The following is a 57,056-nucleotide window of genomic DNA, read 5'->3' on the forward strand; positions in this document are numbered from 1 at the left end:
GTCGGGTGGAACTGGATGAACGCCGGGGATGCGAAGTACGCGCCCTGCTCGTAGGCACGCATGATGGCGCCTGCGTTGGAGTTCTTAGCCAGCGTGGACATGTGGTAGACGTTGCCGTAACCACCAGTGCCCAGGATGACGGAGTGACCGGTGAAGGCCTTGAGCTCACCCGTAATCAGGTTGCGGGTGACAATGCCGCCCACGCGCTTCTTACCACCGTCGTTGTAGGTGATGATGTCCTGCATGTCGTGGTGCGCGAAGAGCTCCACGTTGCCCAGACCGATCTGGCGGTAGAGCGCCGAGGTCGTGGACAGCTGCAGCTGCTGACCCGTTTGGCCACGGGTGTAGTAGGTACGAGAGACCTGAACACCACCGAAGGAACGGGTAGCGAGGGTTCCGCCGTACTCACGAGCGAACGGAGCGCCAATGGCGTTCATGTGGTCGATGACACGCACGGACTCGTAGGCCAGGCGCCAGCAGTCGGACTCGCGGCAACGGTAGTCGCCGCCCTTGACGGTGTCCTTGGTGTGGCGGTACGCGGAGTCATTGTCGACCTTCTTGTGACGCGAGGAGTTCACGCCACCCTGGGCGGCGATGGAGTGCGCACGGCGCGGGGAGTCGTGGTAGGTGAAGACCTTCACGGTGTAGCCCAGTTCGCCGAGGGCAGCGGCGGCAGCACCAGCGGACAGGCCGGTACCGACGACGAGGATCTCAAACTTGCGGCGGTTGAGCGGGGAGACCAGCTGCATGTGGTCCTTCTGGTGGTCCCACATGTCGCGCATCGGCACGCCGTGCGGCTCGTGAGATTCCAGAATGGTGCCTGCGGTCACGCCCGGAACGATGGACTGCGGGTGCGTGAAGTTCGGGTGCTCGCGCTTCAATTCAGTAGTAGTCATGGGTTTACAACGCTCCTTTAAGAGACCCAGCCAAAGGCGACGGACAGCGGCATGATGATGTTGCCCAAGCAGACGACCGCCGGGATGATGTAGGCCAGAACCAGGAAGGTCTGGCGCCACTTACGGCCGGTGATACCCAGGTCAGACGCAGCAAGGCGGATGCCGTGGGTCAGGTGCAGGAACAGGCAGCACATCGCGATGACATAGACGATCGTCACGGGCCAACGGCTAAACGTTGCCAGCATATTGGCCTTCACGGCGCCGTGCTCGAAGGCCGCGGATGCGACCGGGGCTGCGCCAATGGTCAGGTCCAGCAGGTGGAAGATGACGAAGAGCAGCAGGACAACGCCGGTGACGATCATGGTCTTCGTGGCGAAGGAATCCAGGCCACCCATGAGGTTCGTGCGCTTGAACTTGCCGCGAGACTGCTTGGAACGGGCGGTAAGAGCGAATGCGCCATAGACGTGGCCCACCAGGCAGGCGAGCAGCACAATACGGAACATCCACAGGAACGCGCCGTGCGGGAGCAGCGGCTCACCCAGGGAGCGCAGGTACTCGCCGTAGACGTCGAGCGCCGGGGCGCCGTCGTGGTTCGGCAAGTAGAGCTTGAGGTTGCCGGCCATGTGACCGACAACGAAAAGCGCAAAGATGAGGCCAGTGATGGCCATGGTCAGCTTGAGTACCCAGCTCGGAACGCCCGGCTTGGTACGCACAGTTTCATTAGTGATGCGGCCGTGAGCGAGAGCCTCACGGTCAGGATTTCTTACAGTCATGACACCTCCATAGTCGCCCCTTAGATTAACCCGCTGAACTGCTGGTTACTATTCGATTTTGAGTCAAGAATGAGCGATCCCGGCGCATGCCCATTTCCGTATTAAATACATTAGGCATGGATCGCCTAAGTCACAGATGTTAAAACTTGCAACACGCTTGGGGACTTAGATTTACGAAACGGTTGTGTTGCGTATTTATACACACTGATGTGACTTTCCTCACCCGAGTAGCGAAACGTGAAAGTCTTCCCCCTTTAGGTATCAATCTTTCGCACGATCCACCCCCGAATGTCCGGCTCGCAAACTTACTTCACAGAAGTTGTGCAAATTTTGCGGATCGCTCACGGGGTTCCAGGTAGCCTAGCTCACATGTCCAAGACCTACGTCGGCTCCCGCCTCCGCCAGCTCCGCCGCGAACGAGATCTTTCCCAGGCCTCGCTCGCGTCGACGCTCGGCCTGTCCGCCAGCTACGTCAACCAGATCGAACATGATGTCCGTCCACTCACCGTGCCGGTCCTCATGAAGATCACGGAGGTCTTCGGCGTCGACGCCACGTTCTTCTCTCGCGACGATGATTCCCGTCTCCTCGCCGAAATCCAGGACGTCATTCAGGACCAGGAAATCTCCCCCTCGCCGGTCGAGCTTCAGGAACTTTCGGAACTCGTTTATAACCACCCGTCCGTCGCACGCACGCTCGTCGACGTCCACCGCCGTTACCGCACCATACGCGATAAGCTCACGCTGGTCACGGACACGCGGCGTAGTGGCCCCGGTGCGCAAACGCTGTCCATGCCACATGACGAGGTCCGCGATTTCTTCTATGCCCGGCAGAACTATTTCGACAATCTCGACCACCAGGCCGAGCGTCTCGCCCACGACCTGAACATCGCAGAGTTCGGAATCCGCGACACCGAGGCGGCCATTGCCACGCGCCTGCGCGAGAAACACAATATTGAGATCCGCACGCAGCCCGACCTCGGCGATACGCTCCACCGCTTCAACCCGGAGACCGGCACGCTCGAGCTCGCCGCGCGGCTGAGCACCGGACAGCGCGCTTTCCGCATGGCCGCGGAGCTCAGCTACCTTGAGGCCGGCTCGGATATCTCTACGCTCGTGTCGCACGAGCCCTTCACATCCGAGGCCTCCGTGAATCTTGCCAAGCGTGGCGTCGCCAGTTACTTCGCGGCCGCCACTCTCCTGCCCTACGGCCTCATGCATTCCCAGGCTGAGACAGCCGGCTACGACATCGAGTACCTCTGCCAAGTCTTCGGCGTGGGCTATGAGACGGTCGCCTCCCGCCTCTCCACGTTGCAGCGCCCCAATAAGCGAGGAATCCCCTTTACCTTCGTTCGCGTCGACCGCGCCGGCAATATGTCCAAGCGCCAGTCCGCAACTGGCGTGCACTTCGCCAACTCGGGCGGCACCTGCCCGCTCTGGTGCGTCTACGAGTCCTTCGCCCAGCCTGAGGTCATCGTCCGCCAGCTCGCTCAGATGCCCGACGGGCGCAACTACCTCTGGGTCGCGCGCGCCGTCCGCCACCACCAGAGCCGCTTCAGCGACACCAATAAGCTCTTCGCCATTGGCCTCGGCTGCGAGTCCCGCCATGCAGATCGCACGGTCTACGCCGCGGGGCTGGAGCTTTCCGATGCCGCCGCAACGCCCATCGGCGCCGGATGTCGCACGTGCCCGCGCACCAATTGCGCCCAGCGCGCCTTCCCCGCCATCAACGAGTCGCTCGACATCGACGCGCACTCCTCCACCATCGCCCCGTACTAGCGCGCTTCCAGGCGCACGCGCCCTCCGGACTCCGCACCCCGGACGGCATCTCCCCGTAGCGCCAGTCCCCGCGCAAAGATAAGGCCCTTCCACGTAGTTCAGATGAACTACCCGGAAGGGCCTGTGTTCTGCGTGCGCAGTTTAGAGGTTGATCATGTGGCCGCCGATGCCCTCGGCAGCTTCCTTCATGGCCTCAGACAGCGTCGGGTGGGTGTGGACGTTGCGTCCGATTTCCTCAGCCGTGAGGTCGAAGCGCTGTGCCAGGGTGAGCTCCGGAAGCAGCTCGGAGACGTTGGCACCGACCATGTGTCCACCGATGAGCTCGCCGTACTCGCCATCAGCAATGAGCTTGACGAAGCCTGCGGTCTCGTTGAGACCGGCAGCCTTGCCGTTTGCGGAGAACGGGAAGGTAGCGACCTTGATCTCGCGGTCCGGGAACTTCTCGCGAGCGGCTTCTTCGGTGTAGCCGAAGGAGGCGACCTGCGGGTTGCAGAAGGTCGCGCGTGGCAAGTTCATGTAATCGCCCAGGATCTGGGTCTCCGCGCCAGCGATAACCTCGGCGGCGATAACACCCTGCGCCTCAGCCACGTGTGCCAGCTGCAGCTTGGCCGTGACGTCGCCGATAGCGTAGATGTGCTCGACGTTCGTGCGCATGTAGTCGTCGATCTCAATGGCACCGCGCTCGGTGAGCTTGACGCCAGTGTTCTCCAAGCCAAAGCCCTCAACGCGCGGGGCGAAGCCGATGGAGACCATGCAACGCTCAACGGTAAGCGAGTCCGTCTTGGAGCCGTCCTTGGACTCGACCTCGACGGTAACGTCGGAGCCGTTGTCCGTGATGGACGTGGTCTTGTAGCCGGTGAGCAGCTTCACGCCGAGCTTCTTGTACTGCTTGGCGATCTCCTTGGAGACGTCCTTGTCCTCATTCGGCAGGACGCGGTCCATGAACTCGACGATGGTAACGTCCACACCGTAGTTAGCCAGGACGTAGGCGAACTCCATGCCGATCGCGCCGGCGCCCACGATAACCATGGACTTCGGAGCCTCTTCTTTAAGGATCTGCTCCTCGAAGGACACGATGTTGCCGCCGATTTCCACGCCCGGCAGGGAGCGGACAACGGAGCCAGTGGCGATAATGCAGTCGTCGAAGGTGACGGTCTTGCCCTTGTCGTCACCCTCGGTGATCTCGATGGTGTGTCCGTCCTTGAACGAGCCCAGACCGTTAATCTCCTGGATCTTGTTCTTGCGCATGAGGAAGTGCACGCCCTTGACGATGCCTGCAGAAACCTTGCGGGAGCGCTTGTGCGCCACACCGTAGTCGAAGGACACCTCACCCGAGATACCAAAGTCCTTGGCCTCAAAGTTGAAGGTGTGGGCAACCTCAGCGTTCTTAAGCAGCGCCTTGGACGGGATGCAGCCCACGTTGAGGCAGATTCCGCCCCAGTACTGCTTCTCGATAACGGCAACCTTCTTGCCCAGCTGTGCTGCGCGGATGGCGGCAACGTAGCCACCGGGGCCCGCGCCGAGTACTACAACGTCATAATGTTCATTAGTCACGCACTACAGGATACTAATCCTCTCCCCCTTTTGTCTTTTCTTCCCCCAAACGCGCCCCCTCCCGCGCCGCGTCCCCGCGCACAGACACCACCAAGAGACAACGAACGCGCGCCGCCACCCCCTCGAAACGGGGGCACGCGACGCGCGGAAACGGGGATTCAAGCCCCAGGCGCTGAAACCGAACTTAGATGAGACCGAAGTCGAGCAGCGCCATAGAAAGGTTGGAGGAGCCCATGTGGACGAACGGGCCGAGAGCGTTGTTGATAGCCAGAATGATGCTGTCAAAAGACATGATGAAATTTCCTTTGGAAGGTCAGGTGTTCTTCGCCGACATAGAGCGACGCGGCCTCGCGCAACACGGGGTCTCTATCTTTACTTGTCGCTACCGTCAGCGCGGGCGTTACCTCCCGGCGCGAACGCGCCACGGCGATGCCACCCACAAATGGTCCCTGAAATTATGACACAAACGCCACTTCAGTACCAGGGGTAACAATTTTTACCTGTTAAACTCTTGTCACAATCGCGTGGACTGTGGCACCAACCAGGTCGCCGCCAGCCCATACGTCTCCTCGCCCACCAGATCTCGTCGCTCCACCATCAGGCGCACCACCCCCGTCAAAACCGGTCGCGCCTGAGATTTCATAAAGGCTTGATAACGATGGACGGATAGACAACGATGTTTCAAGAAGATGCACATGGATCTCTACGTGCCCGTCAAGGTCGCCCACCAGCACCGCACGGACTCGCCAGGAAATACACAGGAAGCCACCACATGAAGTTCTTGAGGACTCTCACCACGACCTCCGCCGCGGTCGCGCTCACTCTCGGCCTTGCCACCGCTCCCCTTGCCCAGGCCGACGACAAGATGGCCCCCGTCGCCGCTGCAGACGCAGCCAGCCGCTGGAACGTCGACAGCTTGGACCAGGTCGACCGCTCTCAGCTCTCCGTCATCAAGCAGTACGACAACGTCCTGCCGTTCATGGCAGAGAAGGGCCTCATCACCAAGGACGGCAACGACTACGTCCGCGGCGCCGATGACAAAATCAAGATGACGGTCACCCCGAAGAACGAGAAGTGGCGCTGGCTTTCTGACGTCAACAATTCAAAGGGCAAGGTCAAGTTCATGACGGCCACCTCGCCGTCCATGAACAACCGCGAGGTCCCGCTCGCCGTCATCACGCCCACCGGCAACTTCGATGCAGCACGTCCGACCATCTACCTGCTCAACGGCGCTGGCGGCGCAGAGCAGGGCATGGACTGGCTCTACATGACCAGCGGCGAGGAGGGTAAGACCAACCTCGTCGACTTCTACAAGTCTAAGAACGTCAACGTCGTCGTGGTCCAGGCCGGTGCCTTCTCCTACTACACGGACTGGTACAACTCGCCGCACCCCACGGACACGGTAGAGACCCGCACGTACCTGCCCGGCCCCCAGAGCTGGGAAACCTTCCTCACCAAGGAGCTGCCGGGACCGCTCGAGGGCGAGCTGGCCAAGGATGCTCCGGAGGATCAGTCCACCGCCACTGACGGCGCAACCGTGAACGCCCACATCAACGGCAACGGCATGCGCGCCATCGCCGGCATGTCCATGTCCGCGACCTCCGCGCTCCTCCTCGCCGAGCACAACCCGGGCTTCTACAACGCCGTCGGCTCCTACTCTGGTTGTGCCGCGACCTCCACACCGATGACGAACTTCTACGTTGGTCTCACCGTCAACCGCGCCAATAACGCGACGCCGGAGCAGATGTGGGGCCCGCGCGGTGGGGAGTACAACCGCTTCAACGACGCGCTCATCAACTCCAACAACCTGAAGGGCACGCACACCTACGTCTCCGCTTCGACCGGCCTGCCGGGCGAACACGAAAACCTGTCCTCGATCGCGGAGAAAAACGGCGGCGACCTGTCCTCCGCATTCAAGTCCTCGTCCACGCTCGTCGTCGAAGGCGGCGCCATCGAGGCCGCAATGTTCGACTGCACCACCCAGCTCAAGCGCAAGATGGACCGCGAGGGCATCGACGCTGACTGGAACTTCCGCGCAACCGGCACCCACTCCTGGCCGGGCTGGAAGGAAGACATCTGGAAGTCCTGGCCGACCTACGCTGCCGCGTTCGGCCAAGATGCGTCCACCGAGGTGCCGACCGCAACTCCGGAGGCATCGGAAGACCGCTCTGCCGCCCCGCAGGCTGCCAACGCCGAGACCGTCGAAAAGCTCTCGCCGACCGCTGAGAAAGAGAACGAAGCCAACGCTGCCGAGCGCAACACCGGCGCGCTCAACAACGTCACCGACGCTGCCGCGGCCGCCGCAGACGCCCTCACCAACGGCACCGACACCGCTGACGATCTCGCCGCGACCAACTAAACCTCTCACTGCAAGGAATATTGACCCTCATGAAGCGCTTTACGTCCTTCCTCGCGGCAACGTCTGTGGCCGCCACGCTGGCTACCGCCACCCTCGTCCCGGCAAGCGCTGCGGTTCTCACGCCGCAGCAGGTCGCCGGTGACACCCCGGTCTCGCAGGTGGGCGATCTTCAGGTCACCGACGCCGTCGCTAGCCAAGCGTGGTTTAAGAAGTTCGGCAACGACCCGCGCGTGCTCAAGCTGCAGGCCACCTCGCCAGCCATGAACGGCCGCGCCATCCCGCTCGCCGTCATCCCGGCGGGTGAGGCGAACCGCCCGACCATCTACCTGCTCAACGGTGCCGGTGGCGCCGAGCAAGACGCTGACTGGGCCACCCTGTCCCAGGTCGTGGACTTCTACGCCGATAAGAAGGTCAACGTCGTCATCCCACAGGCTGGCGCGTTCTCCTACTACACGGACTGGGTCCAAGACCCGAACGGCAAGTACTTGAACGGACCGCAGAAGTGGGAGACCTTCCTCACCAAGGAGCTGCCGGGACCGCTCGAGCAGCGCTTGGAGGCCAATAACAAGCGCGCGATTGCTGGCATGTCCATGTCCGCAACCTCCGCGCTGCTGCTCGCCGAGCACAACCAGGGCTTCTACGACGCCGTCGGCTCCTACGCTGGCTGCGCGCAGACCGCCGCGCCCATGCAGTACGAATTCCTGCGCCTCACTGTCAACCGTGGCGGCGGCCAGCCGGAGCAGATGTGGGGCCCGATGGGTGGCGACTATAACCGCTACAACGACGCGTACCTCAACGCTGAGAAGCTGCGCGGCTCGGAGCTCTACATCTCCGCAGCCTCCGGGCTTGCGTCCGAGACTGACCTTCCGGAGTACTACCTCAAGCAGGGCATGAACCCGGCCGTCGTCGCTGTCGGTGTCACCCAGCTCGTCGTCGAAGGTGGCGTCATCGAGGCCGCCGTCAACCACTGCACGCACAACCTCAAGGCCAAGCTGGACAAGTCCGGCATCGGCGCGGACTACAACTTCCGCACCATCGGCACGCACTCCTGGCCGGGCTGGCGCCAGGACCTCGAGGCATCCTGGGGCACCTTCTGGCGCGCGTTCTACGCCAAGTAAATCCGGCGTAGTCTCCACCGACTCACAGTCGGCACTCCGCGGGCGGTAGAGTTTCAAGCATTATGACAACGCTTGACTCTCTCGCCCGCGCGGGCGTTTTTCTCAAGGAACCTGCCCGCGATCCGTACACTTCTGTCGAGTACAACCTGGGTTTTACCGTCGAGCATTATCGCCTCGATCTCACCTATAACGTCGAGCCCAATCGTCTCCAGGGCGAGGCCACGTTGCGCCTGCGCGTCGGCGACGAGCCGCTGGAAAGACTCACCGTGGACCTCGCAGGAGCGATGGTCGCCCGGCGCGTAAGCGCGAAGGGCGCGCATGTCGCGAAGTTCCGCCAGTCGAACGGCAAGCTCCGTGTCTCCTTCAGCGATGAGCTCGCCGCCGGAGCGGAGCTCGATCTTGTTATTCGCTACGGTGGTACCCCGCGCCCGCTGCGCACAGCATGGGGCGAGATCGGCTGGGAGGAGACGGAGTCGGGCTCCCTCGTGGCGAGCCAGCCATGCGGCGCGCCCAGCTGGTTCCCGTGCGATGATACGCCCAGCGCGAAAGCGCCCTACGACATCATCATCACGGCGGAGTCCCCGTTTACCGTCGTGAGCAATGGCGAGCTCGTCTCCCACAAGCGCTCCGGATCTATGACGCGCTGGCATTACCGGACCTCGCACCCCATGGCGACGTACCTCGCCACGGTCATGGTGGGCGAGTTCACCGAGATGAAGCTTGGGCCGGATACCCGCGCCTGGGCCCCGGCGGAGCTCCAGTCTCAGGTCCGCGAGGCCTTCGCCGAGCAACAGGAGATGCTTGACTTTTTCGCGGAGACCTACGGCGCTTATCCCTTCGACGATTACCAGGTCGTCGTCACCGAGGACGAGCTCGAGATCCCGTTGGAAGCCCAGGGCCTGTCCATCTTCGGCGCCAACCACACGAACGGCAGCTTCGAGCGGCTCATCGCCCACGAGCTCTCCCACCAGTGGTTTGGCAATTCCTTGGGCCTGGCCGCCTGGCGCGATATTTGGCTCAACGAGGGCTTTGCCTGCTACTCCGAGTGGCTCTGGGGCGAGCATTCCGGCGGCCCCACCGCGCATGAGACCGCACGTTCCCACTACGATGTCCTCACCCGGAAGAAGAAGGACATTCTCGTTGCCGATCCCGGCACGGGCGCCATGTTCGACGACCGCGTCTATAAGCGCGGGGCGCTCACCCTCCACGCGCTGCGCCGCCAGCTTTCCGATGCCCCCTTCTCCCAGGCCGTCCGCGCCTACGTCGCAGCCTCCCAGCATGGCACGGTGACACCGGAGGACTTCATTCGTGAGCTCCACGGCGTCGCCGAGGACGCGGGTGTGACTCCCGCCGATATCGACGCGACGCTCGCGGCCTGGCTCGATGAGACGGCGCTGCCTCACTTCCCCGCGTAAGTGCCTGAGAGAATTCCCCCGGTTTTGTTAGTGTAATCGGGTGAATAACGCTCTGCTCTCTCTTCCCAAAGCTGCCGTCGCCGTCGCTACCGCGGCCGTGCTTGCCTGCGGCCTCGCACCGGCGGCATCGGCAAGCGGCTCCGGCATGGCCGCCGCGACCACCGAGAATGTCGTCAACCGTCCCCACACCGTGGGCCGCTGGCTTGTTGATGACTCTGGTCGAGTCGTCACCTTCCACGGCGAGAATATCGTCAACAAGCGCGCACCCTGGACCCCGCAGGCGCTCGGCATCGGCGAGGATGACGCCGCGTTCCTCGCCAAGCAGGGATTCAACTCGGTACGCCTAGGCATAAGCTGGGCCGCCATCGAGCCGCAGCCGGGCCAGTACAACGACGCGTACCTCGCGGAGATCAAGCAGGCCATCGAGATGTTTAACTCCTACGGCATCTCCACCTTCCTCGAGTACCACCAGGACTTCTACACGGAGTCCCTGGGCGGCGAGGGCGCCCCGCAATGGGCGACGTTCACGGACGGTCTCTACAACCCGAACATGGGCCTGGCCGTCGCACAGTTCTCCCCCGCCATCCAGCGTGCCTTCGATAACTTCTTCAATAACCGTAAAGCCTCGGACGGCGTGGGCATCCGCGACCACTACGTGAACATGTGGGACCACACGGCCGCCTACTTCGCTGACACCCCGGGCATCATCGGCTACGGCCCCATCAACGAGCCCTCGGCTGGCGCGGAGACCATCCCCTGCGCGCTCGACTTCTGTTCCGAATCCACGCTGCAGAAGCTGCGCGATCTGAACAAGCAGGTCCGCGACGTCATCCGCCGCCACGATCCGAAGGTAGGAATCTGGCTCACCGGCTACGTCACCACCGTCATGGGCGCGCCCGCGCACATGGGCACGAAGCCGGATGCGAATACCGTCTACGCGTTCAACTCGTATGCGCAGGTGTGCACCATCCCGCTCGAGTTCCCCGAGGCCGTCTGCGAGCCGGATCACCGCAAGGCCATCAACCAGTCCTGGGCCTACGCCAACTCGCAGAACATGCCGGCGGTCCTCGCCGAGTTCGGCGCCTCGAAGAACCCGAACCTGCTGCGCAACCAGGCTCGCCTATCTGACGAGTACATGCAGTCGCGCTTCCACTGGCAGTACGGCGGCTACGACCCGGCCACCACGGCGTCCTCCTGGCAGGATCAGGCTTTGGTCATCAACCCGGCGCGCCCCATCACCGAGCCCGGCAACACCAACTGGTCCAACGTCAAGCAGCTGGCTACCCCGTACCCCTCTGCCGTCGCGGGCACGCCCACCGGCTGGAAGACGGACGGGGCCTTCACCGCGACGTGGAACACCGCTCGCGCGGACGGCTCCGGCGCCTTCGAGCCCGGTGCTGAATCCACCATCAAGGTGCCGCATATCTGGGCGCCCAATGGCTACCGCGTCCACGTCGAAGGCGGCCACGCCGTGAACACCCCAGCCGACGGTATCTTCCGCGACGTCGACCTGCGCATCGCCGCCGACGCCGGCGCCGTGAAGGTCACGGTCACTCCGGCCTAGTCGCTTCATCTACGCAGAAGGTGTGTGGCACATGGTGTATTTCACCCTCCAGGGAATGAAATACACCATGTGCCACACACCTTCTGTGTTTTCGCTCGTTAGTCCTCCAACTGCGCGTCCAAACGGCGTTGGTCGCGCCCATGCTGCCAGCGCCGGAAGACGGGGACAACGAGGACGGCGATGGCCACGCCCACAAACCCACCACCCGCGGTACCGTCAGGACCTCCGTTTAAGGTCGCACACCGTTCCTAGAACGGAAGATGGAAGTCCGGCTGCGGGGCCAGGGTGGGAACCGAAAGCTGGAACTGTGCACAATTCTGGGGAACCATGATGTCCCCTTCTGAAGTGTGATGGATATGTACTCGGCAGCGCGGCCCGGTGTGACCCGGCGGCGCGCTGCCGATGACGCACAATCTAGCGCCGTTTCCGTTCCAGCAAAATCCCGCGACACAAGCCGCGACGTGCAGAAATACCGAACTTTGGAAGTGTATGGGAGCATTCCCAGGCATGGTGTGGCCAGCGCAGATTCCCGTTGCTCGCGTTGCTCGGACGAGCCAATCTGGGAGTTAGCACACAATGACTAAGGGTTCCCTGACACCACAGAAAAGGGGAGGTCAGAGAAAAATAAATCCCCTCGCATGACGCTCAACGGCGACATGCAAGGGGCGAACAGAGTGGCTAGAGGCGCTCCTCGATGAGCGTTGCGGCGCGCGGCGCACCGCCGGCGGCCTCGCAGCCGTCAAGCATGGCGTCCAGGCCGTGGCTGACGGTGAGCGCGGAGACAATCTTTTCGTAGAGTTTCTCCGGCGTGACATCGCGGCCGGGGATGGTCTGGCCTGCGCCCGAGGCGAGGACGCGCTGCGCCACCTCGTGCTGGTCGCGCCCGAAGGGCACGATGACCATGGGGACAGAGCGCATGAGAGCCTTCTGCGTAACACCCATGCCGCCGTGGCCGATGAGCAGCGCCGCGTGGTCCAGAATCTTCGCGTGGTCGCCTAGGCGCACGATGGTGCAATTGCTATTCGGGCGCAAGAGCTTGGGCTCGATGGCACCCGTCGTGACCACGACGTGCATCCCCGTGCCGTCGAGCGCGTCGAGCGCGGACTGCGCGAGCGCCGTGTCGTTCTGGAACTCCGTGGACAACGTGACGAGCACGATGGGATCCGTAATGCCCTCTGTGGGATCGACGATGCCCTCGCCTGGCTGCGGAGACCACAGGCCAGGTCCGACTTCCACGATGTGGTTCGGCCAATCCGGGTGCGAGTACTCGAAAGGCTCTGCCGTGTAGCTAATGATAAGCGGCGGAATGTCGAGGATATCGAGCACGTGCTCGAGGGGATCCACGCCATGTTCCTCGCGCACGGCGTTGACGCGCTTCTTCAGCTGCGTGTCCCACAACAGCGGGATAGCCCTGCGCAGCACCGCAGCCTTTGCCTTCTCAGCACGCGTGCGCGGAATGCCCATGCCCACGCCGTACGGCGGCGCGACGTTGGAAGGATAGGGCAGGAAGGTCGGCGACCACACGGCCCACGGCAACCCGGACTTTTCCGCGGCCAGCTGCGCGCCAAAGACAGTCACGTCGCAGAGCAGGAAGTCTGGCTTCGTCTCCGCGATGAAGAGCTCGAACTCGTCGCAGTCGTAGGGAATGCGCTCGGCCAGTTGGTCGAAGACGAGCTGCAGCGCCGCAAAGCCGGAGGGCGCGTCCCAGTCATGGAGTTCCTTATTATCCGAGCGGTCTTCGTGCGGGCTCGCGTGGAAGCCCAACGCGTTCATGCGCTCGACCTCGTTGGGAATCGTGCGGAGGAAAATCTCGTGGCCGCGCGACTGCAGCTCCAGGAGAGTATCGACCACCGGGTACAGGTGCCCCTTCGCCGGTGATGTCATAACGGCAATGCGCGCCACGGGAAAATCCTTTTCATTCGCTCACTTTGTGCAAACCCCCCATTTTCCTTAGATTTTCTCCATCAGTCAATGTGAATACTTTCTCGGCAGCATTCTCACAGGTAACGCGCGCCCAGCGACGCATCCCCCTGTGCAACTGTGGTCAGAGAAGCGTCCCCGTGTGGCGACTAGGATGGACAACCATGCACAGCATGCTCGTTACCGGCGGCGCCGGCTTCATCGGCGCCAACTTCGTCCGCCTCGTCACCGCTACGCGTGACGAAATCAAAGTCACCGTCCTCGACAAGCTCACGTACGCGGGCAACCGCGCGAACCTTGCGGGGCTCGAAAACGTCGAGTTCGTCCACGGCGACATCACGGACGCCGCGCTCGTCGAGGAGCTGGCGCAGAAGAATGACGTCATCGTCCACTTCGCCGCCGAGTCCCACAACGACAACTCGCTCGAGGATCCGTCGCCGTTCATCCAGACCAACCTCGTAGGCACGTTCACGCTCCTTGAGGCCGCGCGTCAGCACGACGTGCGCTTCCACCACGTCTCCACGGACGAGGTCTTCGGCGATCTGGAAATCGGCGCGGACACTAAGTTCACCGAGGCCACGCCGTATGCGCCGTCCAGCCCCTACTCCGCGTCGAAGGCGGGCTCGGATCACCTCGTGCGCGCCTGGGTCCGCAGCTTTGGTCTGCGCGCCACAATTTCCAACTGCTCGAATAACTACGGGCCGTACCAGCACATCGAGAAGTTCATCCCCCGCCAGATCACTAATATCTTGGACGGGCGCACGCCGAAGCTCTACGGCACCGGCGAGCAGGTCCGCGACTGGATCCACGTGGATGACCACAACCGGGCGGTGCTCGACATCCTGGACAAGGGCATAATCGGCGAGACCTACAACATTGGCGCGGACCAGCCGGATATCAACAACAAGCAGGTCATCGAGCTCATCTGCAAGCTCATGGGCCTCGATCCCGCTGACGGCTACGAGCATGTGAATGACCGCCCGGGTCACGACCAGCGCTACGCCATGGACGCGACGAAGCTCAAGCGCGAACTCGGCTGGCGGCCGCGCTACACGGACCTGCGCGCAGGCCTCGAGCAGACCATCGCGTGGTACCGCGACAATGAAGAGTGGTGGCGCCCGGCCAAGGACGCCACGGAAGCAACCTATGCACAGCGAGGACAGTAAATGCACATCGAGAACACCACCATCGACGGACTGCTCCTCGTCCGCCTCGACGTCCACAGCGATAACCGGGGGTGGTTCAAAGAGAACTGGCAGCGCGAGAAGATGGTCGCCGCAGGCCTGCCGGACTTCACGCCGGTGCAAAACAACGTCTCGCTGAGTGCGAAGAAAGGCGCCACGCGCGGCCTCCACGCCGAGCCCTGGGACAAGTTCATCTCCGTAACTACCGGTCGTGCGTTCTGCGCATGGTGCGACCTGCGCGAAGGCTCAGAGACTTACGGCCAGCTCGTCACCGCCGAGGTCGGCCCCGACACAGCCGTCTTCGTCCCGCGCGGCGTCGCCAACGGCTTCCAGGCCCTCGAGGACGACACGGCGTACACCTACCTCGTCACCGCACACTGGTCGCCGGACGCGCGCTACGCCGCAGTCAACCTCGACATGGTTGATTGGCCCCTCGAGCCCACCGAGATCTCCGAGAAAGACCTCGCCCATCCCCAGCTTGCCGATGCCCCCTCCATGCCCCCACGCCGCATCCTCGTCACCGGCGCCAACGGCCAGCTCGGACGCGCGCTGCGCCCGCTGCTTCCCCACGCAGAGTTCGTCACCCATGCCGAGTTCGATATCACGGATGACTCCGCGTACGCGGCGCGCGATTGGGAGCAGTACTCCGCCATCATCAACTGTGCGGCGTATAACGACGTCAACGGCGCGGAGACCGACCGCGCGGGCGCCTGGGCCGTCAACGCCCTGGCCCCGGGCAAGCTCGCCCGCGTGGCCGCCGACCACAATCTCACGCTCGTCCACGTCTCCACGGACTACGTCTTCGACGGCTCCCACGAGGTACACACGGAAGACGAGATTCCCTCCCCGCTGTCTGCCTACGGCGCGTCGAAGGCGGCGGGCGAGGCGGCGGCATCGGCAAGCCCGAAGCACTATATTGTGCGCACGTCGTGGGTCTTTGGCGACGGCAACAACTTCATCAAGACCATGGCGAACCTCGCGCGGCGCGGCGTGGAGCCCGCCGTCATCCACGATCAGAAGGGCCGTCCGACCTTCGCGGAGGACCTGGCGAAGGGAATCGTCCATCTGCTCACAACGCAGGCTCCTTACGGGATGTACAACCTGTCCTCCGAGGGCGACGCCGTGGGCCGCGACGAGATGGCCATGGCCACTTTCATCGGGCTCGGCCACGATCCTTCCGAAGTCACGCCGGTCTCCACGGAGCAGTACGCCGAGATTGCCGGCCCCGAGGCCCCGCGCCCGGCCCACTCGACCTTCGACCTGTCCAAGATAGAGGCCACCGGCTTCACACCCATGAACTGGCGCGCGGCGCTCGCACTCTACCTCGCGCTCCTTCCTGAGGATTAACGACCGGCGGATTTCCCGCTCACTTCTGCAAAATACCGGTTACGATCCTTGCATTGCAGGGATCGTAACCGGTAAATTGCAGAATTCTGAACGGTTCTGCCGAATATCGGCCGCGCGTCGTTGACGGCCCCGCCCCGCCTTCCGTACCGTCATCACGGGCACCGGCCCGTGTCTCACCCTCGACGACGGCACAGTGACGTTCCCTCTCGCCACGCTCCGTCCCTAAGGGGCCCTGTCAACAGATAACCGGCGCCGAGCACCGCAGTCGCGGGCCCGGCGCCGGTCGCACCATCAAGGGCCTAGTAGCCGCGCGCGACGTATTCGTCGATGCGCTCGGCCTCCGCGCCAACGGTCGTCTGATCGCCGTGGCCCGGCAGCACCTTCGTGGCCGGCGGCAGGTGGAAGATGACGTTACGCAGGGACTCGATGATCTGGTCGAAGTCGGAGTACTTGCGCCCCGTGGCACCCGGGCCGCCATTAAAGAGCGTGTCGCCAGAGAGCAGCGCGTTCTCGTTCTTGATGTAGAGCACCACGCATCCCGGCGAGTGACCCGGAGTGTGGAACACGACGACATCCTCACCGTCGATGGTGAAGGTCTGGTTGTCCGCGAGCGGCGTGTAGTGCGCGTCGCCGTTGGATTCTTCCCACAAGGGCTGATCATCCGGGTGGAGGTAGACCTCGGCACCGTAATGCTCCGCAATCTCTGGGGCGAGCTCGCAGTGGTCGTTGTGGGCGTGGGTAAGGAGGATGCCACGCACGGGGCGGTCGCCGACTTCGTCGTAGATGCGCTCGGCGTTGTGAGCCGGGTCCACGATGTAGCAGCCACCCTTGCCGCCCAGGATGTAGACGTTATTGTCTACGTCCCACTCGTTGCCGTCGAGGCGGAACTTGCCGGAGGTGACGAAGGAATCGATCTTCATGGTCTACCTTTCTTCCTGAGTTTGGGTCGTTTACCCGCAGGATACCTAAAGTTCCACAACCGAGCGCAGGACCTTGCCCGCCTTCATCGTCGCGAAACCTTCCTCGACGTCGTCGAGACCAATGCGTTCAGAGACGAACTTATCCAGCGGGAACTTACCCGCCTGGAACAGCGCCGTGTAGGCCGGGAAATCGCGCTCAGGCAGGCAGTCGCCGTACCACGCCGGGCGGATGGAGCCGCCGCGGCCGTAGACGTCGATGGCCGGGATATCGATGTGGTCGGTGAGGTTCGGCACGCCCACCATAACGAGGCGTCCTGCGAAGTCGCGCGAATAAAAGGCCTGGCGCCAGGTGGGCTGAATGCCCACCGCGTCAATGGCGACGTCGGTGCCGAAGCCATCGGTGAGCTCACGGACGGCATCGATAACTTCTTGCTCCGACTTGCCCTTGGAATTGATGGTGTGGGTCGCGCCGAATTCCTTCGCGGTGGCGAGCTTTTCGTCATCAAGGTCCACCGCGATGATCTTTGCCGCGCCCGCGAGGTGCGCACCGGCGACCGCGGCCGTGCCCACGCCGCCGCAGCCGAAGACCGCGACGGACTCGCCGAGCTGCACATCGCCGGTGTTCACGGCAGCACCGAGGCCCGCCATGATGCCGCAGCCAAGCAGGCCTACCGCGGCCGGGTCAGCACTCGGATCGACCTTCGTGCACTGCCCCTCGTGGACGAGGGTCTTCTCTGCGAAAGCGCCAATGCCGAGCGCCGGGGTGAGCTCCGTGCCGTCCTCCAGCGTCATCTTCTTCGACGCATTGTGGGTATTAAAGCAGTACTTCGGCTCGCCCTTCTTGCATGCACGGCACTCGCCGCACACCGCGCGCCAGTTGAGGACAACGAAATCGCCGACCTCGACGTGGGTTACCGCGTCGCCCACGCGCTCCACGATGCCCGCGGCTTCATGGCCGAGCAGGAACGGGAACGCGTCCTCGATATCGCCGTCGCGGTACGCCAAGTCCGTATGACAGACGCCGCAGGTCTGGATCTTGACAATAACGTCGTTGGCGCCTGGGTCCGGGATAACGACAGAGACGGTTTCAACTTCGGCGCCCTTCGAACGGGCGATGACTCCTTGTACAGTTTCACTCATGTGGCCCACTCTACTGATGGCCCAGGTCACATGCTGAAAATCGTTTTCGTCTTGAACTCGTGCCGCCCCGTACGACGCGACGCGTGGGATAAGCTAAACCCCCATGAAGGGAATCATCCTCGCCGGCGGGTCTGGCACGCGGCTCTACCCCATCACCAAGGGCATATCGAAGCAGCTCATGCCCATCTACGACAAGCCGATGGTCTACTACCCGCTCACCACGCTCATCCAAGCAGGCATCCGCGAGATCCTCATCATCACCACACCCGAAGACCAGGCCGCGTTCCAACGTCTCCTCGGCGACGGCTCACAGTGGGGACTCATGCTTGACTATGCCGTCCAGCCCCGCCCCGAAGGTCTCGCCCAGGCTTTCCTCATCGGCGAGAACTTCATCGGTGACGACGACGTCGCCCTCGTCCTCGGCGACAATATCTTTGACGGACACGGCTTCTCCTCCGCGCTCACGCACTGCCAACACCCCGCCGGCGGCACCATCTTCGCCTACGAGGTCTCTGATCCCCAGCGCTATGGCGTCGTGGAGTTCGATGCCGAGGGCAACGCTTTGTCCATCGAGGAGAAGCCCGCAGCACCCAAGTCCAATTACGCGGTGGTGGGACTCTATTTCTACGACAACTCCGTTGTCGATATCGCCCGTTCCATCACGCCCAGTGCCCGCGGGGAGCTCGAAATCACCGCCATTAATAAGGAATACCTCCGCCGTGGCCGCCTGCACGTCCAAACCATGCAGCGCGGCGACGTGTGGCTCGACACCGGCACCATCGACTCCATGAGTGAGGCCGCGTCCTACGTCGAGGTCCTCCAAAAGCGCACCGGCACCATCATCGGTTCACCCGAGGTCGCCGCATTCCGGGAAGGCTTTATCTCTCGTGAAGCCCTCGCTGCCCTAGCCGCACCCCTCCAGAAGTCCGGCTACGGGGACTATCTCCTCGCCTCCGCACGAGACGACTAACCAAGCGACGCGCCCAGCCCACCGCTGGTCAATTTCCTTCGACCGATAGGGTTCCCTATCACAGCCATAGGGTAGACACACCACCATCTCGCCACGTGGGATTTTTCTTCGTGTCGCCACAGTACACACCGCCACGCGCTGGGCAAAGCGCACACTTCGGACGGGGATCCACACACGCAACCCACCTCGAGCCGTGCGGGTTTGTCATTCTTATGCCAATGGTCAAACACTCCGCACACGCACACAAGGCGGACACACGTGGTGTCCGCCTTGAGTGGTGTTGCTGTGGCTTTCTTTAGGGCCTGTCTTAGGACGCCGCGACGACGTTAGCTACATGCTCGTGTCCGCGAGCATTGATGTGGATGGGCAGGTTGCCCGGGCCACCACTGAAATCAATGAGACCCGCCCACATGCGGTCGTTATCGCCGGCGCACATGCCGTTGTTACGCGTAGAAGGCTTCAGGTCGAGGAACTCGGTGCGCGTAGCTGCGGCAAGATCAACCTGCATCCACTGAGCCTTGTCCTCCCAGGAACGCACCTCGGGCAGAGCGGTAGCGTCGAGGACGCCACCGTTGACGTGGAACAAGCAGTAACGGTCGCCAGAACCAATCGTCGGGTAGCCGACAATCTGAATGCGTGCGTTCGGGGCGGCAGCACGGATGCGGTTGACGATGGGCGCGTTGTAGGCCACCCAGCGGTTACGAATATCCTGCATGCTCAACGAGCGATTGTTGTACGTGTCGTTGAAGCCGGTCGCGTAGATCACGCGCGAGGTGGCGCCAGTGAGGGCACCGGTGCGGATGGCTTCGTCGACCTGCGTGGACATCTGCGGGCCCGGGGCCATCGACACAGCGCCAGAGCAGGAGAAGTCACGGACGGGGAGGCCAAGCTTCGCGCCCGCGCGCTTGGCAAAGTTAAAGGACTGCGGGCAATTCGTGCCCAGGGGGCTAGTGGAGCTCATCTTGGCGCCCAGGTAGACATCGGCGCGCGGATCCGCAAGGACGGAGTCACCGAACGCAACGAGGTTGCGCTCCTGGGCGACGGCCTGCGGGGCAGCAACACCGAGTGAGACAGTCGCGAGGACTCCGGCGAGCGTCGCTGTGAGAGACTTCTTCAGCGATTTCTTGGTAAAGAGCATGAGTTACTTCCCTGCTAGGTACTGGGACGGCTATGTTCCGAAACAAAACTACACTATATTGTCACACGAGTAACGTGCGCAACACTCCAACTGGTGAATGCAACGGTGCTTATGCCGACGGCGATAGTTAGATATACCCTGATTGACACCCGTAACTTTCATTAAAGGATGATCCCTCATGACCCTCTCGCTCTCTAGCGTGCCGTTCTATGCGAAGGCTTTCGGCGCTTTAGCAAAGACCCTCGTCAGCAGCGGCATCGTCAGCCCAGAGGGCGGACCGCGCGCCATAGCATCGCTGCCGGGAGTTCTTGCCCGTTACCGGTTCACCACCGCACGCGAGCTCGAGCAGGGCTACCTCACGTGCCCCGAGCGTATTGCTCTCATTGATGATGACGGTGCTTTGACCTATCGACAGCTCCGCAACGAGGCACGCACGTTTGCGCGTCACCTGCGTCGCCACCACGGCGATGACATCCGCCTCGGCGTCATGGCCCGCAACGGCCGCGGCATCATCACGCCGCTGGGCGCAAAGGGCTACGCAGGTGCCACCATCTACCTGCTCAACATCGGCTCCTCCGCAGAGCAGCTGCTGGGCTCCATGGAAGAAAACCGCATCAATGTGCTCGTCGTCGACGACGAGTTCCTGCCGCGCGTGCCGAAGAACTACAGCCACGACCTCGAGCTCATCGTCGCCCACGAGGGCGACGGCGAAGCCGACCATAGCCTGACAACGCTGGACTCCATCGTCCGCCGCCCGGAGCTCGTCGCCGACGAGAAGCTGCCGGCGTTCCCTCAGCACGGCGATATCGTGCTCATGTCGTCCGGCACGACGGGCGTCCCCAAGGGCATCATCCGCCCCGAGCCGAAGTTCCCGTTCGTGCTCAGCACCGTCATGGGCAACGTGCCGTGGCGCGCCGACCAAAAGATTCAGCTCACCGCGTCGATTTTCCACACGTGGGGCTGGGCATGCCTCAACATTGCGCTGGGCGCACGCAACACCATCGTGACGCACCGCGTCTTCGACCCCGTTCAGTGCCTCGATGACATCCAGCGCTACCAGTTGGACGGCCTCATTTCTTCGCCGGTGTTCTACCGCCGCATGGTCGAGGCCGATCCTGAGGGCACGTATGACACGTCCTCCCTGCGCTTTATCTGCTCTTCCGGCCACGCGCTCACGCCGACCCTCGTCGAGGAAACCATCGACCGCTTCGGCCCCATCCTCGCCAACATCTATGGCTCGACGGAGCTTACGCTCGCCGCAGCCGCGAATGCCGAGCAGGTCGCCTCGGATCCAACACTCGCGGGTTCCGTCGCCACGGGCACACGCCTGAAGATCCTCGACAAGGACGGCAACGAGTTGCCGCGCGGCGAGGAAGGCGAGATCTACCTACATAACTCCATGACGCTCACGGGCTACACGAAGCCCGGCATGGAGGTCAATCGCGTGCAGGGACTCGTGTCCATCGGCGACTTGGGCTACATCGACGAGGAGGGCTACCTCCACGTCGTGGGTCGCGCCGACAACATGATCATCGTGGGCGGCGAGAACGTCCACCCGGAGTCCGTCACCGAGGTGCTGGAATCCATGCCAGGCGTCCACGAGGTCTACTCCGGTGGCGTCGATGACGAGGACCTGTTCAAGCGCGTGGCAGTCTGGGTTGTCCGCACGAAGGACAAGCTGGGCGAGGCACTTACCGAAGACGCCATCCGCGAATTCGTCGAGGAAAACCTGGCGTCACATTCCGTCCCGCGTGACGTCCACTTCTTGGACCGCCTGCCGCGCAACCCCACCGGCAAGGTCGTGCCGCGCCTGCTGGGCTAACCGCCCAGGACCGCGTATGGAATAACCCCAGTCGCTTCGGCGACTGGGGGTGCTCGTTTTGTTCGCGGCGTGACACCGCGAAACCCCCAGCTAGAGAAGCGATCTAGGCTTTCTAACTGGGGGTTTAGTGGAGCCGCCTGTGAGAATCGAACTCACGACCTTCTCATTACGAGTGAGATGCTCTACCGACTGAGCTAAGGCGGCGCGCTGCATGTAACAGCGTGCATAAGCTTAGCGGACAACCGTCCCAGTTAAAAAATCGGGCCGGTCAACGGGCGCGGCAGGCTATGCGGAGGCGTCCTACCAGCCCGTTGAGCGCCATCGTGGGATCGAGATTGACGAGCAAACGCTCGCGGCACAGGACAACGGCATTCTGCGCCGCGACGAGGCCTTCCTCGCTCACGCGCGCGGCGAGATCGCCTGCGAGCCCGGAGAAATCGGGGTGCGTGGCCTCCACCGCAGCGCCAACTTTAAGCATGAGCGCGTCGCGGTAGATACCCAGGAGGTCAACCAAGGCGGTATCGAGCAAGTCGTATTGCGTACGTTTCTGGCGTGAGCGGCGCGCCGGCTCCCGTTTCTTGATCTCTTTTTTAATCTCGCTCTGGACCTTCGCCGCGCCCTTGCCCTTCGCGCCGGCGCCGAAGGCCATGGCGATCTCCTCGTCCTCCTTCGCGCTTTTGGCCTCGTTGATGGCCTTCGCCTCGTGGGTCACGTTGGTGATCAGCCGCGAGGCCGCGACAAAAGCGCCCGAGCCATGGAAGATGTCCTCGGCCAGGTTGATGGCCATGGTGCGGCGGCGCTGGGCGTCCGTATTCTGCACAAGCTGGCGTGCCCTGCCGACGTTGCGCAGGCTGGTGACGGCGGCGAGACGGGCATCGGCAGGCGAGGCGCCTTCTGCAACGAGATCCTCGACGATCTGATCCACGGTCGGCGCAGGGATATAGAGGTGGCGGCAGCGCGAGCGCAGGGTCTGCGAGAAATCCTCCGGTGCCGTCGAGGGCGCGCACAGAATGAGTACCGTCGTCGACGAGGGCTCCTCGACGGTTTTGAGCAAGGAGTTGGCCGCGGAGTCCGTGAGACGATCTGCCTTGTCATAGATGACCACGCGCCACGGTGCGACGGTGGGACGCGTCGCGGCGTCACGGATCATGTCGCGCACGCCGTCGACGCCGATGGTGAGCCCCTCGGGGCGGATGAACACCAAGTCCGTGTGCCGCGGGTCCGGCCCGAGAATGCCGCGGCAGGTCTCGCACGTGCCGCAACCGCGACCGGGCTCCACGGGACACATGAGCGCGGCCGCGAACGCCTGGGCCGCCAGCGCACGACCGGCGCCGGGCGGACCGGTAAACAGCCAGGAATGCGTCATTGCACGAGGGTCGGTACCAGGCAAGCCATGCGCCGCGGCGGCCGCGGCGAGGATGGTGTCGCGGACCGAGGGGGCATCGGCAAGCCGGGCGGCGACAGAGAGATTTTCGGGGGAACTCACCCGCTCCAGCCTAGTAGAGTATGAAGTTATGAACAGACTCCTGCGCGCAGCCGGCTGGCTCCTGCACACCTCGTGGCCGAAATACGCGGCGCTGGTGCTGGGCGGCAATATCGCGGGAGCTATCGCCGTCATGCTGTTTGTGGTGGCACTGCCCATGCCGGAAGTACGCGCATTCGCGGGACGCTTTGACAGCCTGTGGGCTATCGGCGTCGCTTACGTTGTCTTTGCCGTGCTCGTGGGCATGGTCGTGACAAGCTTTATTTTCCGGCCGGTCCTCGATTGGCAACGCAGCCCGGATACGCACGATCCCAACATGGTGCGCGGCGTGGTGCTGCGCATTCCTATCTATCAAGCGGGCGTGGCCGGACTCGTATGGGGCCTGGGCATCGTGCTCACCGTCATCATTGCGGCGGCCGATTCCGGGCGGCTTGCGGTCATCATCGGGATTTCGGGCGCGCTCGCGGCGATGATCGTCTGTCTGCTCACGTACCTGCAGGCAGAGAACCTCGTGCGTCCCATCGCGGCGGAGGCGCTCGCCCGCCGCTTTGAGGACTCCACGCTCGAGCCGCCCGTGAAGTATCGCCTCATCACGGCATGGATCATGACCTCAGGCGTGCCGCTCGTGGGCATCATCTTGCTCATGAGGGCGCGCTACGCCGGGTGGTTTGATGGGGACCTCTCCATTCTTATCGCGGGCCTCGCCGCCGCCGCACTCATCACGGGTTTTGCCGGCACGTATTTTTCCATGCACTCCGTCGTCGACCCCATCCTCGAGCTCCAGGACGCCATCCGGCGCGTGCGCCTGGGCGACAAAGGCGTCCAGGTCGACATCTACGACGGCTCGGAGCTGGGCGTGCTGCAGGCCGGCTTCAACGAGATGATGAAGGGCCTGGCCGAGCGTCAGCGCGTGCGCGATATCTTCGGCCGCTACGTCGGCACCGAGGTCGCCCAGCGCGCGCTCGAGGAAAATCCGCAGCTCGGCGGCGAGGACCGCAAGGTCGCCGTCATTTTCGTTGACGTCATCGGCTCGACCACCTTCGCGGTCAACCACACCCCGGAGGAGGTCGTGGAGGCGCTCAACGAGTTCTTTGAGCGCGTCGTGGCCGTCGTGCACCGCAACAAGGGCATCATCAACAAGTTTCAGGGCGACGCGGCCCTGGCCATCTTCGGCGCACCGCTGACGGTTTACGACTCCACGTCGCTGGCGCTGCAGGCCGCGCGTGAGCTACGCCTGGAGCTGCGCGATCTGGAGCTGCAGGCAGGCATCGGCGTCGTGGCTGGCCACGTGGTCGCAGGTCACATCGGCGGCGCGGACCGCTTTGAGTACACCGTCATCGGCGACGCGGTAAACGAAGCCGCGCGCCTCACGGAGCTCGCCAAGGACACCCCTGGCCGCGTGCTCACCAACGCTGCCACGCTCAAGACCGCAAACGAGGCGGAACAAGCCCGCTGGACGCTCATGAAGTCCATCGAGCTGCGTGGCCGCCACCGCATGACGCAGCTCGCGCGCCCCATCCGCGCGACGCTCGCGGACCGTTCCTAGCCCGCACTGGCTGCCAAAAATCTCCGCCGCGCTCGACGATTTTCTACCGTTTTGGCAAGCACTGCACGCCGCGACAGTTCCCAACTCATTAGGTATGCTGAACGGCCATGACGTCCAGTATGCCGCCAGCTCCTGCTCGCCCGCCCCGCATGCTCGTCCCCGACGTCGCGCGCGGACTCGCTTTGCTGGGCATTGCGCTCGCCAACGCGCCCACGGCATGGTTCCTCGATGACGATACGACAGAGCGCGCCGACTACTTTGGCGGCGCCGTCTCTAGCGCGGATGACGCCACAGTCCTCTTCACAGCGGTGACATCTCACGTTCGAGGCCTGCCCATGTTCTCCACGCTGTTGGGCTTTGGCGTGGGTCTTATCGTCATGAGCCTGTGGCGCCGCGGCTTTCCCGTGGGGCGCACGCGCGCGGTGGTCGTGCGCCGCTACGCCTTCCTCGCGCTCTTCGGTGCTCTCCACGCCATCTTCCTCTTCCATGGCGACATCATGTTCTTCTACGGTGTAGCCGGCATTGTGCTCGGCTTGATCTTCACGTGGACCGATAAGGTGCTCATGCGGGTCGCGTTCGGCATGCTGTGCTTCTGGACGCTCATGGGAGTGAGCATGTCCATCGGTGCGTTCTTTGAACCGGAAGCACTGGCGTTCGGCGGCGGAGGCTATTCCCCTGCGGATACCTATCCCGCGATGCTCCTCGACAACCTGTCGTATTTCGCCTTTCAAGCAGTGTCCACGCCGTTCTTCCTCATTCAGCTCTTCCCGGTGATGATCATCGGCTTCGTGTGGGCGCGCCGCGGCACACTCAGCGACGTCGCCGCGCACCGCCGTGAGCTGCTCATCTGGGCTGTCGTCGGCGTGATCATTGCGGTAGGCATCGGCCTGCCGTGGGCCCTGAGCGCCCTCGACATCATCCCGGCAGACATGGAGCCGTTCTTTATGTACCTCAACAATGCACTGGGCGTATTCACCGGCCCCGGCATCCTGGCTGCCCTCGCGCTTCTCATCGACGGCGTCCAGCGCCGCGTGTGGGACGGCGCCGCCGCACCCGCCTGGTTGTCCATCCCCGCAGCGCTGGGCAAGCGCTCCATGAGTGGCTACCTGGTGCAGTCCATCCTCTTCTTCATCGTTGCCAGCCCCTTCCTCTTCGGGCTCGACCTTGACGCCTTCGGCATGTCGATCATCGCCTTCTTCATCTGGGTCGCCACACTCGTGGGTGCCGCCGTACTCGAAGCGCTGGGCAAGCAGGGCCCCTTCGAGCACCTGCACCGCCGCCTGTCGTACGGTCCGACGGGCCGCGCGGAGCTTAGCGCGCCACACCGCGCATAAGCAGCAGCTTTCCGATGCCCCGCGTGGCGACCTCTGCCGCGCCCGCCACGCGCCAGGTCTTCTTGTCATTCCGCTCGCGCCACGCACGCAGGAAAGTGAGCGCCTCCGAGGCTGCGAGCAGATTGGCACCGTGGCTCAGCCCCGCAGCGGCGGGGCTCTGCGCGCGCAGCATTCCGTCATTCGCGAGCGCGACGAGCACCGCCGTGGACAGCGCCCCCACTCCCGTGGCGGTGCGCAGCGTGCCATCACTTACTGCTGCCGTGGACAAGCCAAGTGCGGCAACGAGGCCGCCCATGACGTAGCTCGCGGCGTCCCCGCGAGCGCCGCGCTGGCGCAGGAAGTTCGCATACGCGAGCTGACTGCTCACCACGCCGGCCGCGCCCCACGTCGTGGGATGCGCGAGGGAACGGTTCTTTTCTTCGACGCCGAGGCTCGCGGCCAATCCCGCGGCGACGATCTCCGGGTGGCGCTGCGGGTCCCCGTAGGCGGCACCCACGGCGGCCGGCATGGCGACCTCGACGGCACGCGTCCAGCGCCAGTCGAAGAGGCGACCCCACACGGGCAACTCGATGGTGGCAAGTGCCGCAATCTTGGCGGGGCTGGTGAGTGCCTCCTCGAGCGCCGCGATGAGCGCTGCGACGCCCTCGTTGTTGCGGGCCCACAGGTCGGCCAGGACGGAGGAAGTGGTGTTCTTCACGGTCATGCCCGCCAGCCTACCGCGCAGCCACGACATGAGAGAGTGGGGCGCTGCGGCACCGGTCGAGGAAGTCCTGTTATTCCAAGACGTCCCAGACTGCCCCGGCTACGTTGACGGCTTACTTGGCAGCCTTGGTCGTCTTCTTCGTCGACTTCTTGGTTGCCTTCGAGGTCTTCTTGGTCGACTTCTTAGCAGCCTTGGAGGTCTTCTTGGTGCCCTTCTTCGCCGCCTTCTTGCCGGCCTTCTTGCCAGCTTTCTTCGTGCCGCCGGCAGCTTCCTTGGCACGTCGCTCGGATAGCAGCTCATTGGCGCGGGCGTCCGTAAGCTTTTCCGGATCGTCGCCGCGGCGCAGCGAGGCGTTCGTCGTGCCGTCGGTGACGTACGGGCCAAAGCGGCCGTCCTTGACGGTCATCGGCTTGCCGGAGACATCGTTGTTACCCAGCTGCTTGAGCGGCGGCTGCGCGGCCTGGCGGCCACGACGCTTGGGCTCGGCGTAGATGCGGCGGGCCTCGTCGAGGGTGATGGTAAACAGCTGCTCCTCGTTCGCGAGCGAGCGGGAATCGTTGCCCTTCTTCAGGTACGGACCGTAGCGGCCGTTCTGCGCGGTGATGACCTCGCCGTCATCGTCCGTGCCCACCTCACGCGGCAGGCTGAGCAGCTTGAGGGCTTCCTCGAGGGTGACGCTGGCGGGCTCCATGGAACTAAAGAGCGAGGCCGTGGCCGGCTTGAGCTTGTCGTCGATGTACTCGGCGACGCGCTTTTCTTTCTGCTTGGCGGCGGTCTTCGTCTCCCAGTTCTTGGCGCGCTTGCCTTCGGCGGCACGCTGCGCGTCCTCCTCAGCGCGCTCCTTGGCGACGACCTCCTCGGCTTCCTTCTCCGCGATGGCACGCTCGTCCTCGCGGACAACCTCGGTGACGTACGGGCCGAAGCGACCTTCCTTCGCCACGATCATGCGACCGTTGGCGGGGTTGGCGCCCAGCTCGCGGCCGCCCTGCGGTGTCGCGAAGAGCTTCTCAGCGAATTCCTCGGTGAGCTCGTCCGGGGTGACGGTCTCCGAGAGGTTCGCGCGCTGGTACTCGATGGTGCCGTCCGGGTTCGTGCCCACGGCGCGCTCGATATAGGGCCCGTAGCGGCCGACGCGAACGAAGACGTCGCGGCCCTCAGAGTCCGTGTAGAGCTTGAGCGAGTTGACCTGGCGGGCGTCGATGGCCTCCAGGTTGACGTCGATGAGCGACTTGAGGCCGCCGTGGCGCGCGATGGACGCGGCCTTTTCCTTGCTCGCCTCGGCGTTGCCGAAGTAGAAACCGTTGAGCCACTCCGTACGGTCCTCGTTACCTGCGGCGATGGCGTCGAGCTCGTCCTCCATGGAGGACGTGAAGTCGTAGTCGACGAGCTCGCCAAAGTTGTTTTCCATCAGGCCAATGACGGCGAAGGCGACCCAAGACGGCACGAGCGCGTTGCCGCGTGAGAGCACGTAGCCGCGGTCCTGGATGGTCTTGATGATCGACGCATACGTCGACGGGCGGCCGATGCCCAAGTCTTCCATCTTCTTCACCAGGCTGGCCTCGGTGTAGCGCGCCGGCGGATTGGTGGAGTGGCCGTCCGCGGTGACTTCCTTGGCACGGAGCTGGTCGCCCTCGTTCAAGTGCGGGAGGCGAGCCTCAGGCTCCTTGCCGCCCTTGCCCTTGCCATCCTTGGGCTTGGAGGGGGCATCGGCAAGCGCTTCATACGCCTTGAGGAAGCCCGGGAAGGTGATGGTGCGGCCGGTGGCGGAGAACTCGACCTCTTCGCCAGTGGTCGATAGACCACTGATGGTGACCTTCATGGACGTGCCCTTGGCATCGGCCATCTGGCAGGCGACGGTGCGCTTCCAGATGAGGTCGTACAGCTTGAACTCCTCGGCGTCGAGCTTGCCCGCGAGCTGGCCCGGCGTCGCGAAAGTCTCGCCGGCGGGGCGGATGGCCTCGTGGGCCTCCTGGGAGTTCTTCACCTTGCGGTCGTAGACGCGCGGGGAATCCGCAACGTACTCGGCGCCGTAGATGCTCGAGGCCGCCGCACGCGCGGCGTTAAGACCCTGCTGGGACAGCGCCGTGGAGTCGGTACGCATATAGGTAATGTGACCGTTTTCGTAGAGGCGCTGTGCGATGCGCATGGTGCGCTCCGAGGTAAAGTGCAGGCGGCGGCCGGCCTCCTGTTGGAGCGTCGAGGTCATAAACGGCGCGTACGGCTTGCGGGTGTACGGCTTGTGCTCGACGTTTGCGACGTTCATGGTGCCGCCTTCAAGGCCCGCGGCGAGCTTTACCGCCAGGGCCTTGTCCACGACGGTAACTTCGTCCGTCTTGAGCTGGCCACGGTCGTCGAAGTCGCGGCCGAGCGCGACGCGGCGGCCTTCGACGGAGGTAAGACGCGCCTCGAACTCCGTGGTGTCGCCGGACAGCGCAGCGAGCTTGGCGCCCAGGTCCCAATAGTCGGCGGAGATGAACGCCATGCGCTCGCGCTCACGCTCGACGATGACGCGGGTCGCAACGGACTGGACGCGGCCGGCGGACAGGCGCGGCATGACCTTCTTCCACAGCACCGGGGAGACCTCGTAGCCGTAGAGACGGTCAAGAATACGGCGGGTTTCCTGCGCGTCGATGAGGTTGACGTCCAGGTCACGAGTGTTTTCCGCGGCCTCGAGGATGGCGGACTTGGTGATCTCGTTGAAGACCATGCGGCGCACCGGCACCTTGGGCTTGAGCACCTCGAGCAGGTGCCACGCGATGGCCTCGCCCTCGCGGTCCGGGTCTGTTGCGAGGTAGAGCTGGTCGCACTGCTTGAGCTTGGCTTTAAGGTCCGCGACCTTCTTCTTCTTGTCCGGGGAGATGACGTAGAGCGGCGTGAAGTTGTCCTCGGGGTTGACGCCAAGGCGGGCCCAGGATTCTTTCTTATAGGCAGCCGGAACGTCGGCAGCACCGCGGGGAAGATCGCGGATGTGCCCGACGGAGGCCTCGACGATGTAGTGGTCGCCGAGATAAGGCTGAATCTTCTTCGCCTTCGTCGCCGACTCCACAATCACCAAGGTCTTTCCCTGGCCAGCTCCTGTTGCCACTTGTTGTTCATCCCTTTCGCTCGGACGCGCAGCCTTCTTCGTATGAAAAATCTTTAACAGTTTCCACCGAGAAAGGTCAATGGTTCCTTAGCGTACACATTTTCATAGCCGTGCAAACAATACTGTATCTATTGGGTGCGCCACACTGTCCAACTGGCCGCTCCCGATCCCCCTCCTAGGAGGAGAGCCCGCACAACGAGGACCCGCCGCTCGGCACCGCAGGCATCGACGGCCGGAGAGTAGGTTCCACCGGGGTCGATGTCGGAGCACATGACCGCGGTGGGGTCCAACGACGCAGCGTCGCGCCCACGGTGTGCAGCGGCAGCGCGGACGCGCGGGTGCCCTTGCCGTAGCCATAGACCGTCACCGCGGCGTTGTCGGCCGTCAGTCCGCCCACGTTAAGCGTGACTGTCGCCGACGCGGCGCTTACCTGTACGGCGCTTACCTGCGCGAGAACGCCTGCGCGTGTGGCGCGTGTATTCTGCTGGGATAGGTCACGCGGCACCCGGCCGGCGTAGAAGCAGACGTAAAGGAGCGACATGGTCGACGCAGTCATGGGGTGGATTGAAACCCTCATGCTCACCGAGTGGATCTATCCCATCGTCGGCTCCATGATCTTCCTCGACTGTTTCATTCCCGTCATGCCCTCCGAGGTCCCGCTCAACATGGTGGGCGCGTGGGCCGGCTCGCAGGGCGTGCCGCACATCCCGACCATGTTCTTCGTCGCGGTAGGCTGCGCCATGCTGGGCGATAACCTCTGTTACGCCTTGGGCGGGCGACTCATGCCACTCATCAACCGCGCTCAGAAGGGCTCCAAGCCTTATGAGGCGCTCCAGTGGGCTAAGCGCAATATGCGCCGTGGCGCCGGTGCCGCCATCATCATCGCGCGTTTTATCCCCTCGGCCCGCCTGTTTATGACGATCTTCCTCGGCGCCATGCGCTACTCGTGGCCGATGTTCTTCTTCTTCGACACCATCGGCGTCATGCTCTGGGCCGCCCAGGCGCTGGCCGTGGGCTACCTCGGCGGCGTCCTCTTCGGCGGCAATCCCGCCATCGCCATGATCATCTCCATCATCGCCGCCTTCGTCCTGGGCTGGGCGCTGCAGAAGGCCCAGAATTCCATCGCCAACTGGTGGGACACGCGCCGTGGCTTCGCGGAGACGCCCTAAAACGACAACAACCGCCCTCCCCGAAGAGAAGGCGGTTGTTATCACAAAGTCTTAGAGCGCGGTGACGTTCTGAGCCTGCGGGCCCTTCTGGCCCTCGCCAACCTCGAACTCAACCTTCTGGTCCTCTTCGAGGGAGCGGAAGCCCTTGCCCTGGATCTCGGAGTAGTGGACGAAGACGTCAGCGGAGCCGTCGTCCGGCGCGATGAAGCCGAAGCCCTTCTCTGCGTTGAACCACTTGACAGTTCCCTGTGCCATAATATTTTCCTTCTTTCGGAATGGGTGAAACCGGTCGACGCCGAACTCCCGAATTCCGGGTGCTCGCCTTTGTGAAGCCTTTTACCTGCGAGCACTTATTACAACACTGCACTTAAAGGGGCGCCAGCCTTATGCCCTATTGTGCCAGGTTATGGGCTCCAGCGATAGGCTAAGGGAAGATTAATGGACAAAAGGGGGTGGCATGACAGCTTCTAACCCGCTCGGCGCCGAGCTCATGGCCCTGCTCACAGCACGTTTTCCCGAATCCGAGGCTACCCACGTCGAAACTCTGCCGCCGCGCGAATCACAGCATGCGGCCTGGCCCAGCTGGGTTCTTCCGGCGCTCCAAGCAAAGCTTGTCGATGCCTCCATTTCCGCACCGTATGCTCACCAGGCTCAGCTTGCCGATGCCGCCTGGGCCGGCCGCGATGCCGTCATCGCCACTGGCACATCCTCGGGCAAGTCCCTGGGCTACCAGCTCCCCATCTTGACGCGCTTGGCGGAGGATTCCACGACCTGCGCGCTCTACCTCACGCCCACCAAGGCGCTGGGCTCAGACCAGCTCCATGCCGTGATGAACCTCGTCCAGGGCATCCCGGAGCTGCGTGGCGTGGCACCCGCGCCCTATGACGGGGATACCCCGCAGGAGGCCCGCGCTGGCATTCGCGACCACTCGCGGTTCATCTTTACGAACCCGGACATGCTCCACATGTCCCTGCTCGCCGCGCACCAACGCTGGGCGCGCGTGCTGCGCCATCTCGAGTTCATCGTCATCGACGAATGCCACTCCTACCGCGGGGTCTTCGGCGCCAATGTCGCGCTCGTGCTCCGCCGCCTGCTGCGACTGTGCGAGCACTACGGTGCGCACCCCGTCGTGGTGCTCGCTTCGGCGACGATGAAGGACCCGGCGCGCCACGCCGCGCGCCTTACGGGGCGTCCCGCCGCGGACTTCGTGGAGGTCACCGAGGACGGTGCACCTACGGGCGCACGCACCGTCGCGCTCTGGGAGCCGGGGTTCGTTGAGGGCGCCGAAGGTCAGAACGGCGCACCCGTGCGCCGCGCCGCGACGACGGAGGCGGCCGGAATCATGGCCACACTCATCGCGGAGGGCGCGCGCACGCTCACCTTCGTGCGCTCGCGACGCAACGCGGAGATGGTCTCGTTGCGCACGCAGGAGGAACTTTCCGGACGCCTGGGCCGGCCGGACTTCGCACAGCGCATCGCCGCCTACCGCGCGGGCTACCTGGCCGAAGACCGCCGCGCGTTGGAAAAGTCCCTCGACGATGGCTCGCTGCTGGGCGTGGCGACGACGTCGGCGCTCGAGTTGGGCATCGACGTGGGCGGCCTCGATGCCGTCGTCACCGCAGGCTTCCCCGGCACGGTGGCGAGCTTTTGGCAGCAGGCTGGCCGCGCCGGACGCCGCGGCCAGGGCTCCCTCGTGGTCCTCGTCGCGCGCGATGAACCGATGGATACCTACCTCGTCCACCACCCAGAGGCGCTGCTCGGACGCCCCGTGGAGGCGAGCGTCTTCAATCCCGAGAATCCCTATATCCTCTACGGCCACGTCTACTGCGCGGCCATCGAAAAGCCTCTCCAACCCGCGGATATCGAGGCGTGGGGCGCAGAAGGCGTTGTCCGCGCGCTCGAGTCCGACGGACTCATTCGCCGCCGCGAGCGCGGCTGGTTCGCCGTGCCCTTGCCGGCCGGTTCCTCGCCGGTGACGCCGGAGAACGCCCACGCGCAGGTCTCGCTGCGCGGCGGCTCAGGCGAGGAAGTCATGATCGTCGACCACACCACCGGCCGGTTGCTCGGCACCATTGACGCCGCCCGCGCCGCCAGCCAGGTCCATCCCGGCGCGGTCTACTTGCACCTGGGAGAGTCCTACGTGGTCGACCAACTCGACTTCGGCAATTACGTGGCGCTCGTGCATCCGGAGATCCCGAATTACACGACGCAGCCGCGCTCGACGACGGATATCCGGATTCTCTCGCAGGCCGATGGTCTCGTGAATTACTCGCCTGGCCTGTGGGTCGCCAATCTCGAGGTCGAGGTCACCGATGCCGTGACCGGCTATCAGGTGCGTTTCCCCGATGGCACGGTGGGCGACGACATCCCGCTCGACATGCCGGAGCAGACCCTGCGCACGCGCGCGGTGGCCTACACCATCGATCCGCTGGTGCTCGCGGAGCTGGGTATCAACGCCGCCGCCATCCCCGGCACGCTGCACGCGGCGGAGCACGCCGCCATTGGTCTGCTGCCGCTCATCGCGACGTGCGACCGCTGGGACATCGGCGGCGTGTCCACGGCACTGCACATGGACACGCAGCTGCCCACGGTCTTCGTCTACGACGGCCACCCCGGCGGCGCGGGCTTCGCGGATGAGGGCTTCCGCCGCTTCCCCGAGTGGATCGAGGCCACCTACGAGGCCGTGCGCTCCTGCCCGTGCGAGTCCGGCTGTCCCTCGTGCGTCCAGTCGCCCAAGTGCGGCAACGGCAACAACCCGCTCGATAAGGCGGGCGCCATCGAGCTGCTCGGTGCCTTGGTCGCCATGACCGCCAACGGGCCTGTTGAGCCCGAGCCGGTCGATGAGACACCGCCTGAGGACTAGCCACGAGGCCGGGCTTTAGAGCGGCCCGGCACGAGCACGCGCCTCGGAGCCCCGCACGGTCGTGGTGAGCACGACGTCCGCGCCCTCCACTGCGCACGCGGCAATCCCCGCGCCGTTGCGCTTGGCGATATCCGCGGCGACCGCGCAGCCCTTTTCGCCGCGATAGACGGCGAAGGCCCCGGCCACCGCAGCGACATCGGCGGCGACCTGGGCCTCATGACGTGCAACGACAACGGAGGCGAGGCCCGCCACGGTGAGCAGCAGACCCGTGAGCGCCGCGATGATGCCCGCCGTGACGACGCTCGCCGAGCCGCGATCGTCCGCCAGGATGTCGCGCCACTTCACGGTGCCTCCTGTGGGAAGACCGCGGTGGCGCTCACCTCGCCCAGCGGCGCCGGGATGGTAGCCGTGACTGTCATAAGTCCACCCGCTTCCGAGGTCGCGATGGTGCCCCGCGTTGGCTCGAATTCCAGCCCGATGGCCAACGAACGCGCGGCTGCGCCCGCGGTGTCCACGGCGGCGAGATACGAGCCCAGCGTGGCGATGGCACCGACGAGGGCGACGAGCACGATGACCAGACTCGACATGCCGAGAGCGGCCTCGACACTCACCGAGCCACGGTCACTCGCGAGCAGCGCTACGCGGCGGATCTTCACACGGTCACGGCGTGCCATTAGCCCGGGGTGTTGCTCAGGGCGTCGGTGAGGATGGATTCGAACGCTTCGCTCACCCCGCCACTATTAATGACGAGGTAGAGCACCCCGGCGAGTGCTGCCGCGGCGACTGACCCCATGGCGTATTCGATGGTCGACATTCCATGGTCGTTGCCGAGCAAAGCGCGCACGCGACGGTGTGCTGCCTGACGGATTCGGAGGTGGTTCAACATGATGGATTCCTTTCGATGAGTTGGTGTGTGATGGGTTGGTTGTTTAGAGCATCTGCGTGCTAAGACTCACCACGATGGGCACGAGCCCCAGCACGATAAAGGCGGGTAGGAAACACAGCGCGAGCGGGAGGGAGATGAGCACTCCGGCGCGCTCGGCGCGGGCGGTGGCGGCATCGGCGGCATCGGCACGCAAGGCCGCCGCAAGCCGCGTGCATCCTGGCACGATGGATGCACCTGAGTTCTGCGACATGACCACGAGCCCCGCCAGCTCCTCGAGCCCCGGGACGGCGCGCAGCGGTTCCCATGCGCGCGCCGCCGGAACGCCCAGGCCCAGGCGGGCTGCCGTCGCTGTCCATGCGGACCGCGCGGCAGGGTGTGCCACGGTGGCGACCGCAGCCGCGGCCCCGGCTGGGCCCAACCCGGCGCGCAGGCACGCCGCGAAGAGCTCGATGTCGAAGGCCGCCCCGATGTGGTCAGGTGTCGGTTGCGAAGCGAAGCGCCGTATCCACGCCGGGCCGTCTCGTGGTCGCTTGGGGTTAGACCGCGCGGAATCCTCGACGGTGAGCGCCAAAGCCGCGGCAGCGAGGAGGATAAAGCTAAGCGTCATGCCGCCGCCTTCCGCAGGAGCGTGCGCGACCAGATAAAGCCGCCACATACGAGGGCCACGCCGACGACGAGGAGGATGCCGCCGAGCCCACCGCCGAGAAGGAGTCCCAAAGGATTGGCACCCATGACAACGCCCATGCCGATGCCCGCGAGCGGCAGGCACGTGAGCACCACCGCGGTGGACTGCGGCCCCTGGAGTTGCGCTGTCGTCGCAGCAGCATGGCGGCGCCTGGCATCGAGGCGTTGTTGGGCGCGCTCTGCGAGCTCCGCGAGCGGGATGCCGTGACGCTCCCCCAGCTCGACGAGATCCGCAAACTCGGTCACTGGACCGTCCTTGTCTTCCCCGGCGCGCAGCGACTGGGAGACGGTACCGCCCCGCACAGCGACATAGCCTGCGGTGCGCAACACGCGGCGGAGAGCACCGGCGGTCTCGGGCAACCTATCTGCTGCATGGACGAGCGCGAAAGGAAAGCTGCTCCCTGCGCGCAGCTCTGCCGTAACCGTGCCCAGGTAGCCCGCCATGGTCTCTTCCGTCCGCCGCTGCGCGCGGGTCCGCACAATATCGCGGACGACCCAGGCGGTAGTCGCACCGGCCATGAGTAGAGCGGCGACGATGCTCAGCCGGCCGAGTGCCACAGCCAGTCCCACCACGCCAGCTGCCGCCGGGATGAGGACACGCCGCAGGCTGCGTGTAGGGTTCGCGCCGGGACGCTCGGTCGTTCCCGGCGCGCCCACGGCGACGGCTGCGGCAGCACACAACAACGCGATAGTCATGGTGCCTCCTTGTGTGCGCCGTCCACGAGGCGAAGGAAATCCTCGAAGCCCGACTGCGGTCCCGCGGAAGAACTCCACACCACCTGGGCGGTGACAGGATTGCCGGTGAGCAGCCCAATCTGCGCGAGCTCCCGTACCCCGTCCGCGCGACGATGCATAGCCAGCACCACGTGGACGGCAGCGGCGAGCTGCGAGTGCAAGCCCACGCGGTCGAGACCGCCCAGCGCAGCGAGCGCTTCCATGCGCGCCGGGACCTCGTGGAGCGAGTTGGCATGCAAGGTGCCGGCGCCGCCATCGTGCCCCGTGTTGAGGGCCGCGAGCAGATCAACAACCTCGGCGCCGCGAATCTCACCGACCACGATGCGGTCGGGTCGCATGCGCAGCGCCTGCCTAAGCAGCAGCGACATGGAAATTTCACCGCGCCCTTCCGCGTTGGCGCGCCGGGCTACAAGGCTCACCACATGCGGATGCTGCGGCGCGAGCTCCGTCGTATCCTCAATGATGAGCACGCGTTCGGTCGCCGGAGCTTGTGCGAGGAGCGCGGAAAGCAGCGTGGTCTTACCCGAACCTGTGCCGCCGATGACGAGAAAAGACACACGGGCGGCGACGAGCCCGCGGAGGTGCACCGCAATGTCGCTGGGCACAGCGCCGCGCTCGACGAGCGAGTCGAGGCTCACCTGAGCCTGGCGTAGAACGCGCAGACTCAGATGCGGGCCGCCCACCGCTGGTGGCGAAAGCAACGCGTGGATGCGCACCATCGTGCCGTCGGGGCGAGGCAGCCGGCCATCGGCGCACGGCTGTGCATCATCGAGGCGCGCGCCCGCCGCGATGGCCAACCGCGTAGCGAGGCGCCGGAGCTCTTCCTCGTCGGAAAAGCGCACGGAGCTGAGCTCTAACCCGGCGCCGCGGTCGATAAAGACGCGCTCAGGCCCATTGACCACAACGTCAGTGACCGCTGGCTGCGCGAGCAGCGGCTCGAGGACACCGAGCCCCGCCGTGTCGTGCCGGAGCGTTCGGAGAATATCGAGCAGATCGACGTCCGAGATAACTCCTGCCTCGGCGCGCACACGGCGGGCGAGCGCGGCGGCATCGTGCGCAAGGTCTGGTTCAGCCGCGAGGATGTGCTGGAGGCGCTCCGACAACTCGGAATGGGTCACGATCTGGCCGTGGCCGCTCGCGATCTGCGCTCCGGCTGATCCCGCGCGCTGGGTCCACGTACTCATGCCACGCCCCGCTCATCCCAGGGATCCTCGACCCAGCCGAGGTCCTCAATGACGCGTTCACATGCCTGCCGCAGTGGCCGTGGCAGCTCTAAAGGCAAGCCGCCAAGTTCCATGTCGCGGGCGAGGCGACGCAGGTGCGGCAGCTCCGCCACGATGTCGGCATGGATGATCTTCTCCACGTCCGAGGTAGCCAGCGAAGACCAACCGCGGTGCCGGAGGACAACACTCACGGGAATGCCATGGGCTGCGCATCGCGCCGTCATCTGCGCCGCCGCGGCCGCAGCTCGGACCTCAGCTGGCACAACAATGACGATGTGGTTGACATGGTCGTGCCACCCTGCACCAAAGAAGGCGGCGGGTCCCGCCCCGCCGTCGAGGACAACGCGATGACTCTGCAGCGACTCCAGAACTGCTGTGAGGGTTTCGTCGCTCAGCTCAAAGGGATCGTTCACGCCACTGCGCGTTCCCGAGACAAGGCGAATCCCGTCGGCGGTGACGGGCAGCGCCGCAAGCAGATCCGCGGCGTCGAGTTGCCCTGGGCCTAGGTGCAGTTCCGGCCAGCGCACGCCCGGCGTTTCTTCAGCGCCAAGGAGCAAGTCGAGGCCTCCTGCGCGAGGGTCGCCATCGATAAGAACGGTCGCTTCGAGGGTGCGTGCCAAGCCAGCAGCAAACGTCGACGTTCCTGCGCCGCCTGTCGCGCCAACGACGGCGACGCATCTCCCGCTCACCGACGCTGGTGCAAGCGAGTCCCCCGCAGTGCTCAGTGCCGCGAGAAGGTCGCGCGACTCGGCGGGGAGGAGAAAGGCCTGCGCAGCATGCGCCCGCAAGGCGGCTTCGAAGTCGATCGGGCCTGGGTCAGCCGCGACGAAGAAGATGTCGCGGGCGCGGCCGCACGCGGCAACGTGGCTGGCCGTCGTGCGGTCGGTAATGACGGCGCGCGCTCGTGGTACGTGGCGGGCGATATCGCGCGGGTCGTCACACGTGATGACGTCGAGGCCCGTCGCTGCCGCCGCGTGGGTGGCCTCCGGTCCGACGACGGGGTCAGTTACAGCAATGAGGATGAAATCGTTCATGCCTTTCACTCAACGCAGGGCGCCGAGTTTCGACAAGGGTGTGCAGGTCAGCCTGTGGATAACCCCCGGTTTTCTTGCCAAATAAATTGTGCAATTGTCAGCACTGTGGATACGGAACCGTAACTTATCGCCGGGGCATACCGATAGGAAGGGTGTACGCACGCATACCCACCGGTACAACACGCGTCACAATTTTCACTTTTACAACAGACAACCTTGGCCTTTAGGGGCTACAATCGGAATCCATGACTGCCCAGAACCACTCGGAAACCCCGGCAACGCGCACGCCAGCACGGCGTCCCGTCGCGGCGTTTTTCGATCTGGACAAGACCATCATCGCGACCTCGTCGGCCTACGCCTTCGGCAAAGAGTTCATGCACAACGGACTCATCACGCCAGCTGACGCGCTGCAGATTTCCCTCGCCAAAGCGACGTACATGATGGTGGGCCAAACGAGCGAGCAAATGGATTCCTCGCGCGACCAGCTCACCGCCATGGTGCGCGGCTGGAAGGTCGATGAAGTCGAGCACATCGTGCACGAGACGCTCCACACCGTCGTCACCCCGGCCATCTATGCCGAGGCACGCGAGCTCATCGACTTCCACAAGGCAGCAGGCCACACCGTCGTCATCATCTCTGCCTCCGCGGAAACCCTCGTGCGTCCGATCGCCGAGGAGCTCGGCGTTGACGTCGTCGCAGCCACGGAGCTCGAGGTCATCGACGGCGAATTCACGGGTGAAATCCTGCGTTACCGCAAGGGCCCAGCCAAGGCCGAGGCCGTCCTCGACATTGCAGAAGAACTGGGCATCGCGCTCGAGGACAGCTTCGCCTACTCGGACTCCGCAACAGATATCCCCATGCTCGAGCTCGTGGGGCACCCCGTGGCCGTCAACCCCGACCGCCCACTGAAGAAGCACGCGCTGGAGAATTCCTGGGATATCCGGGCGTTTAAGGACCCAGTTCCGCTGTTTACGTTACCCAACGCCCGCGAGGTGGGCATCGGCGCCGGCGTCGTTGCTGGCGTGGCGGCAGTCGTGGTGGCGGGATTCTGGCTTTTTTCGGCGCCAAAGAACACGGCTTAATTCCGCGTGCTCACGCACGCGGTGAACGACGGCATGCAGGGTCGCGCGATCATTTTCACAGCGAATTCGCTAGAATGGTGGTCGCGTAACTTTTAGAAATAAGCTCATAAGATCACAAGGCAGGTTTTTCACCGTGAGCAACGACGGACTCTTCACTGACGGTTCCAATCAGTTCGCCCCGCGCGCGAACGCTATTCCGCTCAGCGATGTCGACACCACGAAGTCTGGTGAGGCCTCCATTGGCCAGCTGGTCTCCAACGCAACGGAGCAGATTTCCTCCCTCGTGCGCTCGGAGATGGAGCTTGCCAAGACTGAGCTCGCTGCATCCGCAAAGAAGGGCGGCATCGGCGCTGGCTTCTTCGGCGTTGCAGGCATCGTCGCAGGCTTTAGCTCTTTCTTCTTTTTCTTCTTCCTCGCGGAGCTCCTCGCCACGTGGCTGGACCGCTGGGCAGCGTTCCTCATCGTCTTCCTTATCATGCTGGTCATCGCCGGTGTTGCCGCGCTGATCGGCCTGAAGAACGTGAAGAAGGTCAAGGCCCCGGAGAAGACCATCGCCTCGGCCAAGCAGCTGCCGGAGGTCATCCCGGGTTCCCGTGGCTCCAAGGAGCTGAACTCTAAGGGTCTGTACACCTAAATAATCTGCACTCCCTCCCCGTCTATCGCGCTACACTGTCTCGGCGATGGGCGGGGTTTCGCACTTTAAAGGACTCACATGAACTCACCCTCCGTCGTCGAGCTGGACGGCCCGTGGCGCCACGAGATGCTCCATACCCGCGGCATTCGTCTGCATGCGGCCACACTGGGACGCGCGCACGATCCGCTCATTGTCTGCATTCACGGCTCGATTGGCGGTTGGTTCGATTACAAGGATGTGTTGGAGCCCCTCGCGGCCGCTGGCCATCACGTCGCCGCAGTGGATCTGCGCGGCTATGGCATGTCGGATAAGCCGCCGGTTGATGCGGGCCAGGACATGCGCACGCTCATCGGGGATATCACGGGGCTCATCCAGGCCCTGGGCCACGACTCGGCAACGCTCATTGGCAACGACACCGGCGCTGCCTTGGCGTGGTGCGTCGCGTGTGAGCGCCCTGAGCGTGTGGATGCCGTGGTGTCGGTATCCGGCGCGCACCCGGTGGACCTGCGCCGCGCCATCGCCGCACGCCCCTGGGATTTTGGTTGGTTTCTCCTGCGCACGGTTGTCTTCCGCCTGCCGCTGCCCATCGTGCGCGTTCTCGTGAAGAACCCGCGGCTCGGGCTTGATACGAAGCGCAATACGCTCACCCAGGGGCCTGCAGAAGAAGCAAACCAGCATCTGCGCGAACAAGCCATGGCCATCGATCATTCGCTGCGCGGCACGGTATGGAACCACAGGCTCCTCACCGCGCCCATTCCGCGCGCGGGGCTCGACGCCAAGGCGCAGGCACCGGTGCTCTTCGTCCACGCAAACCAAAGACTGTGGTGGCCTGTCATTCGGCGCGCACGACGCCGCGCGGAATTACTCGTGACGGCGTATATCCCTAAGACGAAGAACTTGCCGCATATCGAAAATCCCGAGAAGTTCGCCCGAACCGTCACGTTGTGGCTGGGGCGCTATCGCCGAAGCAACAACTAAAAGGCAGCCACCAAGAAGCAGCGATGACGCCGCCGCGGTTTACTTGGACACGCACGTCCCGGTATCGACGGCATTGACAAGCTGCGTGACGTCCCCGATATGGGACTGGACTTCCTCAGCGGTGAGCGCGTAGCCGGTATCCGAGTCGTCAACGGAAGCGCCGAAGACGACGCCTAAGACCTCACCCGTCGAGTTGATCATCGGGCCGCCGGAATTGCCCTGGCGAATGGTGCCGCGCACGGTGTACGCGTGGCGCTCCACACGGCCCTCTGCATAGATGTCAGGCCCCACGATGGTGAGCTCTTCCCGCACGCGGGCAGGCGAGGCGGTGAAGGGGCCGGAGAGCGGGAAGCCCATAACCACGGCATCATCGCCCGTCTGCGCCTGCTCCGGCGCCCAGCTCAGCGGCGCAATGCCCAGGCCGGTCGAGTGCAGTACCGCGATATCCACGTCCGGGTTGTAGTAGACGACCTCGGCGTTCTTCATACCCAGCGTGGTATCGAGCGCCACCACATTGGTGCCCGCCACGACGTGGGCGTTGGTCACCACGTAATCTTCAGCCACCACGAAGCCCGAGCCCATGAGACGGCGGCTACACGTCTCCGCGTCGCCGAGCACATGGATGACGGAGGGGTGCAGGCGCTCCACGAGCTCCTTGTCCTCGACCTCAATGCGCGGTGCTTCGACCTCAACGGTGGACCGATCCGTCCACGGTGAAACGAGCGGCGGCAGGCCCGAGTCGTTGAGCAAGGCCGCGATACCAGACGGCAGGTTGGACAGCTGCGAGGGCGCGAAGCGTGAAATACCGCCGAGGATCTCGGACTCCGAGATTCCCTTAGAAACCTTGCCGCCCAGCCCAGAGGCCAACGGAATGGACACGAGCCACGTGATGAGCAGCATGGCCACGACCTGGAAGATCGCGCCCACGATGGAGTCGATGCGCTGCTGGGAGCGCGCCCGCATGCGGTCGCGCAGCGTCGTGCCCAGCATGCCGCCGATGATTTGGCCCACGCCCACGAGCAGGATGACCACGCCAAGCCCCAGCAGGAAGCGCAGCGCCGTCTGCTCCGTAAGTTCCATGACGGCGGGTGCAGCCACCATGCCCAGCACGAGACCAGACACGATGCCGATAAAACTCAAAATCGAGCTCCACGCGCCTTGCCGCCAGCCGCTCCACCACGCCGCCAGCGCGCCAAGAACGATGACGGCATCAACGATGAGGGCGGCGGTCACAGACAATCCTTCGGGTCAGGTGGTTTCGTGGAAGAATTACATCTTCTCACGATTACGGGAGGATCGAAGTACCGACCGGAGGTCGTGGCGATTCTCGCGGTCCCAATCTTCCTCCCACCCGGCATGCGCAAACAAACTCGACAGCAGCCCGCCGGTAAACCCCCAGATGAGATAGCCATTCGCCCAGAACGCTGGGCCTGTCCAATCGCCCCAGCCAATCGTGAGTCGGTTCTCCGGATCCAGCAGCTCGCGCAGTGAAACCGTGAAAACGTCATCCGTCTCCGCCGGGCTTGCCGGCCACAAGGCCATGGGCGCATGCCAGTGCGCGAGTACCGGGCTCACCGGGTGGCCGGAGACCCGAATGGTCACGGGGTCTAGCTCTTCGACGACCGTCGTCGTCTCGGCCTCCAGACCGGTCTCCTCCCACGCCTCGCGCAGCGCGGCATCGACAGGCGTCTCGCCCTCCTCCAGGCGCCCGCCAGGAAACGCAATCTGCCCCGAATGCGATCGCATGCTCGGCGAGCGGTGCGTAAGCACCACTTCGCCGTCGTCGAGGCTCGTGCCCGAAAACAGCATGAGCACCGCCGCAGGCTTGAGCACCTTTGGCGCGTCCTTCGCAAACAGGCGGTTGCCCAGTACCTCGTCAATCTGCGGCGTGCTCAGCCCCATGGCAGGGCGCAGCCACGCGGCGTCGCTGCTCATAGGTACTCCTCGATGCTCGTTTCAATGTCCTCGGCGCTCGTCATGGCCTTAATGATTCGGCCCTGCACCTCGCCATCTTTGAGCACCACTGTAATGGGAATCACGCCGGGCAGCCCGAGCGTGCCCGCAAACTTATTGTCCGAGTCCTGGAAACTGGACATCTCCACCCCGGTGTCCTCGAGGAACGCCGCGCCATTGCCCGCGTTGGTATCCGCATGCACGCCCACGACCTTCCACTCCGGGTGCGCCGCGGCGACCTCCATGAGGTGCGGCATCTCGGTCCGGCAGGGCTCGCACCACCAGGCCCACACGTTGACGATGGTGATTCCCTCGTCCGCTGCGGGTCCCGTCGCCTCGCCACCCAAGCACGGCAGGTCCACGCCCGCCACAGTGCCGCTCAGGCAGTCCGGGCGTCCCGTCACGCTTGCCGATGCCCCCTCATCCTCCGGCGCCGCAGTACTCACGGTCGGCTGGCCTGCGGCTTGGTCCGCAGGCCCCGCGGACAGCGCGCCACGCGCAGCGAAGACGACGCCCACGCCGAGCACGAGCATCGCCGCAATCGAGCCAATGACAGTCTTATTCATCAGCATCCTTCCTCGGGTTCGTACTGGAGGGGCAGATATCGGCAAGGACGCACTCGTCGCAGCGTGGGGAGCGAGCGGTGCACACGCGGCGGCCGTGGAGGATCACACGGTGGGAAAACAGGGTGCGCTCGGCCTCGGGGATCTGTGCGTTGAGGTCGCGTTCAATGGCCAGCGGCGTCGACGCGTCGCTAAGCCCCAGCCGATGTGACAGGCGTGTGACGTGCGTATCGACGGTGATGCCGGGCAGGTCGAAGGCGTTGCCGCGCACGACGAGCGCCGTCTTCCGGCCCACGCCCGGCAGCTGGGTAAGGTCTTCGACCGCGCGGGGGACCTCGCCGCCGAACCGCGCGACGAGGGTCTCCCCCATCCCGATGAGGTGCCCTGCCTTAGAACGCTGGAAGCCGAGCGGCCGGATGATCTCCTCCACATCGCCACGGCGCGCCTGTGCGTAGTCCGCCGCGGTGGGATAGCGCCGGAAGAGCTCCGGGGTGACCTGGTTGACGCGCTCGTCCGTCGTCTGCGCCGAAAGCAACGTGGCGACAGTGAGCTGCAAAGGGTTCTCAAAGTCGAGCTCGCAGCGCGCGTCAGGGTATTCTTCCGCAAGCCGCGCATTAACCTCCTGCGCGTCCGTCGCCGTGTTTCTAGCCATAATCACCCATCCTAGCGACCTCACCGCGCAGCTGGGTGGAGACCGGGTAGGGTTGATAGCATGATTTCTCTCGTTGTGATCGTGCCTGTCGCCCTCGCTCTCTTCGCCATGGGAATGGAAAAACTCGAGGAAAAAGCGCTGTAGAACACTCGCGACAGCGAGTTGTACACACTCTTCACGAAAGATCTAGTGATTAACGGTCGCGATATTTACATTCGTGACCAATTCCACGGTAGACTGAGACGCGTTATATAGTGACGCGTCGCACCCTGCGGCGTGACATGACTTTCGGATCGAACTTTCGGCTCCGCACGGCCTTAGCCGTCTCGCGGGTCAACGACGGCTCGGTCCACGATAAGCCAAGGAGCGATAAGTGGAAGGCGTACAGGAGATTCTTTCGCGCGCCGGCATCTTCCAAGGTGTGGATCCGGTTGCGGTGCAGAACCTGATTGAGCAAATGGAAACGGTCCGCTTCTCGCGCGGCACCACCATCTTCGAGGAGGGCGAGCCAGGCGATCGCCTGTACATCATCACCTCGGGCAAGATTAAGCTCGCCCGCCACGCGCCGGACGGCCGCGAGAACCTCCTCACGGTCATGGGCCCGTCTGATATGTTCGGCGAGCTGTCCATCTTCGATCCGGGCCCGCGTACCTCCTCGGCCGTCTGTGTCACCGAGGTCCAGGCCGCGACCATGAACTCGGAGATGCTCAAGCACTGGGTCGCTGATCACCCGGCTATCGCCCAGCAGCTGCTCCGCGTGCTCGCCCGCCGCCTGCGCCGCACGAACGCCAACCTCGCGGATCTCATCTTCACTGACGTCCCGGGCCGCGTCGCCAAGACGCTCCTCCAGCTCGCCAACCGCTTCGGCGTTCAGGAAGGCGGCGCGCTGCGCGTCAACCACGACCTCACGCAGGAAGAGATCGCCCAGCTCGTCGGCGCGTCCCGCGAGACCGTCAACAAGGCGCTCGCCACCTTCGCCCACCGCGGCTGGATTCGCCTCGAGGGCAAGTCGGTGCTCATCGTCGACACCGAGCACCTCGCCAAGCGCGCTCGCTAAACCCGCGCGCTTCTTCCCCGGCCTCGTGCCGGGGTTTCGCATTTTTCAGCCGACCGACACCTACACCGTGAATGAGTCGTCCGAAAATCCCGGATTTTTCGATCACTCATTCATACTTCGCGGCAGCAGGTATAAAAAATGGCCCCGAAGGGGCCACTATGAGCGCGAGATTTAAGCGTCCAAGTACTTGAGCGCCGTGCGCGTGGACTGCTCTGCGGCGTGGCGCAGAACCGGGTCCACATCGTCATACATCTCGTCGATCAGCGTCTTCAGGTCAACGTCGTTGCCCAGACGGCTGCGGATCTCTTTGATCTGATCCAAGCGGAAATGGCGGCGGTCAATGTACTTGCGGGCGACCTGCGAGACGTCATCCAAGTCCGGACCGTGGCCCGGCAGCAGCGGTACGTCCTTGCCGCGCTTCTCAAGCACGTCGAGCGTCTCCAAGTAATCAGCCAAGTCGCCGTCCGTCTCGGACAGCAGCACGGTGTGGCGGCCTACGATCGTGTCGCCCGTAATGATGCCCTCAAGGCGGGACTCCTTGGGCTCACCGGACCAGACGAAGAAGCTCGTCGAATCCGCGGTGTGGCCCGGAGTGTGAACGACCTCAAGACGCGGCGTGACATCGTCCAAAGCGATGATCTCGCCGTCTTCGAGGGCCTCGCCACCGTTGCAGTAGCTCGGATCAAAGGAACGGATCGGGGCGCCGGTGAGCTGGCGCAGGCGCTGAGCGCCGGAGGCGTGATCGTCGTGGCGGTGGGTGATGAGGATGAGGGCGACCTCGCCGGCCTTGGCGGTGACGACATTAAGGTGGCCCTCGTCTTCTGGGCCCGGATCCACCACGATGGCGCGGTCATCTTCAGGGGCACGCACGATCCAGGTATTCGTGCCCTCGAGAGCAGTGTATGAAGGGTTATCGCACAAAACTACGCCCACGGATTGGGTAACGGGGCGCAGCTGACTATATGCAGGATGTTCCATGTCTTTCAGCCTATCGCAAACGAGCGGGTCTTATGCGCTGACTTCCACAATAAGCTCGATTTCCACCGGTGCGTCCTTAGGCAGGACGGCAACGCCGACGGCCGAGCGAGCATGGTTGCCCGCCTCGCCGAAGAGCTCACCAATGAAGTCCGAGGCGCCGTTGATGACGGCCGGCTGCTCCACGAAGTTCGGGTCCGAGGCCACAAAGCCCACGACCTTGAGAACGCGGGTGACGTTATCGAGTCCTACCTCGGCGTCCACGGCCGCGAGGGCATTGAGGACGGCCGTGCGGGCGGCAGCGGCAGCCTGCTCGGGCGTCACTGCACCGCCGACCTTGCCCGTGACGGGCAGGGCGCCGTCAACGAGAGGCAGCTGGCCGGAGGTCCAGACCTGGTTGCCCACGCGGGTGGCAGGCACGTAGGACGCAAGCGGCTTGGCCACCGGCGGGAGGGAGTAGCCGAGTTCTTTAAGGCGCGCGAGGTGGCTCATCTAAGCCTCCTCAACCGGACGCTTGAAGTAAGCGACGACGTTTTCCGGATTCATGCCGGGAGTGATCGTGACGAGCTCCCAGCCGTCCTCGCCCCACGTGTCGAGGATCTGCTTGGTGGCGTGCGTAAGCACCGGTGCGGTGGCGTATTCCCATTGAGTCATGGGGCCAATCCTACCTTTTCCTGCACGCACGGTGCAGGCTAAATGCCGACGAGCTCGCCGCCCTCGGCCAGGTACTGTGCCCACGAGGTGATGTGCGGGTTCTTACGCAGGAGCGCGCGGCGCTGGCGCTCGGTGAGGCCACCCCACACGCCGAACTCGACGCGATTATCGAGCGCATCGGCGCGGCATTCGGTGAGAACCGGGCAGTGGCGGCAGATAACGGCAGCCTTGCGCTGCTCCGCGCCACGCACGAAGAGGGCGTCCGGATCTCCGTTACGACACTTAGCTTGGGTAACCCACTCTCCGCGCTCGACGTAGTCGGATACATTCTGGGAAGTTGTCACGCTGACAGCCATAGGGGATGCGCTCCTTCCAACGTTGTGTCTACGCCGGGAGCGGGCACACCCAGACGCAGACCGTGCGGGGCACCACCCACACAAATTCAGGGAACCTAACACAGGTAAGTGTATTCACAGGGTATTTACGTTGTCTAACAGGTCACACTTTAGGGGGGCTTACGCGTTTCGCTTCACAGGAAAGCAACGTAGTGTATGGAAGGTGACTTATATTAAGGCCCTGTTGAAGATGGTCTGCGCGACCGCCCTCGTAGGACTTCTCTGCGCGCTCGCCATGGCACCCGTCGCCGGTGTGGGCGGCGTCGCCATCGCGCGCACGCAAGAGGCGATGGAGTCTGACATCAACGACCTCGAGGCCGCCAACATGCCCGGCGTGACCACTATAAAGGACGCGACCGGTGACGACATGGCGTACCTGTTTACGCAGCGTCGCTACCCCGTCGCTCCTGACAAGATCTCACAGACGATGAAGGACGCCATCGTCTCCATCGAGGATCGCCGCTTCTATGACCACGAAGGCGTGGACATCCAAGGCAACTTCCGTGCGGTAGCCACCAACGTCCTCGCCGGAGGCGTATCCCAGGGCGCGTCGACGCTCGATCAGCAGTACGTGAAGAATTACCTGCTGCTCGTCGCCGCCGAGGACGAAGAGGATCAGCAGGCCGCCACCGAGCAGTCCGTCGCCCGCAAGCTGCGCGAGATGCGCATGGCTACGCAGATCGACAAGACACTGAGCAAGGAGCAGATTCTCACCAACTACTTGAACCTCGTCTCCTTCGGTAACCACGCCTACGGCATCGAGGCCGCCGCACGCACCTACTTCGGCGAAAACGCCAGCGACCTCACGCTGCCACAGTCGGCCATGCTCGCCGGCATGGTCCAGTCTTCGGAGTACCTCAATCCGTACACCAATGAGGAGGCAGTCACGGAGCGCCGCAATACGGTCCTGCAGTCCATGGTCGCCAACGGCTACATCTCGCAGGCCGAGGCTGACGATGCCGCCGCACAGCCGCTCGGCGTCAATTCCGAGCCGTCGCTGCTCGCGAACGGCTGCATCGGCGCCGGCGACCGCGGCTTCTTCTGCGACTATGTACTCGAGTACTTGGATGCCAAGGGCCTGGATGTAGACTCGCTCGCGCGTGGCGGTTACACCATCACCACGACACTCGACCCGAAGGCACAGGATGCCGCGAAGAAGGCAGTAAGCGATCAGACCTCGCCCACCGCTCCTGGCGTCGCCGAGGTCATGAACGTCGTCGAGCCCGCCGCCGATGACCGCGACGTGCTCGCCATGGTGTCCTCGCGCACCTACGGCCTGGACCAGGACAACTACGAGACGATCCTGCCGCAGCCGTATTCCCTCGTGGGCAACGGCGCGGGCTCCGTCTTCAAGATCTTCACGGCGGCTGCCGGTCTCGAGGCCGGGTACGGCCTCAAGGATCAACTCTCCGTCCCGGCGCGCTACGAGGCCTCGGGCCTGGGTCACGGCGGCGCGCAGAATTGCCCGGCTGACAAGTACTGCGTCGAAAACGCTGGCTCCTACCAGGCATCCATGACGTTGCAGGACGCACTCGCTTACTCGCCGAATACGACGTTCGTGCAGATGCTAGAGCAGCTCGGCGTGTCCTCCATCGTCGACACCTCGGTCAAGCTGGGCCTGCGCAGCTACATCAAGGACGGCTCGTTTAGCGAGGACTCTTCCATCGCCCAGACCGCGAAGGATTCCTCCATGGGCTCCTACACGCTGGGCCCCACGGCCGTGAATCCGCTCGAGCTGTCCAACGTGGGCGCAACCATCGCGTCCGGCGGCATGTGGTGCGAGCCCAACCCCATCGAGAAGATCACTGACCGCGAGGGCAACGAGGTCTATCTCGACCCCACCCCGTGCGAGCGCGCCATCGACAAGGACGTGGCCGATGCCCTGTCGAATGCGCTCAGCCAAGACGCCGTCAAGGGCACTGCGGCCGAGTCGGCGCGCGCCTACGGCTTCAGCGACACCACCGCGGCGAAGACCGGTACGACTGAGTCCAACCAGTCCTCCGCCTTCCTGGGCTTTACCTCGAAGTGGTCCGCGGCGCCCTACATCTATAACGACGGCACGACGACCACCCCGCTGTGCACCGGCCCCGTCCGCCAGTGTGGCTGGGGCGATCTCTTTGGCGGCAAGGAACCGGCCGCGACCTACTTCGAGCTCGCAAGCCAGCTTGGTGTGGGTGCCCTCCCCGGTTACAACAATGCCTATGACAAGGGCACGTCCGGCGACGCGACGCTCGATGGACTGAAGAATAAGTCCGAGGCCGAGGCTCGCCGCACGCTGGAGTCCAAGGGCTACAGCGTCAAGGTCAACCGGGTGCCTGGGATGGGCGTGGGCTACGGCCAGGTCGTGCGCGCGCTCAAGCCGGCCGGCGGCCTGAAGAAGGGCGCCGAAGTCACGCTGCAGGTCTCTGACGGCACCGGCGACGCCGCGCCCACGAGCGGCTCGTGGCGCGCCGAGGGAACCGGCGCGGCGGCTGCGAACGCGGCCAACGGGCCCGCCGCGCCGGCCGCGCCGGCCGCACCGGCGGCGCCAACTGTCCCCGACCTCGAGCAGCAGTTCAACGACCTCGCGGACAGCGTCCGCAATGCCTTCGGCCTCTAACGCTGGCTCTCACGCTCCGTTCGTTTCACGCCCGTCCCGCCCACCGCGGGGCGGGCGTTGGCGATCCTCGGCGCGCTCGCTGTCGCGGCGTTTATCGTGTTCAACGTCGTCATCTCCGTCGTCGCCCTCCGCTCAACGTACAAAGACCGCGGGAGAATCTCTGCTTCTCCCGCGGTCTTTAAGCCATGCCAGTGGCGAGCTGGCGCTGCAGAACTAGCCCTGCAGACGTGCCTTGACGGCATCGGAAAGCCGCTTGCCGTCCACGCGGCCGGCAGCCTTGGCGTTGGCAGCCTTCATGACCCCACCCATGAGCTTCATGGAGGCAGGCTCGCCCTTCTCGGCCTCGACCTCAGCGACGGCCTCGTCAACGAGGGCCGTGACCTCATCGTCCGAGAGCTGTGCGGGCTGGTAAGCCTCGAAGAAGGGGACATCGACAAGCTCGGCCTCAGCGAGTTCTGGGCGGCCGTTCTCGGCGTAGACCTCTGCGGACTCGCGGCGTTTCTTAATCTCGCGGGCGATGACCTTAAGTACGTCCTCGTCGGTGAGATCGTGGCGGGCACCATTCGTTTCCTCGGCCTGGATGGCGGCGAGCAACGAGCGGATGGCGCTCGTGCGCTCCTTTTCACGGGCCTTCATGGCGGTCTTCAGGTCGGCGCGGATGGTTTCTTTCAACTGACTCATGTAATCCAATCTACGCGTCTGGAGCCGCCAGGTAGGGTTAAGATCGTGAAGAATTCAGCAATTGCAGGCACCCTCACCGCCGCCGCAGCAGCCACCGTCGCTGCCGGACTGGGCACGCTGGCGCTCGCCTACCGTGAAACCTCCCGCTTCGAGCTCAAGGACATCACGGTGCCGTTGCTGCCCAAGGGCACGCTGCGCGACGCCCGCGAGTTCAAGTTGTTGCACATCAGCGACCTGCACATGATTCCGGGTCAGGAGCGCAAGGTCGCGTGGGTCTCGGCTCTCGATGCCCTCGACCCAGACCTCGTCATCAACACCGGCGATAATCTCTCGGACGAACGCGCCGTGCCTGACGTACTGCGCGCGCTTGGGCCGCTACTCGCCCGCCCTGGCCTGTTCTGCTTCGGCACGAACGATTACTGGGCGCCGCGCTTGCCTAACCCGTTTAATTACCTCATCGGCAAAAAGAACACGCCCTCGTATGTCGATCTGCCCTGGCAGGGCATGCGCGCGGCGTTTATCGAGCACGGCTGGCGTGACGCCAACCAGGCACGCCACGAGTTCAAGGTGGGCGACGTACGCCTCGCCGCCGCCGGCGTGGACGACCCACACCATGACCTTGACGACTACGCAGAAATCGCCGGCGCCCCCAATGAGGACGCGGACCTCGCCCTTGCGCTCCTCCACGCCCCGGAGCCCCGCGTCCTCGAGCGTTTCGCCGCCGATGGCTACCAGCTCTCCCTGTCCGGTCACACCCACGGCGGTCAGCTGTGCTTGCCGGGCTCGCACGCGATCGTGACGAATTGCGGCATCGACCGCGCCCGCGTCCAAGGCCTCCACGATTTCGGGCCGATGAAAATGCACGTCTCCAACGGCCTGGGCCAGTCCAAGTTCGTGCCCTTCCGCGTCTTCTGCCGCCCGTCCGCCACACTCATTCGCATCACCGAAGTGGATTAACCTGCCGTTTTGTTGTTTGTCGAGGGTGTGAGATAAGGTATTCCAGTACCGCTTAGAGCGGGCGACCGGGATATGGCGCAGTTTGGTAGCGCGCTTCGTTCGGGACGAAGAGGTCGCAGGTTCAAATCCTGTTATCCCGACCATCTCACTCCGGCTAGTTTCTACTAGCCGGATTTTTATTTTTCACCCGCCACGCCCGCGGCCCACGCGTCCGCGATGAGCGCAGCAAGTGCCTCCAGATCAATGTCTTCCGGCTTATTGACGTAGACGCACGACGCACCAGTGGTGAACTTCCCAAGGCGCGCGGACAGCTCCTCCCAGCGCGGGGCGTCCTGGAGTCCGTAGAGGCTGAGCTTGGCCTTGCGCGGGGCAAAACCCACGCGGAACGTATCGCCCTCGCGGCCGGTGGCGTAGCGGTAGTGCGCTTCCCCGTAGCCCACCATGGACGGACCCCACAGCACGCCGGTGTCCCCGGTAGCGCTTTCAAAGATCTGGGCGAGGAGCTCGCCGTGCGCCCGGCGGCGCGGCGTGAGCGTCGCGAAGAAGGCCGCGACCCCTGAGGCGGTGCCCTGCGTGGTTGTAATATCGGGTGCGTTGACGCCCGTGTGCCCGACGGACCACGAACCACGGCCGGTGGAGGGGTTAGAAGCCGGGGTGGAAGCCATAGCCCCACCATACAGCCGAAAAAGGGGAAACGACGCGGCGCCCCTACAGCTACCGCGTCGTCCCTATTCCCTATCACTCACTTGCAGTGCCACAGCACTGCGCGCCCGCCCCCTAAGCGAGCTTACGTGAGCACTAGTAATAGTAGCACTCCTAGGGAGGGAAACCTACTCGCTTTAGGTGACATTTCCTTGTGTCCAGAAAGAGCTACTCATCGTTCGTCGCCACTGCCGTTTGCGCAGGTCGCACGGCGCGGCTCACAGCGAATCCGCAGCACACTATCACCGCAAGCACACCCACAGCGGTCCATTGCAAGGCCGCGTCGCCGCCGTTGACGGTGACCACAACACCCGATGTCGCCCACGCCAACGGGAAGAGATTGGCCACTACAAGGGCCGCGCCTGTGATACCGGCCTTCCAGATCCAGCCGGTGAGCAGCAGCTGCGCCAGTCCGCCCAAGCCAGCGAAGGTAAGACCCCAACCAATGCCGGTACCGGCGATGAGCAGGCGCGTGGCGACGGCGCCAGCCAGGGTGGCCAGGGCGAAGACACCAGCGGCAAGCCCCACGGCCGGCGCCGCGGCAGCGAGAGAGGCGCCGTCGAGCGCGGGGAGCGCACAGAGTGCCAGACCCGCCGCGGCCGCGATCGTGAGGCCCAGGGTGCCCAGCAGGAGGACGTGCCACACGCGCGCCCCGGCACGCGCGGCAGCGGCCCAGTACACGCCCACGCCCGCGCCGCCCAGCAGCGTGAGCGCGGAGAGCAGCACCGCGAGCAGCGGGTCGAGTGCCACGGCGGGCGCGGATTGCGCGGCCGGAGCAGGCATGGCCTTCTGCACAGCGTCGATCTTGGTGGAGTTCTGTTCCGCCATCGTCTGCAGGCGCTGGGCGCCCGAGTCGAGTTCATCCACGCCCGAGAGCGCCTCGTCCGTGCCCTTTTGCAGCTCACCTAGGCCAGCCGCGAGATCCTTCGCGCCCTGCGTCGCCGTGTACACGCCGTCGTGATAATCGTAGCCAGAGACGGCCAACTGGTTGGCGAGGTCGCGCGAGCCCTTCTTCAGCTCAGTGAGCTGTGCTGCCAGGTTCGCATCGAGTTCAAAGTTCTGCGCCTGCGCCTTCAAATCCGTGAGCTGCCCCTTGATCGCGCGCGCATCTGCCGAATCATTGCCCTTGAGTTCCGCGAGCGTCGAGTCAATCGCGGCGATAATCTGCCCGCGCACCGCGTTGACGCCCACAATATTGTCCACGGCCGTGCCCACGCCGTCCGCAATCCTCGTCGCGCCATCGCCCAGCTGTCCCGTGCCGGACTGCAACTGAGTAAGTCCCGCGGCCAAATCATCCGCGCCCTTCTTCGCAGAATCCACGCCCTCCCCCAGCGGCTTGGCCCCCTCCACGAGCTTGCCCGTGCCATCTTTAAGCTGTCCTGTCCCGGTCTCCAGGAACTCGGCCTGCGCCCGTGCTTCCGATGCCGCCCGCGCTGCCTCAGCCGTCCCCGGGGCGCTCTGCGGCGCTGCCGCGGGGGCATCGGCACGCCAGCCGAAAAACGCCTGTAGTCCTGCCCCTACGGCAAGGGGCAGGACGAGCAGGAGGGATAACAGGAGGGCACGGAGTTTCATGCCCTTTAACCTATCGACCAGCGGGGACGCGGCCGGTCAGGCGCGCCGTTACTTCTTGGTCGCGAAGACCTCGCGCACGCGTTGGCCGAGCTCCGGGTCGACGTTCGTGAAGTACTCGTAGACGCGCTCCTCGGTCTCCGGGTGGACGCCTACCATCGCGTTCGTGATGTTGGTGACGAGATGCTCACGGCCTTCATCGTCGAGGACCTCGCGGTAGAGGATGCCCGGCTGCATGAAGTCGTCATCATCACGGTGCTTGACATAGCCCGCACGCGTGAGGTCGGTACCGTGCGGATCCGGGTTGATGTACATCTCCGGGGCATCCTGTGCCTCGTACGCACCCTCGCGGATGTTGACCTTATCGTCATCGAGGTAGCCGTTGCCCTTGTCGAAGCGGTTCGGGGAGTACACGGGCTCCTCCGGCGCGTTGAACAGGAAGGACATGGAGCCCTCGTGCTCATAAGTGTTGACCTTATTGAGCGGCTGGTTGACCGGCAGCTGACGGTAGTTGGTGCCAATGCGGTAACGCTGCTGGTCCGAGTAGGCGAAGACGCGCGCCTGCAGCATCTTGTCCGGGGACAGGCCGACACCCGGGACCAGGTTGGACGGGTCGAGTGCGAGCTGCTCAATCTGCGCGAAGAAGTTGCGCGGGTTGCGGTTGAGCACGAAGTAGCCCACCGGAATGAGCGGGTAATCCTTCTGGGACCAGACCTTGGTCAGATCGAACGGGTTCCAGCGGTAGTCCTCCGCCTCGTCCATGGGCATGATCTGCACCTTGACGTCCCAAATGGGGTAGTCACCGCGCTCGATGGCGTCGTAGAGGTCCTGGCGGTGGGAATCCGGGTTCTTGCCCGCCTCCATGGTCGCCTCATCGTCAGTAAAGTTCTCCCAGCCCTGGCGGGTCTTGAAGTGGTACTTCACCCACACAGCCTGGCCCTCCTCGTTAATCCACTGGAACGTGTGGGAGCCGAAGCCGTCCTGGTTACGGGTGGTCTTCGGGGTGCCGCGGTCAGTCATCAGGTAGGTGACCTGGTGGGCGGTCTCCGGGTTACGGGTCCAGAAGTCCCACTGCATGTCCGCGTCGCGCAGACCGGAGGAGCCGAGGCGCTTCTGGGAGTGGATGAAGTCCGGGAACTTCATGCCGTCGCGCAGGAAGAACACCGGAGTGTTATTACCCACGATGTCGTAGTTGCCATCCTCCGTGTAGAAACGCAGCGCGAAACCGTGGACGTCGCGCCAGGTATCCGGGGAGCCCTGCTCGCCGGCGACGGTGGAGAAACGGCCCACCATCGGGGTCACGGTGCCCTTCTGGAAGAGCTTGGCCTTGGTGTACTGGGAGACATCCTCGGTAATGTGCAGCTCGCCGAAGGCGCCGTGGCCCTTGGCGTGCGGGGTGCGCTCCGGGACGCGCTCGCGGTTGAAGTGCGCGAGCTTATCAATGAGGTGGGAGTCGTTGAGCACCACCGGGCCCTGCGGGCCAGCGGTAATGGAGGTGTTCTCGCTCGGCACGGGCTGGCCGGACGCGCGAGTGGTGGACTCGCCGGGTTGTGCTGCCGGGCGCTCGCCTTGGGTAAGAATCTTGTCTAGGTCGGACATGCTGTCTGCCTTCTTCCTTAATATTTCGGGCGGATTTATCAATCAGGGGATGCCCATAGTGTATCTCTTTTAATGGGGTCGCGCAACAAATGACAGCGAATTAATAGGTTGCCTTAACCTGGTAGATTAAACCGCGTGAAACACCACTCCGAAGCTGATGACGCACGCGTCACTGACCTGGCCCTCAAGGCCGGCCGTGGCGACCGCGCAGCTCTCACGGAGTTCATCCGCGCCACCCAAGATGACGTATGGCGGCTCATCGCCCACCTCGGCGGACCTGAGATCGCTGACGACCTTACGCAAGAAACGTATCTGCGGGTCATGAGCGCACTCCCCCGCTTCGCTGCCCGTTCTTCCGCGCGCACCTGGCTACTCTCCCTCGCCCGACGCGTGTGGGTAGACAACATCCGGCACGACATGGCGCGTCCCCGCAAGTCCGCCACCCAATACGAGGACGCCACCGCTGGCGCGTCCACCGGCGAATCCTCCGCCACATGGTCCGAATGGATCGACGCCCGTGCGCTTATCGATGCCCTCCCAGCGGACCGCCGCGAAGCCCTCATCCTCACCCAGGTCCTGGGCTATACCTACGAGGAAGCCGCCAAGATTTCCGGCGTGCGCGTAGGCACCATCCGCTCTCGCGTCGCCCGCGCCCGCAAGGATCTCATCGACGGCGCCAGCGCCCGGGACTAGTCAATCCACCCCCCTTCACCGCGCGCCTCAAACCCCCCACATAAGCCCCTTCTCAGCAATTGTTACCCACTAGTTACACATCTCGCGTTTGTACTAGCCAGCCCCATTTTCCACCCCTGGTTTCTTCGTAAAATTAGCTGAAAAGCCCATACGCTGCTGGAATTGAGTTGCCGGACGCACGTACCGTGGGGGAGAGACATACGTGGCAAATCGATAGTCGACCCGGATCCGCAACCACTAGAACGCTGGCCCCGGCACGTATGAGATAGAGAGAAACACCCTCATGTTTAAACGCGCAATGGCAATCTCCATGGCGTTCATCGGTGTCATCGTTGGTGCGGGTTTCGCTTCCGGCCAAGAGGCACTGCAATACTTTGTCGCCTTCGGCAACTGGGGCCTTGCTGGTGTCGCCCTCACGGCGCTGCTCGTGCTCATCACCGGTGTCGCAACCCTCCAGCTTGGTTCTTACTTTCAAGCAAACGAGCACACCGCCGTCTTCGATGAAGTCTCGAATCCGCTCATCTCCAAGATCCTCGACTGGGCGACCATTGTGACGCTCTTTTCCATCGGCTTTGTCATGTTCGCCGGTGGCGGTTCGAATATTGCGCAGCAGTTCCCCGCCGTCCCCATCTGGGTCGGCGCCGTGATCATGCTCATCCTCGTCTTGCTCGT

At 64.1% G+C, this 57,056-nt stretch carries 52 protein-coding genes and 2 tRNA genes (2 of these 54 only partly in view); 22 read left to right on the top strand and 32 right to left on the bottom strand.

The features are described from left to right. Together ABJ196_RS00820 and ABJ196_RS00825 are read right to left on the bottom strand one after the other, a co-directional pair. Positions 1-896 carry the 5' end (the start) of a fumarate reductase/succinate dehydrogenase flavoprotein subunit gene (locus ABJ196_RS00820; RefSeq protein WP_347304803.1) on the bottom strand. Its footprint begins 1,120 nt before the window's first position, so the window shows 896 of its 2,016 coding nt (coding positions 1-896); the start codon lies at positions 894-896; its stop codon lies off the left edge, out of view. Positions 897-913: 17 nt separating this feature from the next. Then, positions 914-1,669, bottom strand: a complete 756-nt coding sequence (locus ABJ196_RS00825) for a succinate dehydrogenase cytochrome b subunit (protein ID WP_066489516.1) — start codon at positions 1,667-1,669, stop codon at positions 914-916. Between the two features lie 369 nt (positions 1,670-2,038). Here ABJ196_RS00825 and ramB point away from each other — a divergent pair, with 369 nt between their 5' ends. Continuing rightward, entirely contained in the window at positions 2,039-3,445 is a 1,407-nt protein-coding gene (ramB, locus tag ABJ196_RS00830) for an acetate metabolism transcriptional regulator RamB (protein ID WP_347304804.1), read from the top strand. A gap of 141 nt (positions 3,446-3,586) precedes the next feature. Here ramB and lpdA read toward each other — a convergent pair whose 3' ends face one another. After that, positions 3,587-4,999: a dihydrolipoyl dehydrogenase gene (lpdA, locus tag ABJ196_RS00835; protein ID WP_347304805.1), complete on the bottom strand. Its 1,413-nt coding sequence runs from the start codon at positions 4,997-4,999 to the stop codon at positions 3,587-3,589. 772 nt (positions 5,000-5,771) lie between these two features. Here lpdA and ABJ196_RS00840 point away from each other — a divergent pair. The 4 genes from ABJ196_RS00840 to ABJ196_RS00855 all read left to right on the top strand — a co-directional run bounded on the left by ABJ196_RS00840 (position 5,772) and on the right by ABJ196_RS00855 (position 11,455). Then, positions 5,772-7,358 carry an alpha/beta hydrolase family protein gene (locus tag ABJ196_RS00840; protein ID WP_347304806.1) on the top strand — a complete coding sequence of 529 codons (1,587 nt, stop codon included), beginning with the start codon at positions 5,772-5,774 and terminating at the stop codon, positions 7,356-7,358. A gap of 29 nt (positions 7,359-7,387) precedes the next feature. After that, a complete protein-coding gene (locus ABJ196_RS00845; RefSeq protein WP_347304807.1) occupies positions 7,388-8,476 on the top strand; it encodes an alpha/beta hydrolase family protein in 1,089 nt (362 codons plus the stop codon). A 62-nt stretch (positions 8,477-8,538) separates the two neighbouring features. After that, positions 8,539-9,891, top strand: a complete 1,353-nt coding sequence (locus tag ABJ196_RS00850; protein WP_347304808.1) for a M1 family metallopeptidase — start codon at positions 8,539-8,541, stop codon at positions 9,889-9,891. A 40-nt stretch (positions 9,892-9,931) separates the two neighbouring features. Further along, entirely contained in the window at positions 9,932-11,455 is a 1,524-nt protein-coding gene (locus ABJ196_RS00855; RefSeq protein ID WP_347304809.1) for a cellulase family glycosylhydrolase, read from the top strand. A 678-nt stretch (positions 11,456-12,133) separates the two neighbouring features. Here ABJ196_RS00855 and ABJ196_RS00860 read toward each other — a convergent pair. Then, the gene (locus tag ABJ196_RS00860; protein WP_347304810.1) at positions 12,134-13,357 is read right to left on the bottom strand and encodes a glycosyltransferase; all 1,224 of its coding nucleotides are present in this window, start codon (positions 13,355-13,357) and stop codon (positions 12,134-12,136) included. A gap of 182 nt (positions 13,358-13,539) precedes the next feature. On the opposite strand from ABJ196_RS00860, the gene rfbB reads away from it, so the two are divergent. Continuing rightward, positions 13,540-14,541 (top strand): dTDP-glucose 4,6-dehydratase, encoded by a 1,002-nt coding sequence (gene rfbB / locus ABJ196_RS00865; protein WP_347304811.1) that lies wholly within the window; start codon positions 13,540-13,542, stop codon positions 14,539-14,541. Beyond that, positions 14,542-15,906 carry a dTDP-4-dehydrorhamnose reductase gene (gene rfbD / locus ABJ196_RS00870; protein ID WP_347304812.1) on the top strand — a complete coding sequence of 455 codons (1,365 nt, stop codon included), beginning with the start codon at positions 14,542-14,544 and terminating at the stop codon, positions 15,904-15,906. 299 nt (positions 15,907-16,205) lie between these two features. Here rfbD and ABJ196_RS00875 read toward each other — a convergent pair whose 3' ends face one another. Both ABJ196_RS00875 and ABJ196_RS00880 read right to left on the bottom strand, forming a co-directional pair. Next, on the bottom strand, positions 16,206-16,826 hold the full coding sequence (locus ABJ196_RS00875; protein ID WP_347304813.1) for an MBL fold metallo-hydrolase: 621 nt from the start codon (positions 16,824-16,826) through the stop codon (positions 16,206-16,208). A 45-nt stretch (positions 16,827-16,871) separates the two neighbouring features. Then, on the bottom strand, positions 16,872-17,966 hold the full coding sequence (locus tag ABJ196_RS00880) for an S-(hydroxymethyl)mycothiol dehydrogenase (protein WP_070539506.1): 1,095 nt from the start codon (positions 17,964-17,966) through the stop codon (positions 16,872-16,874). 103 nt (positions 17,967-18,069) lie between these two features. Between ABJ196_RS00880 and rfbA the strand changes: the two genes are divergently transcribed. Beyond that, complete coding sequence (gene rfbA, locus ABJ196_RS00885; protein WP_347304814.1) at positions 18,070-18,936, top strand: glucose-1-phosphate thymidylyltransferase RfbA; 867 nt, start codon at positions 18,070-18,072, stop codon at positions 18,934-18,936. A gap of 307 nt (positions 18,937-19,243) precedes the next feature. Here rfbA and ABJ196_RS00890 read toward each other — a convergent pair whose 3' ends face one another. Continuing rightward, on the bottom strand, positions 19,244-20,074 hold the full coding sequence (locus ABJ196_RS00890; protein WP_347304815.1) for a GDSL-type esterase/lipase family protein: 831 nt from the start codon (positions 20,072-20,074) through the stop codon (positions 19,244-19,246). Positions 20,075-20,252: 178 nt separating this feature from the next. Between ABJ196_RS00890 and ABJ196_RS00895 the strand changes: the two genes are divergently transcribed. Next, on the top strand, positions 20,253-21,896 hold the full coding sequence (locus ABJ196_RS00895; protein WP_347304816.1) for an AMP-binding protein: 1,644 nt from the start codon (positions 20,253-20,255) through the stop codon (positions 21,894-21,896). Between the two features lie 128 nt (positions 21,897-22,024). On the opposite strand, the gene ABJ196_RS00900 is transcribed toward ABJ196_RS00895, so the two are convergent. Further along, a tRNA-Thr gene (locus tag ABJ196_RS00900) sits at positions 22,025-22,100 on the bottom strand. 64 nt (positions 22,101-22,164) lie between these two features. After that, positions 22,165-23,382 carry a DNA polymerase III subunit delta' gene (locus ABJ196_RS00905; protein ID WP_347304817.1) on the bottom strand — a complete coding sequence of 406 codons (1,218 nt, stop codon included), beginning with the start codon at positions 23,380-23,382 and terminating at the stop codon, positions 22,165-22,167. A 28-nt stretch (positions 23,383-23,410) separates the two neighbouring features. Here ABJ196_RS00905 and ABJ196_RS00910 point away from each other — a divergent pair, with 28 nt between their 5' ends. Further along, entirely contained in the window at positions 23,411-24,925 is a 1,515-nt protein-coding gene (locus ABJ196_RS00910) for an adenylate/guanylate cyclase domain-containing protein (protein ID WP_347304818.1), read from the top strand. A gap of 107 nt (positions 24,926-25,032) precedes the next feature. After that, a complete protein-coding gene (locus ABJ196_RS00915) occupies positions 25,033-26,259 on the top strand; it encodes a DUF418 domain-containing protein (RefSeq protein ID WP_347304819.1) in 1,227 nt (408 codons plus the stop codon). Here ABJ196_RS00915 and ABJ196_RS00920 read toward each other — a convergent pair. From ABJ196_RS00920 to ABJ196_RS00930, 3 genes are all read right to left on the bottom strand, one after another. Next, the gene (locus tag ABJ196_RS00920; RefSeq protein ID WP_347304820.1) at positions 26,237-26,962 is read right to left on the bottom strand and encodes a hypothetical protein; all 726 of its coding nucleotides are present in this window, start codon (positions 26,960-26,962) and stop codon (positions 26,237-26,239) included. The two genes, ABJ196_RS00915 and ABJ196_RS00920, sit on opposite strands and share 23 nt — an antisense overlap. A gap of 112 nt (positions 26,963-27,074) precedes the next feature. Beyond that, positions 27,075-30,047: a type I DNA topoisomerase gene (gene topA / locus ABJ196_RS00925; protein WP_347304821.1), complete on the bottom strand. Its 2,973-nt coding sequence runs from the start codon at positions 30,045-30,047 to the stop codon at positions 27,075-27,077. Positions 30,048-30,222: 175 nt separating this feature from the next. Further along, on the bottom strand, positions 30,223-30,603 hold the full coding sequence (locus tag ABJ196_RS00930) for a hypothetical protein (RefSeq protein ID WP_347304822.1): 381 nt from the start codon (positions 30,601-30,603) through the stop codon (positions 30,223-30,225). Here ABJ196_RS00930 and ABJ196_RS00935 point away from each other — a divergent pair. Then, a complete protein-coding gene (locus ABJ196_RS00935) occupies positions 30,587-31,216 on the top strand; it encodes a DedA family protein (protein ID WP_347304823.1) in 630 nt (209 codons plus the stop codon). The two genes, ABJ196_RS00930 and ABJ196_RS00935, sit on opposite strands and share 17 nt — an antisense overlap. A gap of 51 nt (positions 31,217-31,267) precedes the next feature. On the opposite strand, the gene ABJ196_RS00940 is transcribed toward ABJ196_RS00935, so the two are convergent. Continuing rightward, positions 31,268-31,471, bottom strand: a complete 204-nt coding sequence (locus tag ABJ196_RS00940; RefSeq protein ID WP_303936833.1) for a cold-shock protein — start codon at positions 31,469-31,471, stop codon at positions 31,268-31,270. 202 nt (positions 31,472-31,673) lie between these two features. Here ABJ196_RS00940 and ABJ196_RS00945 point away from each other — a divergent pair, with 202 nt between their 5' ends. Then, entirely contained in the window at positions 31,674-34,079 is a 2,406-nt protein-coding gene (locus ABJ196_RS00945) for a DEAD/DEAH box helicase (RefSeq protein WP_347304824.1), read from the top strand. Between the two features lie 15 nt (positions 34,080-34,094). On the opposite strand, the gene ABJ196_RS00950 is transcribed toward ABJ196_RS00945, so the two are convergent. The 7 genes from ABJ196_RS00950 to ssd are packed head-to-tail and all read right to left on the bottom strand — an operon-like array spanning position 34,095 to position 38,641. Then, on the bottom strand, positions 34,095-34,424 hold the full coding sequence (locus ABJ196_RS00950; RefSeq protein ID WP_347304825.1) for an Rv3654c family TadE-like protein: 330 nt from the start codon (positions 34,422-34,424) through the stop codon (positions 34,095-34,097). After that, positions 34,421-34,753, bottom strand: coding sequence for a hypothetical protein (locus ABJ196_RS00955; protein WP_347304826.1), 333 nt, complete (start codon positions 34,751-34,753; stop codon positions 34,421-34,423). The genes ABJ196_RS00950 and ABJ196_RS00955 overlap by 4 nt, the downstream gene beginning before the upstream one ends. Then, on the bottom strand, positions 34,753-34,965 hold the full coding sequence (locus tag ABJ196_RS00960) for a DUF4244 domain-containing protein (RefSeq protein WP_347304827.1): 213 nt from the start codon (positions 34,963-34,965) through the stop codon (positions 34,753-34,755). The genes ABJ196_RS00955 and ABJ196_RS00960 overlap by 1 nt, the downstream gene beginning before the upstream one ends. Before the next feature lie 43 nt (positions 34,966-35,008). Continuing rightward, positions 35,009-35,572 carry a type II secretion system F family protein gene (locus ABJ196_RS00965; RefSeq protein WP_347304828.1) on the bottom strand — a complete coding sequence of 188 codons (564 nt, stop codon included), beginning with the start codon at positions 35,570-35,572 and terminating at the stop codon, positions 35,009-35,011. Next, positions 35,569-36,345, bottom strand: coding sequence for a type II secretion system F family protein (locus ABJ196_RS00970; RefSeq protein WP_347304829.1), 777 nt, complete (start codon positions 36,343-36,345; stop codon positions 35,569-35,571). Before ABJ196_RS00970 ends, ABJ196_RS00965 begins: the two co-directional genes overlap by 4 nt. Beyond that, a complete protein-coding gene (locus ABJ196_RS00975) occupies positions 36,342-37,505 on the bottom strand; it encodes a TadA family conjugal transfer-associated ATPase (protein WP_347304873.1) in 1,164 nt (387 codons plus the stop codon). The genes ABJ196_RS00970 and ABJ196_RS00975 overlap by 4 nt, the downstream gene beginning before the upstream one ends. A 59-nt stretch (positions 37,506-37,564) precedes the next feature. Beyond that, positions 37,565-38,641, bottom strand: coding sequence for a septum site-determining protein Ssd (gene ssd / locus ABJ196_RS00980; protein WP_347304830.1), 1,077 nt, complete (start codon positions 38,639-38,641; stop codon positions 37,565-37,567). 245 nt (positions 38,642-38,886) lie between these two features. Between ssd and ABJ196_RS00985 the strand changes: the two genes are divergently transcribed. The 3 genes from ABJ196_RS00985 to ABJ196_RS00995 all read left to right on the top strand — a co-directional run bounded on the left by ABJ196_RS00985 (position 38,887) and on the right by ABJ196_RS00995 (position 41,335). After that, positions 38,887-39,723: an HAD family hydrolase gene (locus ABJ196_RS00985; RefSeq protein WP_347304831.1), complete on the top strand. Its 837-nt coding sequence runs from the start codon at positions 38,887-38,889 to the stop codon at positions 39,721-39,723. 133 nt (positions 39,724-39,856) lie between these two features. Beyond that, on the top strand, positions 39,857-40,357 hold the full coding sequence (locus ABJ196_RS00990) for a phage holin family protein (RefSeq protein ID WP_347304832.1): 501 nt from the start codon (positions 39,857-39,859) through the stop codon (positions 40,355-40,357). Positions 40,358-40,435: 78 nt separating this feature from the next. Next, the gene (locus ABJ196_RS00995) at positions 40,436-41,335 is read left to right on the top strand and encodes an alpha/beta hydrolase (protein WP_347304833.1); all 900 of its coding nucleotides are present in this window, start codon (positions 40,436-40,438) and stop codon (positions 41,333-41,335) included. A 39-nt stretch (positions 41,336-41,374) separates the two neighbouring features. Here the strand turns inward: ABJ196_RS00995 and ABJ196_RS01000 are convergent, their stop codons facing one another. Genes ABJ196_RS01000 through nth form a run of 4 tightly spaced genes read right to left on the bottom strand, consistent with a single transcriptional unit; the run spans position 41,375 to position 44,503 of the window. Beyond that, complete coding sequence (locus ABJ196_RS01000; protein WP_347304834.1) at positions 41,375-42,568, bottom strand: MarP family serine protease; 1,194 nt, start codon at positions 42,566-42,568, stop codon at positions 41,375-41,377. A 36-nt stretch (positions 42,569-42,604) separates the two neighbouring features. After that, positions 42,605-43,270, bottom strand: coding sequence for a CoA pyrophosphatase (locus ABJ196_RS01005; RefSeq protein ID WP_347304835.1), 666 nt, complete (start codon positions 43,268-43,270; stop codon positions 42,605-42,607). Beyond that, positions 43,267-43,854: a redoxin domain-containing protein gene (locus ABJ196_RS01010; RefSeq protein WP_347304836.1), complete on the bottom strand. Its 588-nt coding sequence runs from the start codon at positions 43,852-43,854 to the stop codon at positions 43,267-43,269. The genes ABJ196_RS01005 and ABJ196_RS01010 overlap by 4 nt, the downstream gene beginning before the upstream one ends. Next, positions 43,847-44,503, bottom strand: a complete 657-nt coding sequence (gene nth, locus ABJ196_RS01015) for an endonuclease III (RefSeq protein WP_347304837.1) — start codon at positions 44,501-44,503, stop codon at positions 43,847-43,849. Before nth ends, ABJ196_RS01010 begins: the two co-directional genes overlap by 8 nt. 373 nt (positions 44,504-44,876) lie before the next feature. On the opposite strand from nth, the gene glxR reads away from it, so the two are divergent. Further along, entirely contained in the window at positions 44,877-45,560 is a 684-nt protein-coding gene (gene glxR, locus ABJ196_RS01020) for a CRP-like cAMP-activated global transcriptional regulator GlxR (RefSeq protein WP_347304838.1), read from the top strand. A 171-nt stretch (positions 45,561-45,731) separates the two neighbouring features. Here glxR and ABJ196_RS01025 read toward each other — a convergent pair whose 3' ends face one another. The 4 genes from ABJ196_RS01025 to ABJ196_RS01040 are packed head-to-tail and all read right to left on the bottom strand — an operon-like array spanning position 45,732 to position 47,545. After that, positions 45,732-46,538 (bottom strand): MBL fold metallo-hydrolase, encoded by an 807-nt coding sequence (locus ABJ196_RS01025; RefSeq protein WP_347304839.1) that lies wholly within the window; start codon positions 46,536-46,538, stop codon positions 45,732-45,734. 30 nt (positions 46,539-46,568) lie between these two features. Beyond that, positions 46,569-47,027: a RidA family protein gene (locus tag ABJ196_RS01030; protein WP_347304840.1), complete on the bottom strand. Its 459-nt coding sequence runs from the start codon at positions 47,025-47,027 to the stop codon at positions 46,569-46,571. After that, on the bottom strand, positions 47,028-47,189 hold the full coding sequence (locus ABJ196_RS01035) for a DUF4177 domain-containing protein (RefSeq protein ID WP_181734563.1): 162 nt from the start codon (positions 47,187-47,189) through the stop codon (positions 47,028-47,030). Between the two features lie 38 nt (positions 47,190-47,227). Then, complete coding sequence (locus ABJ196_RS01040) at positions 47,228-47,545, bottom strand: WhiB family transcriptional regulator (protein WP_066489344.1); 318 nt, start codon at positions 47,543-47,545, stop codon at positions 47,228-47,230. Positions 47,546-47,747: 202 nt separating this feature from the next. Here ABJ196_RS01040 and ABJ196_RS01045 point away from each other — a divergent pair, with 202 nt between their 5' ends. Next, positions 47,748-50,183 (top strand): transglycosylase domain-containing protein, encoded by a 2,436-nt coding sequence (locus ABJ196_RS01045; RefSeq protein WP_347304841.1) that lies wholly within the window; start codon positions 47,748-47,750, stop codon positions 50,181-50,183. Between the two features lie 213 nt (positions 50,184-50,396). Here ABJ196_RS01045 and ABJ196_RS01050 read toward each other — a convergent pair whose 3' ends face one another. After that, positions 50,397-50,864 (bottom strand): GatB/YqeY domain-containing protein, encoded by a 468-nt coding sequence (locus tag ABJ196_RS01050; protein WP_066489328.1) that lies wholly within the window; start codon positions 50,862-50,864, stop codon positions 50,397-50,399. Positions 50,865-50,924: 60 nt separating this feature from the next. Here ABJ196_RS01050 and ABJ196_RS01055 point away from each other — a divergent pair, with 60 nt between their 5' ends. Beyond that, positions 50,925-51,821, top strand: coding sequence for a metallophosphoesterase (locus ABJ196_RS01055; RefSeq protein WP_347304874.1), 897 nt, complete (start codon positions 50,925-50,927; stop codon positions 51,819-51,821). Between the two features lie 66 nt (positions 51,822-51,887). Next, positions 51,888-51,964: transfer RNA gene (locus ABJ196_RS01060), tRNA-Pro, on the top strand. A gap of 33 nt (positions 51,965-51,997) precedes the next feature. Here ABJ196_RS01060 and ABJ196_RS01065 read toward each other — a convergent pair. The 3 genes from ABJ196_RS01065 to ABJ196_RS01075 all read right to left on the bottom strand — a co-directional run bounded on the left by ABJ196_RS01065 (position 51,998) and on the right by ABJ196_RS01075 (position 55,691). After that, entirely contained in the window at positions 51,998-52,486 is a 489-nt protein-coding gene (locus ABJ196_RS01065; RefSeq protein WP_347304842.1) for a DUF1801 domain-containing protein, read from the bottom strand. A 205-nt stretch (positions 52,487-52,691) separates the two neighbouring features. Beyond that, positions 52,692-54,095, bottom strand: a complete 1,404-nt coding sequence (locus ABJ196_RS01070) for a hypothetical protein (RefSeq protein WP_347304843.1) — start codon at positions 54,093-54,095, stop codon at positions 52,692-52,694. Positions 54,096-54,143: 48 nt separating this feature from the next. After that, on the bottom strand, positions 54,144-55,691 hold the full coding sequence (locus tag ABJ196_RS01075) for a catalase (protein WP_347304844.1): 1,548 nt from the start codon (positions 55,689-55,691) through the stop codon (positions 54,144-54,146). Positions 55,692-55,826: 135 nt separating this feature from the next. Here ABJ196_RS01075 and ABJ196_RS01080 point away from each other — a divergent pair, with 135 nt between their 5' ends. Further along, complete coding sequence (locus tag ABJ196_RS01080; RefSeq protein WP_347304845.1) at positions 55,827-56,384, top strand: RNA polymerase sigma factor; 558 nt, start codon at positions 55,827-55,829, stop codon at positions 56,382-56,384. A gap of 283 nt (positions 56,385-56,667) precedes the next feature. Then, positions 56,668-57,056: the beginning of a hypothetical protein gene (locus ABJ196_RS01085; protein WP_347304846.1), read on the top strand. The gene runs 1,030 nt beyond the window's last position; the window shows 389 of its 1,419 coding nt (coding positions 1-389); the start codon lies at positions 56,668-56,670; the stop codon falls past the right edge of the window.

The organism is Corynebacterium sp. SA-MJD20WY100 (assembly GCF_039822565.1).
Lineage (GTDB): Bacteria > Actinomycetota > Actinomycetes > Mycobacteriales > Mycobacteriaceae > Corynebacterium > Corynebacterium phoceense_A.

Bases quoted from the DNA above. Each gene is read 5' to 3' on its own strand.
- ABJ196_RS01050 (WP_066489328.1), bottom strand. From the start codon at position 50,864: ATGAGTCAGTTGAAAGAAACCATCCGCGCCGACCTGAAGACCGCCATG.
- rfbB (WP_347304811.1), top strand. From the start codon at position 13,540: ATGCACAGCATGCTCGTTACCGGCGGCGCCGGCTTCATCGGCGCCAAC.
- ABJ196_RS01070 (WP_347304843.1), bottom strand. From the start codon at position 54,095: ATGAAACTCCGTGCCCTCCTGTTATCCCTCCTGCTCGTCCTGCCCCTT.
- ABJ196_RS00875 (WP_347304813.1), bottom strand. From the start codon at position 16,826: ATGAAGATCGATTCCTTCGTCACCTCCGGCAAGTTCCGCCTCGACGGC.
- ABJ196_RS00940 (WP_303936833.1), bottom strand. From the start codon at position 31,471: ATGGCACAGGGAACTGTCAAGTGGTTCAACGCAGAGAAGGGCTTCGGC.
- ABJ196_RS01010 (WP_347304836.1), bottom strand. From the start codon at position 43,854: ATGAATAAGACTGTCATTGGCTCGATTGCGGCGATGCTCGTGCTCGGC.
- ABJ196_RS01035 (WP_181734563.1), bottom strand. From the start codon at position 47,189: ATGACTCAATGGGAATACGCCACCGCACCGGTGCTTACGCACGCCACC.
- ABJ196_RS00920 (WP_347304820.1), bottom strand. From the start codon at position 26,962: ATGACCGTGAAGAACACCACTTCCTCCGTCCTGGCCGACCTGTGGGCC.
- rfbD (WP_347304812.1), top strand. From the start codon at position 14,542: ATGCACATCGAGAACACCACCATCGACGGACTGCTCCTCGTCCGCCTC.
- ABJ196_RS00930 (WP_347304822.1), bottom strand. From the start codon at position 30,603: ATGACTGCGTCGACCATGTCGCTCCTTTACGTCTGCTTCTACGCCGGC.
- ABJ196_RS00995 (WP_347304833.1), top strand. From the start codon at position 40,436: ATGAACTCACCCTCCGTCGTCGAGCTGGACGGCCCGTGGCGCCACGAG.
- ssd (WP_347304830.1), bottom strand. From the start codon at position 38,641: ATGAACGATTTCATCCTCATTGCTGTAACTGACCCCGTCGTCGGACCG.
- ABJ196_RS01075 (WP_347304844.1), bottom strand. From the start codon at position 55,691: ATGTCCGACCTAGACAAGATTCTTACCCAAGGCGAGCGCCCGGCAGCA.
- ABJ196_RS01065 (WP_347304842.1), bottom strand. From the start codon at position 52,486: ATGGCTTCCACCCCGGCTTCTAACCCCTCCACCGGCCGTGGTTCGTGG.
- ABJ196_RS00985 (WP_347304831.1), top strand. From the start codon at position 38,887: ATGACTGCCCAGAACCACTCGGAAACCCCGGCAACGCGCACGCCAGCA.
- ABJ196_RS00840 (WP_347304806.1), top strand. From the start codon at position 5,772: ATGAAGTTCTTGAGGACTCTCACCACGACCTCCGCCGCGGTCGCGCTC.
- ABJ196_RS00890 (WP_347304815.1), bottom strand. From the start codon at position 20,074: ATGCTCTTTACCAAGAAATCGCTGAAGAAGTCTCTCACAGCGACGCTC.
- ABJ196_RS00910 (WP_347304818.1), top strand. From the start codon at position 23,411: ATGAACAGACTCCTGCGCGCAGCCGGCTGGCTCCTGCACACCTCGTGG.
- ABJ196_RS00970 (WP_347304829.1), bottom strand. From the start codon at position 36,345: ATGACTATCGCGTTGTTGTGTGCTGCCGCAGCCGTCGCCGTGGGCGCG.
- ABJ196_RS01025 (WP_347304839.1), bottom strand. From the start codon at position 46,538: ATGGAACATCCTGCATATAGTCAGCTGCGCCCCGTTACCCAATCCGTG.
- ABJ196_RS00915 (WP_347304819.1), top strand. From the start codon at position 25,033: ATGACGTCCAGTATGCCGCCAGCTCCTGCTCGCCCGCCCCGCATGCTC.
- ABJ196_RS00850 (WP_347304808.1), top strand. From the start codon at position 8,539: ATGACAACGCTTGACTCTCTCGCCCGCGCGGGCGTTTTTCTCAAGGAA.
- ABJ196_RS00955 (WP_347304826.1), bottom strand. From the start codon at position 34,753: ATGGCACGCCGTGACCGTGTGAAGATCCGCCGCGTAGCGCTGCTCGCG.
- ABJ196_RS00965 (WP_347304828.1), bottom strand. From the start codon at position 35,572: ATGACGCTTAGCTTTATCCTCCTCGCTGCCGCGGCTTTGGCGCTCACC.
- ABJ196_RS00880 (WP_070539506.1), bottom strand. From the start codon at position 17,966: ATGAGTGAAACTGTACAAGGAGTCATCGCCCGTTCGAAGGGCGCCGAA.
- ABJ196_RS00845 (WP_347304807.1), top strand. From the start codon at position 7,388: ATGAAGCGCTTTACGTCCTTCCTCGCGGCAACGTCTGTGGCCGCCACG.
- ABJ196_RS01040 (WP_066489344.1), bottom strand. From the start codon at position 47,545: ATGGCTGTCAGCGTGACAACTTCCCAGAATGTATCCGACTACGTCGAG.
- ABJ196_RS00945 (WP_347304824.1), top strand. From the start codon at position 31,674: ATGACAGCTTCTAACCCGCTCGGCGCCGAGCTCATGGCCCTGCTCACA.
- ABJ196_RS00825 (WP_066489516.1), bottom strand. From the start codon at position 1,669: ATGACTGTAAGAAATCCTGACCGTGAGGCTCTCGCTCACGGCCGCATC.
- ABJ196_RS01030 (WP_347304840.1), bottom strand. From the start codon at position 47,027: ATGAGCCACCTCGCGCGCCTTAAAGAACTCGGCTACTCCCTCCCGCCG.
- ABJ196_RS00895 (WP_347304816.1), top strand. From the start codon at position 20,253: ATGACCCTCTCGCTCTCTAGCGTGCCGTTCTATGCGAAGGCTTTCGGC.
- nth (WP_347304837.1), bottom strand. From the start codon at position 44,503: ATGGCTAGAAACACGGCGACGGACGCGCAGGAGGTTAATGCGCGGCTT.
- ABJ196_RS00935 (WP_347304823.1), top strand. From the start codon at position 30,587: ATGGTCGACGCAGTCATGGGGTGGATTGAAACCCTCATGCTCACCGAG.
- ramB (WP_347304804.1), top strand. From the start codon at position 2,039: ATGTCCAAGACCTACGTCGGCTCCCGCCTCCGCCAGCTCCGCCGCGAA.
- rfbA (WP_347304814.1), top strand. From the start codon at position 18,070: ATGAAGGGAATCATCCTCGCCGGCGGGTCTGGCACGCGGCTCTACCCC.
- ABJ196_RS00960 (WP_347304827.1), bottom strand. From the start codon at position 34,965: ATGTTGAACCACCTCCGAATCCGTCAGGCAGCACACCGTCGCGTGCGC.
- ABJ196_RS01005 (WP_347304835.1), bottom strand. From the start codon at position 43,270: ATGAGCAGCGACGCCGCGTGGCTGCGCCCTGCCATGGGGCTGAGCACG.